At 61.4% G+C, this 54,297-nt stretch carries 47 protein-coding genes (1 of these 47 running past the window's edge); 17 read left to right on the plus strand and 30 right to left on the minus strand.

Annotated features, from left to right (window positions below; all coding sequences use genetic code 11):
• A protein-coding gene (locus ACE3SE_RS03105; protein ID WP_374553843.1) for a methyl-accepting chemotaxis protein crosses the window boundary here: on the minus strand, positions 1-1,341 show its 5' portion. 306 nt of this gene lie to the left of the window's left edge; the window shows 1,341 of its 1,647 coding nt (coding positions 1-1,341); it begins with the start codon at positions 1,339-1,341; its stop codon lies beyond the left edge, outside the window.
• A gap of 418 nt (positions 1,342-1,759) precedes the next feature.
• On the opposite strand from ACE3SE_RS03105, the gene ACE3SE_RS03110 reads away from it, so the two are divergent.
• Complete coding sequence (locus ACE3SE_RS03110) at positions 1,760-2,674, plus strand: glutaminase (RefSeq protein WP_374553844.1); 915 nt, start codon at positions 1,760-1,762, stop codon at positions 2,672-2,674.
• 69 nt (positions 2,675-2,743) lie between these two features.
• Positions 2,744-3,592, plus strand: a complete 849-nt coding sequence (locus tag ACE3SE_RS03115) for a hypothetical protein (RefSeq protein WP_374553846.1) — start codon at positions 2,744-2,746, stop codon at positions 3,590-3,592.
• Between the two features lie 46 nt (positions 3,593-3,638).
• Here ACE3SE_RS03115 and ACE3SE_RS03120 read toward each other — a convergent pair whose 3' ends face one another.
• Positions 3,639-4,742 (minus strand): autotransporter outer membrane beta-barrel domain-containing protein, encoded by a 1,104-nt coding sequence (locus ACE3SE_RS03120; RefSeq protein ID WP_374553847.1) that lies wholly within the window; start codon positions 4,740-4,742, stop codon positions 3,639-3,641.
• Positions 4,743-5,627: 885 nt separating this feature from the next.
• Here ACE3SE_RS03120 and ACE3SE_RS03125 point away from each other — a divergent pair.
• Complete coding sequence (locus tag ACE3SE_RS03125; RefSeq protein ID WP_255434235.1) at positions 5,628-5,753, plus strand: hypothetical protein; 126 nt, start codon at positions 5,628-5,630, stop codon at positions 5,751-5,753.
• Positions 5,754-6,288: 535 nt separating this feature from the next.
• The gene (locus ACE3SE_RS03130) at positions 6,289-7,290 is read left to right on the plus strand and encodes a cytochrome-c peroxidase (RefSeq protein WP_165494117.1); all 1,002 of its coding nucleotides are present in this window, start codon (positions 6,289-6,291) and stop codon (positions 7,288-7,290) included.
• Positions 7,291-7,369: 79 nt separating this feature from the next.
• On the opposite strand, the gene ACE3SE_RS03135 is transcribed toward ACE3SE_RS03130, so the two are convergent.
• Positions 7,370-8,500, minus strand: coding sequence for a branched-chain amino acid ABC transporter substrate-binding protein (locus ACE3SE_RS03135; RefSeq protein WP_374553850.1), 1,131 nt, complete (start codon positions 8,498-8,500; stop codon positions 7,370-7,372).
• A 555-nt stretch (positions 8,501-9,055) separates the two neighbouring features.
• Here ACE3SE_RS03135 and ACE3SE_RS03140 point away from each other — a divergent pair.
• On the plus strand, positions 9,056-10,672 hold the full coding sequence (locus tag ACE3SE_RS03140) for a methyl-accepting chemotaxis protein (RefSeq protein WP_374553852.1): 1,617 nt from the start codon (positions 9,056-9,058) through the stop codon (positions 10,670-10,672).
• A gap of 32 nt (positions 10,673-10,704) precedes the next feature.
• Here ACE3SE_RS03140 and ACE3SE_RS03145 read toward each other — a convergent pair whose 3' ends face one another.
• Positions 10,705-10,872, minus strand: coding sequence for a hypothetical protein (locus ACE3SE_RS03145; protein WP_165494118.1), 168 nt, complete (start codon positions 10,870-10,872; stop codon positions 10,705-10,707).
• A gap of 417 nt (positions 10,873-11,289) precedes the next feature.
• Here ACE3SE_RS03145 and ACE3SE_RS03150 point away from each other — a divergent pair, with 417 nt between their 5' ends.
• On the plus strand, positions 11,290-12,510 hold the full coding sequence (locus ACE3SE_RS03150) for a Zn-dependent hydrolase (RefSeq protein ID WP_374553853.1): 1,221 nt from the start codon (positions 11,290-11,292) through the stop codon (positions 12,508-12,510).
• Here ACE3SE_RS03150 and ACE3SE_RS03155 read toward each other — a convergent pair.
• The 5 genes from ACE3SE_RS03155 to ACE3SE_RS03175 form a co-directional block, all read right to left on the minus strand.
• Positions 12,496-13,716: a GGDEF domain-containing protein gene (locus ACE3SE_RS03155; protein ID WP_374553854.1), complete on the minus strand. Its 1,221-nt coding sequence runs from the start codon at positions 13,714-13,716 to the stop codon at positions 12,496-12,498. The genes ACE3SE_RS03150 and ACE3SE_RS03155 overlap by 15 nt on opposite strands.
• 117 nt (positions 13,717-13,833) lie before the next feature.
• Positions 13,834-14,178, minus strand: a complete 345-nt coding sequence (locus ACE3SE_RS03160; protein ID WP_374553856.1) for a cupin domain-containing protein — start codon at positions 14,176-14,178, stop codon at positions 13,834-13,836.
• Between the two features lie 196 nt (positions 14,179-14,374).
• Positions 14,375-15,772 carry an NAD(P)/FAD-dependent oxidoreductase gene (locus ACE3SE_RS03165; protein ID WP_374553858.1) on the minus strand — a complete coding sequence of 466 codons (1,398 nt, stop codon included), beginning with the start codon at positions 15,770-15,772 and terminating at the stop codon, positions 14,375-14,377.
• Positions 15,773-15,804: 32 nt separating this feature from the next.
• Positions 15,805-16,632 carry an AraC family transcriptional regulator gene (locus ACE3SE_RS03170; protein WP_374553860.1) on the minus strand — a complete coding sequence of 276 codons (828 nt, stop codon included), beginning with the start codon at positions 16,630-16,632 and terminating at the stop codon, positions 15,805-15,807.
• An 82-nt stretch (positions 16,633-16,714) separates the two neighbouring features.
• Positions 16,715-17,650, minus strand: coding sequence for a LysR family transcriptional regulator (locus ACE3SE_RS03175; RefSeq protein WP_374553862.1), 936 nt, complete (start codon positions 17,648-17,650; stop codon positions 16,715-16,717).
• 101 nt (positions 17,651-17,751) lie between these two features.
• Between ACE3SE_RS03175 and ACE3SE_RS03180 the strand changes: the two genes are divergently transcribed.
• Entirely contained in the window at positions 17,752-19,062 is a 1,311-nt protein-coding gene (locus ACE3SE_RS03180) for a D-serine ammonia-lyase (protein ID WP_374553864.1), read from the plus strand.
• On the opposite strand, the gene ACE3SE_RS03185 is transcribed toward ACE3SE_RS03180, so the two are convergent.
• From ACE3SE_RS03185 to ACE3SE_RS03200, 4 genes are all read right to left on the minus strand, one after another.
• Complete coding sequence (locus ACE3SE_RS03185) at positions 19,048-20,826, minus strand: ABC transporter transmembrane domain-containing protein (RefSeq protein WP_045848415.1); 1,779 nt, start codon at positions 20,824-20,826, stop codon at positions 19,048-19,050. The two genes, ACE3SE_RS03180 and ACE3SE_RS03185, sit on opposite strands and share 15 nt — an antisense overlap.
• 124 nt (positions 20,827-20,950) lie before the next feature.
• Positions 20,951-21,139 carry a YgaP family membrane protein gene (locus tag ACE3SE_RS03190; RefSeq protein ID WP_045848416.1) on the minus strand — a complete coding sequence of 63 codons (189 nt, stop codon included), beginning with the start codon at positions 21,137-21,139 and terminating at the stop codon, positions 20,951-20,953.
• A 194-nt stretch (positions 21,140-21,333) separates the two neighbouring features.
• Positions 21,334-21,990, minus strand: a complete 657-nt coding sequence (locus ACE3SE_RS03195) for a Crp/Fnr family transcriptional regulator (RefSeq protein ID WP_374553867.1) — start codon at positions 21,988-21,990, stop codon at positions 21,334-21,336.
• Entirely contained in the window at positions 21,987-22,562 is a 576-nt protein-coding gene (locus tag ACE3SE_RS03200; RefSeq protein ID WP_374553868.1) for a 3'-5' exonuclease, read from the minus strand. The genes ACE3SE_RS03195 and ACE3SE_RS03200 overlap by 4 nt, the downstream gene beginning before the upstream one ends.
• A 339-nt stretch (positions 22,563-22,901) precedes the next feature.
• Between ACE3SE_RS03200 and ACE3SE_RS03205 the strand changes: the two genes are divergently transcribed.
• Complete coding sequence (locus ACE3SE_RS03205; RefSeq protein WP_374553870.1) at positions 22,902-23,597, plus strand: MarC family protein; 696 nt, start codon at positions 22,902-22,904, stop codon at positions 23,595-23,597.
• Here ACE3SE_RS03205 and ACE3SE_RS03210 read toward each other — a convergent pair.
• The 8 genes from ACE3SE_RS03210 to ACE3SE_RS03245 all read right to left on the minus strand — a co-directional run bounded on the left by ACE3SE_RS03210 (position 23,594) and on the right by ACE3SE_RS03245 (position 30,131).
• Positions 23,594-24,460, minus strand: a complete 867-nt coding sequence (locus ACE3SE_RS03210) for an alpha/beta hydrolase (protein ID WP_374553872.1) — start codon at positions 24,458-24,460, stop codon at positions 23,594-23,596. The genes ACE3SE_RS03205 and ACE3SE_RS03210 overlap by 4 nt on opposite strands.
• 110 nt (positions 24,461-24,570) lie before the next feature.
• The gene (locus ACE3SE_RS03215; RefSeq protein ID WP_374553873.1) at positions 24,571-25,557 is read right to left on the minus strand and encodes an amidohydrolase family protein; all 987 of its coding nucleotides are present in this window, start codon (positions 25,555-25,557) and stop codon (positions 24,571-24,573) included.
• A gap of 12 nt (positions 25,558-25,569) precedes the next feature.
• Positions 25,570-26,133, minus strand: coding sequence for a 3-hydroxyanthranilate 3,4-dioxygenase (gene nbaC, locus ACE3SE_RS03220; protein ID WP_374553875.1), 564 nt, complete (start codon positions 26,131-26,133; stop codon positions 25,570-25,572).
• A gap of 33 nt (positions 26,134-26,166) precedes the next feature.
• Positions 26,167-26,586 carry a RidA family protein gene (locus ACE3SE_RS03225; protein WP_131356678.1) on the minus strand — a complete coding sequence of 140 codons (420 nt, stop codon included), beginning with the start codon at positions 26,584-26,586 and terminating at the stop codon, positions 26,167-26,169.
• The gene (locus ACE3SE_RS03230; protein WP_374553877.1) at positions 26,583-27,359 is read right to left on the minus strand and encodes a 2-keto-4-pentenoate hydratase; all 777 of its coding nucleotides are present in this window, start codon (positions 27,357-27,359) and stop codon (positions 26,583-26,585) included. Before ACE3SE_RS03230 ends, ACE3SE_RS03225 begins: the two co-directional genes overlap by 4 nt.
• Complete coding sequence (dmpG, locus tag ACE3SE_RS03235; RefSeq protein ID WP_374553879.1) at positions 27,356-28,375, minus strand: 4-hydroxy-2-oxovalerate aldolase; 1,020 nt, start codon at positions 28,373-28,375, stop codon at positions 27,356-27,358. The genes ACE3SE_RS03230 and dmpG overlap by 4 nt, the downstream gene beginning before the upstream one ends.
• Before the next feature lie 11 nt (positions 28,376-28,386).
• Positions 28,387-29,322, minus strand: a complete 936-nt coding sequence (locus ACE3SE_RS03240; protein WP_374553881.1) for an acetaldehyde dehydrogenase (acetylating) — start codon at positions 29,320-29,322, stop codon at positions 28,387-28,389.
• Positions 29,319-30,131: a 2-keto-4-pentenoate hydratase gene (locus tag ACE3SE_RS03245; RefSeq protein WP_374553883.1), complete on the minus strand. Its 813-nt coding sequence runs from the start codon at positions 30,129-30,131 to the stop codon at positions 29,319-29,321. Before ACE3SE_RS03245 ends, ACE3SE_RS03240 begins: the two co-directional genes overlap by 4 nt.
• Before the next feature lie 72 nt (positions 30,132-30,203).
• Here ACE3SE_RS03245 and ACE3SE_RS03250 point away from each other — a divergent pair, with 72 nt between their 5' ends.
• The 3 genes from ACE3SE_RS03250 (at position 30,204) to ACE3SE_RS03260 (ending at position 34,272) form a co-directional block, all read left to right on the plus strand.
• The gene (locus tag ACE3SE_RS03250) at positions 30,204-31,277 is read left to right on the plus strand and encodes a LysR substrate-binding domain-containing protein (protein ID WP_374553885.1); all 1,074 of its coding nucleotides are present in this window, start codon (positions 30,204-30,206) and stop codon (positions 31,275-31,277) included.
• Between the two features lie 116 nt (positions 31,278-31,393).
• Positions 31,394-32,860 (plus strand): 2-hydroxymuconic semialdehyde dehydrogenase, encoded by a 1,467-nt coding sequence (locus ACE3SE_RS03255; protein WP_131356685.1) that lies wholly within the window; start codon positions 31,394-31,396, stop codon positions 32,858-32,860.
• Positions 32,861-32,910: 50 nt separating this feature from the next.
• Positions 32,911-34,272 (plus strand): MFS transporter, encoded by a 1,362-nt coding sequence (locus ACE3SE_RS03260; RefSeq protein WP_374553886.1) that lies wholly within the window; start codon positions 32,911-32,913, stop codon positions 34,270-34,272.
• Here the strand turns inward: ACE3SE_RS03260 and ACE3SE_RS03265 are convergent.
• Positions 34,263-35,153: a LysR substrate-binding domain-containing protein gene (locus ACE3SE_RS03265; RefSeq protein WP_062790524.1), complete on the minus strand. Its 891-nt coding sequence runs from the start codon at positions 35,151-35,153 to the stop codon at positions 34,263-34,265. The genes ACE3SE_RS03260 and ACE3SE_RS03265 overlap by 10 nt on opposite strands.
• 166 nt (positions 35,154-35,319) lie before the next feature.
• On the opposite strand from ACE3SE_RS03265, the gene ACE3SE_RS03270 reads away from it, so the two are divergent.
• Both ACE3SE_RS03270 and fghA read left to right on the plus strand, forming a co-directional pair.
• Positions 35,320-36,453 carry an S-(hydroxymethyl)glutathione dehydrogenase/class III alcohol dehydrogenase gene (locus ACE3SE_RS03270; protein ID WP_445290642.1) on the plus strand — a complete coding sequence of 378 codons (1,134 nt, stop codon included), beginning with the start codon at positions 35,320-35,322 and terminating at the stop codon, positions 36,451-36,453.
• A gap of 63 nt (positions 36,454-36,516) precedes the next feature.
• Positions 36,517-37,350: an S-formylglutathione hydrolase gene (gene fghA / locus ACE3SE_RS03275; protein ID WP_374553898.1), complete on the plus strand. Its 834-nt coding sequence runs from the start codon at positions 36,517-36,519 to the stop codon at positions 37,348-37,350.
• A 23-nt stretch (positions 37,351-37,373) separates the two neighbouring features.
• Here fghA and ACE3SE_RS03280 read toward each other — a convergent pair whose 3' ends face one another.
• The 3 genes from ACE3SE_RS03280 to speB form a co-directional block, all read right to left on the minus strand.
• Complete coding sequence (locus tag ACE3SE_RS03280) at positions 37,374-38,300, minus strand: ABC transporter substrate-binding protein (RefSeq protein WP_374553888.1); 927 nt, start codon at positions 38,298-38,300, stop codon at positions 37,374-37,376.
• 76 nt (positions 38,301-38,376) lie between these two features.
• Positions 38,377-39,744 carry a sodium:solute symporter gene (locus ACE3SE_RS03285; RefSeq protein WP_374553890.1) on the minus strand — a complete coding sequence of 456 codons (1,368 nt, stop codon included), beginning with the start codon at positions 39,742-39,744 and terminating at the stop codon, positions 38,377-38,379.
• A gap of 89 nt (positions 39,745-39,833) precedes the next feature.
• On the minus strand, positions 39,834-40,790 hold the full coding sequence (gene speB / locus ACE3SE_RS03290; protein ID WP_062790532.1) for an agmatinase: 957 nt from the start codon (positions 40,788-40,790) through the stop codon (positions 39,834-39,836).
• 145 nt (positions 40,791-40,935) lie between these two features.
• Between speB and ACE3SE_RS03295 the strand changes: the two genes are divergently transcribed.
• Positions 40,936-41,844 (plus strand): LysR family transcriptional regulator, encoded by a 909-nt coding sequence (locus tag ACE3SE_RS03295; RefSeq protein WP_374553891.1) that lies wholly within the window; start codon positions 40,936-40,938, stop codon positions 41,842-41,844.
• 26 nt (positions 41,845-41,870) lie between these two features.
• Here the strand turns inward: ACE3SE_RS03295 and pdxH are convergent, their stop codons facing one another.
• Positions 41,871-42,512 carry a pyridoxamine 5'-phosphate oxidase gene (gene pdxH, locus ACE3SE_RS03300; RefSeq protein ID WP_062790534.1) on the minus strand — a complete coding sequence of 214 codons (642 nt, stop codon included), beginning with the start codon at positions 42,510-42,512 and terminating at the stop codon, positions 41,871-41,873.
• 183 nt (positions 42,513-42,695) lie between these two features.
• On the opposite strand from pdxH, the gene hemA reads away from it, so the two are divergent.
• The 3 genes from hemA to gcvA all read left to right on the plus strand — a co-directional run bounded on the left by hemA (position 42,696) and on the right by gcvA (position 46,448).
• Positions 42,696-43,949, plus strand: a complete 1,254-nt coding sequence (gene hemA / locus ACE3SE_RS03305; protein WP_374553892.1) for a glutamyl-tRNA reductase — start codon at positions 42,696-42,698, stop codon at positions 43,947-43,949.
• On the plus strand, positions 43,949-45,025 hold the full coding sequence (gene prfA, locus ACE3SE_RS03310) for a peptide chain release factor 1 (protein WP_045848436.1): 1,077 nt from the start codon (positions 43,949-43,951) through the stop codon (positions 45,023-45,025). The genes hemA and prfA overlap by 1 nt, the downstream gene beginning before the upstream one ends.
• Positions 45,026-45,530: 505 nt before the next feature.
• Positions 45,531-46,448, plus strand: coding sequence for a transcriptional regulator GcvA (gene gcvA / locus ACE3SE_RS03315; RefSeq protein WP_052694317.1), 918 nt, complete (start codon positions 45,531-45,533; stop codon positions 46,446-46,448).
• A gap of 6 nt (positions 46,449-46,454) precedes the next feature.
• Here gcvA and ACE3SE_RS03320 read toward each other — a convergent pair whose 3' ends face one another.
• The 4 genes from ACE3SE_RS03320 to ACE3SE_RS03335 form a co-directional block, all read right to left on the minus strand.
• The gene (locus tag ACE3SE_RS03320) at positions 46,455-50,309 is read right to left on the minus strand and encodes an ATP-binding protein (protein WP_374553893.1); all 3,855 of its coding nucleotides are present in this window, start codon (positions 50,307-50,309) and stop codon (positions 46,455-46,457) included.
• A 26-nt stretch (positions 50,310-50,335) separates the two neighbouring features.
• Positions 50,336-51,082 (minus strand): response regulator, encoded by a 747-nt coding sequence (locus ACE3SE_RS03325; protein ID WP_062790542.1) that lies wholly within the window; start codon positions 51,080-51,082, stop codon positions 50,336-50,338.
• Between the two features lie 39 nt (positions 51,083-51,121).
• A complete protein-coding gene (locus ACE3SE_RS03330; RefSeq protein WP_374553894.1) occupies positions 51,122-52,312 on the minus strand; it encodes a response regulator in 1,191 nt (396 codons plus the stop codon).
• Positions 52,313-52,490: 178 nt separating this feature from the next.
• Positions 52,491-54,119 (minus strand): mechanosensitive ion channel family protein, encoded by a 1,629-nt coding sequence (locus ACE3SE_RS03335; RefSeq protein ID WP_374553895.1) that lies wholly within the window; start codon positions 54,117-54,119, stop codon positions 52,491-52,493.
• Positions 54,120-54,297: the final 178 nt, after the last annotated feature.

A 54,297-nucleotide genomic window follows, 5' to 3' on the forward strand; every position in this document is an offset into this window, starting at 1 on the left:
TACGTCCTGCATGCCGCGCACGGCGGATTCGGCGCTTTGCCGCATGTTGACGATGGTGGAGGTGATTTCCTGGGTGGAGCTGGCGGTGCGTTCTGCCAGCTTGCGTACTTCGTCGGCCACCACGGCAAAGCCACGGCCTTGTTCGCCAGCGCGGGCGGCTTCGATAGCGGCGTTGAGCGCCAGCAGGTTGGTCTGATCGGCCACGTCCTTGATCACCTGAATCACGCTTTCGATGTCTTGCGTTCTGGTTTCCAGGTCGTGAATCAGGGTTTCGGCATTGTGGATGTTGGCGGCGATATTGCGGATGCCGGTGGCGGCGTCGTTGATGACGGTAACGCCGTCGCTGGCCAGCTTGCCGGATTCCACGGTCATGCTGTTGGCTTCGGAGGCACGGTCGGCCACGTGATTCACGCTGACGGTCATCTGCTCTACCGTGGCGGCCACATTGGCCGAGGCGCTGCTTTGCTGGCTGGCGGCGCTGGCCACCTGGCTGGCGTTTTGCGACAGGGAGTCGGACACGCTGGCAATGGACAGTGCGCCACGGTTGATTTCGTTAAGGCTGTCTTGCAGGCGGGTCAGCAGTTTGTTCATGGCGTCGGCCACCTTGCCCAGCTCGTCATTGCGGGTGACGCGGATGCGCGGGGTGAAATCCAGCTTGCCGGTAACGTGGTCGATAAAGTCGCCCAGCCGGTTCAGGCGGTTACGCAGGTTGCGGATGGTGATGCTGCCAAACACCAGGCTGAACACAATGGCCAGCGCGCTGATGGCAATCTGGGTGATCAGCAGGCTCTGGTAGGCTTGCTTGTTTTTTTCACGCAGCACATCGCCCAGCTTCCAGTTGTAGTCCAGATGCTTTAGCAGCTGGTTTTCCAGCGTGACAGCGCTTTGGCGGAAATCTCCGCCATCGGCAAAACCGGCTTGTACGGCGGCGGTATTGCCGGCGGCAGCGGCACTCAGCAGCTTGCGGGTGGTGTTGATGTAGGTATCAAACATTTGCCGGTCCTGCTTCACCATGGCCAGGTCGGTGTCGTCGGAAATGTAGTTTTTCTCGTAGTCATTCAACAGCGACGTCACCCGTTCCACGGCGTCGTTCAGCTTGCTTTCTGCCTGCGCCCGGCCTTCCGGGGTGGTAAAAATCAGGTAGTCACGTGCCTGCACGCGGATTTTCTGGGTCAGTATATTGGCTTCACTCAGCGCCTTTACGCTGGGTGCGGTGTTGTCCTGATAGTACTCAAAACGGTCTTGCGCACCATTCAAGCCATAAATGCCCACAAAACTGAGGGAAACAATGGCCGCGAACAATACAGCCAGGAGAAGCGATATACGCTGAGAAATTGACATGGTGCCTCCAAACGGTGGAATCAATGCCAGGTGCAGGCGGCAGTCCATCAACTGGTGATGCATGCTGCGGCTGTCCCGGATTATTTTTATGGTTGTTTATGACAGAAAATTTATTTTGGCATTTTCTGTAAATTGAATGCCTGACAGATATCAATACATGCCGCCCCAAACGGCATACGCGGCCATAACATATGTAAATACATGTCAGAACATTGCCGCCCGCATTAATACCCGAAATGCATCCTTTGAAGACTATCACGCCATTGTGGCAATACAAGGTGTTTCATCAAACAAGGGCCACGGGTAAAGCTGCCATTCTCCCGGCCTGCCGCAGCGCAGCACCTAAAGCGCTGGAATTGGCGGCTTTGTTTCCAGTACATTAATCGCCCCGCTTAAACGCCACACAGGATGCTGCCGGATGGATTACCAAACAGTTCTGGATGACATTTACCGCGACATTACCCCCTGGCGCGGCAGCGGTACAGTGGCGGGCTATATTCCGGAGCTGGCGGGGGTGCCGGTGGACAAGTTCGGCATGGCGGTGGTGACGGTGGATGGCCGCTGCTTTACCGTGGGCGACGCCGGGGAGCGCTTTTCCATTCAAAGCATTTCCAAGCTGTTTGCCTGCGTGATGGCGTTTCGCCTGCTGGGCGATGATTTGTGGCAACGGGTGGGGCGCGAGCCGTCCGGCACGGCGTTCAATTCGCTGGTGCAGCTGGAAACCGAACAGGGCAAGCCGCGTAACCCGTTTATCAATGCCGGGGCGCTGGTGGTAACCGACGTGCTGGCGCAGCGTTTTGTGCGGGCCGACACGGCGGTGCTGGAGTTTATCCGGCGGCTGATCGGCCAGGCGGACCTCAACTACGACTCGCGGGTGGCGCAGTCGGAAATGGCGCATGCCAACCGCAACCGGGCGATAGCCCATTTCATGGCCAGCTTCGGCAATATGCAGATGAACCCGGAACAGGTGGTGGAAGCCTATTGCCGCCAGTGCGCCATCACCATGAGCTGTGTGGAACTGGCGCAGGCGGCCTTGTTTCTGGCCAATGGCGGGGTGGTGCCGCTCACCGGCGAGCGCATTCTGGACGTCAGTGCCAACAAGCGGCTGTCCGCGCTGATGCTGACCTGCGGCACCTACGATGCCGCCGGGGATTTTGTCTTCCGCGTGGGCCTGCCCGCCAAAAGCGGAGTGGGCGGCGGCATTGTGGCGGTGCTGCCGGGCGAACTGGCGCTGTGCGTGTGGTCGCCGGGACTGGACGCCAATGGCAACTCGCTGGCCGGGGTGCAGGCGCTGGAGCTGTTTACCACTTATACCGGGCGATCGTTGTTTTAATGAGGCTGGCATACCGGGGGCGATTGCCCAGGCGTTATAGTGTGGCTTTCTTTGGTTCCGGTGCCCGCCATGTTGTCCACTGTGCTGCGTAGTGTCCTGTTGTGTAGCGTGTTGCTACTGTCCGCCTGTGCCCAGCTGCCGGATGGAGCAAGCCGCCTGGTGCACTCGCAGCAGTTGCTGCAGGCCAGTGGCTGGCAAGGGCAGTTTCTGCAGGCCGGGGACTTCCGTCTGTTCAGTGCCGGCCCGGTCGCGCAGGTAGCAGGCAATCAGCCCATTACGGTTTATCTGGAAGGCGATGGCCTGGCCTGGCTCAATAGCGACACCCCGTCAGACGACCCAACCCCACTGCGGCCCACAGGCTTGCAACTGGCCTTGCAGCAGCCCGATGGCGTGGCCGTCTATCTGGCACGGCCATGCCAGTACGCGCAGCCCATGCCCGCACAATGCCAGCAGCGCTGGTGGACCTCTGAACGCTTTGCCGAGCCGGTGGTGGCCGCGCTGGACCAGGCGCTGGATCAACTCAAGCAGCAATACGGTGCCGGGCAAATCAATCTGGTGGGGTATTCCGGCGGTGCTGCGCTCGCCCTGTTGCTGGCCGAGCGGCGTAGCGATGTGCAGCTGCTGATAGGCGTGGCGGGTAATGTGGACCCGACAGGCTGGATCAGACTGCACGGCCTGTCACCGTTGCAAGGCTCGCTGGACCCACAACAAGGCTTGCAACATCTGCGCGCCCGCCATGTATGGCTGTTTAGCGGTGAGCAAGACGAAAACATCCCGCCAACACTGGCCGCAGGCGTGGCGGAACGCCTGACAGCGCAGCTGCCGGTAAGCCTGCGCACAGTGCCGGGGTTCAACCATCAATGCTGCTGGGCAGAGGCCTGGCCTGCGCTGTGGCGGGAGGCTGCGGGACAGAAGTAATAAAAAAAGGCCCTTGCGGGCCTTTTTCATTGCACCTGTGCTGCGCTCAGAAAGGCATGTTCAGGTTGAGCGATACGGTTTGGCCCAGGTAGCTCTGGCGGTATTCCAGATCGTAACGGCCGGTGATTTCCAGACCGTTCCTGGTTTTGTAGGCCAGGCCCAGTGCGCCACGACCCAGCCACGGGCTGGGGTTGATGCCGGTAGTGGTGAAGGCTGCCGTCGGTGCGCCTGCATAGGCGGAGGTGATGGCGTTCTGCTTGCTCATGGCGTCATAGCCCACACCAATACTGGTGCTGAGGGTGAGCTTGTCGTTGAGCTTGCTGACCAGCTTGCCGTCCACGCCAAATACCAGTGCTTCGGTATTTTGCGTGCCCACGTTCAGGTTGAGCGAACCGGCACCGCTTTCCTGATAACCATCAGCGCGAATGCGGGTGTAATCCACGCGCACGGACGGAATCAGGCTGTTATTTTCACTCAGCGCGTAACTGCGCGACAGGCTGAGGCCGGTGTGAACCGTCCAGCTGTCGTAGTTGGCCTTGGCCACGTTGCTGGCGAAAGAAAGCGTGCGGCTGCTTTCGTTCTTGTTCTGACCGATGTCAGCCTGGAAATCCAGCGCAGTACGTTCGTTCAGGTCGTAAGAGCCATAGCCGATCAGCTGGTAGCTATCCACATTCAGGCTTTGCGGGGCGCTGGCATTGCTGTCCACGTCGCTGCGGGCATAGCTGAAGGCGGCACCCAGGCGCAGCTTGCTGTTGAGCTTGCCATCCACACCGCCAGCCAGGCCAAAGATGTTGGCCTTGTAGCCGCTTACACCATCGGTATCTGCCTGGTCGGCACGTGAGCCGAAGGGCTTCAGCCAAACATTCTTGTCGGTGTAGAAGGTGTCACCGGACGATTGGCCACGCTGGGTATTCAAACGACCGACAATGACCTGATTGACCGCAGTGGATGCCGCCTGAACTGCCTGGCTCGCGGCACCTGTCAGCACCGGCAAGGTCTGGCTGACTGCACTGGATTGCTGCTGTGCCGTACTCAGGCCGCTGAAGCGGGATTGCAGCGCGCTATTGGCATCCAGTACACGGGCGGCGTTGATGCCGGGATTGTTGTGCTGATCCTGCGCGGAGCTGGTCAGTGTCAGGTCCGGCTGCATGCTGACCAGGTAGGCATAATAGTAAGGATTAGCGACTCCCGGACAGTTTGTTGGACAATGTACAACAGTAGAACCATTCCAATAATCAATACTTACAACGGTACTATTGAGTGCATAACCAAAAAGTGCGCCAAAACTGGAATAGCTACCCTGATAGCCGCCAGCATTGCCCCGAACCAGACCGGCCAGGGCATTACCAAGTGTGCTATTTCCCCACCACGGCTGTGCGATCAGCGTTGCCGAGTTGGCGTTGTAATTCAGATTCTGCGACGTAATGGTGTATCGGTATCCGCCATAAGCTACTGTCACCGTTGGCGGTACGTAAGGTGTAGCCTGAACAGCCGCAGAGAAGCCAAACAGCATGATGCTGAGTGCACAGATTTTTTGTTTCATCACAATCCCCACTATATTTTATTTTCCCTTGAATGACTGTTAACAATATCTAACTTATTGTTACCAAATCACACATGGCCAAATCTTACTGGCAAATTGTGTAGTTGGCATAAAAATCAGACGCCATATGGCTGATAGCAGACTGACTGGGGAAATTTGTATCCCAAATGCATCGCCAGGCGGTGATGTCTTGGTACCTGCCCTATCTGGCATGGCCATACAGCCCATGACTAGCCCGCAGCAGCCTCCGGCTTGAACTTTTTCCGCGTATCGGGCATGCACGCTCCCCCCGCGCATGGATTTGCTATTGCCAGCAATGCCATACGACTATTTTCATTATTTAACAGCCAATAGCGCCTGCAATAGCTTGTAGCAGCTGGATTTAACATTTATTGTCTGCTGGCAATTTATGTCAAGAGTTGTCAAACCATGTATTTTTCCAGGCAAGGTGCCATGTCCAAATTACTGCCACGTTCTATGGTTGGGGAAACCATGCTGAAAAAAGCTGGCCAGTACGTCTTGCATTGCCTTGATGCCATCATCGAAAAAATCTGCTGCATCAGCGGTTTGTGCCTGCTGATTGGCCTGGCACTGGGTTTTATCTTCTTTGCCAAGTAAGGGCTGACTTGCCCAGCCACCCACACGTGGCCTTTCTGGTTCACTTTGGGCCACACCTCAAACGCTCTGTCATGCATCCGCCCTGCTGCCCCTCCGCCAGCGCCAGACCTGCCCGCCACAACGCTACACAGCAAGCCAGCTGCGGTTTGTGCATTGCCTTTTTCCCTGCGTCTTAATCTCCCACTCGCCCACTGATATTTTTTGGCTATTAATGTCATTTAAAATATCAATTCGTTCAGCATGGTTTTCAATTGCGCTGTTTGATCTGCGACAAATCTGCCGGTTTCAATCTACCGCATTGTATCTGCCATTAAAAACCTTATTCATTACAAGGTTTTAATTCCACCTTTTGTTTATTTAATTTTTATGGCCCCGCAGCCAGGGGGAAATATTGCCTGTTATTTTGTGCAGGCATTTTATTCAGGAAAAATCCCTTGCCAGAAAAGGATTTGCGCAATGGCGCTGGCTTGCATTCTGGTTTAACGCTATTCAGGGCTGATTAAAACAAGCATTTTTAACGCAGATGGAGCAAACCATGAAATCTCTCCGTTATTTCAGCATGCTGTTGCCGCTATTCACCGCCACAGCAGTTCATGCCGCTGCAGCAATTCAAAGCGAGCCAATTCAACCTATTCCCAAAGCCGTGATTAAAAACCCGGCCATGGTGGAATTGGGCAAGAAGCTGTTTTTTGAACCGCGCCTGTCCAAGTCTGGCTTTATTTCTTGTAATTCCTGTCACAACCTGTCCACCGGCGGCAGTGACAATCTCAGCTCCTCGATTGGCGACCATTGGCAGCAAGGGCCTATCCGTTCCCCTTCGGTGCTGAATTCCAGCATGAATGTGGCGCAGTTCTGGGATGGCCGCGCCAAGTCCTTGCAGGAGCAGGCCAGCGGCCCGATTGCCAACCCCAAGGAAATGGCCTCCAACCATGTGCTGGCGCTGGATGTGCTGCGTTCCATGCCGGCTTATGTGAATGAGTTCAAGCAGGTGTTTGGCCGCAAGCAAATCACCATGCAGGAGGTGACGCAGGCGATTGCCGCATTTGAAGAAACCCTGGTGACGCCGGATTCACGCTTTGACCAGTGGCTGAAGGGCAACAAGAAGGCGCTGAACACGCAGGAGCTGCGCGGCTATCAAACCTTCAAGACCGCTGGCTGCGTGGCCTGCCACAACGGCCCGGCGGTGGGTGGCAATTCCTTCCAGAAGATGGGCCTGGTGTCGCCGTACCAAACCAGCAACCCGGCGCAGGGCCGAGCCGGGGTAACCGGCAAGGATGCCGACCGCATGCTGTTCAAGGTGCCTTCGCTGCGTAACGTGGCCTTGCGCGCGCCTTACTTCCACGATGCCGGAGCGCCCACGCTGGAGGCGGCGGTGTCCACCATGGGCCAGCTGCAGCTGGGGCGGCAGTTCAGCCAGCAGGAAGTTGGCGATATCGTGGCCTTCCTGCATACGCTGACCGGCAAGCAGCCGCAGGTTGTGCTGCCCATCCTGCCCGCTTCCAGCAATAACACGCCGCGCCCCACGCCCTTCAACTGAGGCCGCTTGTTGCTGTAGTAGTGTCAAAAGCCCGCTTGTTGCGGGCTTTTGGTTTACTGCATGGCGTACATGGACAGACTCAGGGCAGGGCAATCAGCTGACCGTTGCGGAAGGCATATACACTGATGGGGGAGTTTTTCAGGTCGTGCTTGTCGTCAAATTCGTAGCTGCCTGCCACTCCACTGTATTTGATGCCTGCCAGTGCCGGCTTGTACTTTTTCGGGTCGATGGAGTTGGCTTTCTGCATGGCTTTGGCCAGCAGGAACACGCCATCGTACATGGAGGCGGCATAGGTGAGCGGGTCGGTATTGAAGCGCTTCTTGTAGGCTGCCTTGAAGGTTTTGCCGCTGCTGCTCTGGTCCAGCACCGGGCCGCCTTGCGGGCAGTAAACCTTGTCGTCCACCGCCTTGCCACCCAGCTTGATCATTTCTTCATTACAGATACCGTCGCCACCCAGCAGGTAGTTGTCCATGCCCAACTGGGCCATTTGTTTGCGTAAGGGGCCGCCCTGGGCATGGTAGCCGGCATAGAACACGCCATCCACTTTCAGGCCTTTGATTTTGGTGAGAATGCCGGTGAATTCGGTGGCCTTGTCGGTGGTGAATTCACGGGCGGCGATCTGGATGCCATTAGCCTTGGCGGCCTTTTCAAATTCGTCGGCCAGTCCCTGGCCATATGCCGTGCGGTCGTCGATCACGGCAAATTTTTTCACCTTGAGGTTTTTCGCGGCAAAGGCGGCCATGCGGGTGCCGGACTGGCTGTCGGTGTTGCCGATGCGGAATACATAGGGATAGCCGTTGAGCGTGACCTTGGGATTGGACGCCACGGTGGCCATGACGATCTGGGCGTCATTCAGCAGTTTGGAAATGGGAATGGCCACGCCGGAGTTGTACGGCCCCAGCACGGCATTGACGTTGGCATCGACAAAGCGCTGGGCCACGGTCATGCCGGTGCGCGGGTCGGCACTGTCGTCTTCCGACATTAATTCAAAGCGGGTTTTCTTGCCCGCAATGATCAGGCCCTGTGCATTGACGATATCCAGTGCCATACGGGCACCATTTTCATCATCCTTGCCGGTGGCGGCTTGCGGGCCGCTCAAGGGCCCGGTCAGGCCGATCTTGACCACCTGTTCGTCTGCCGCGTGGGCAGTGGCGGACAGCATGCCGGCGACGGCCAGCACCATACAGGCTGGGCGCAGTTGTTGAGTCATGGACACGGTGTTCTCCTGATTCTGGGCGATTGGATGGGGAATATGACAGGGTATGGCCGCCCTGCTGCTGCATGCAGTGTTATCCATGGTTGTCAGCATGGTTTTGCCATGTGCGACTGCAACAATTCTGCAAACGACCCGGCGGACAACGCCTGGCTCAAAACCATTTATCTCCCCGGTTTGGCCATGATGGAACGATGCTCGCGGGCAAAACATGCCAATGTAGTACAAAAAGGGATGCTGCTGGAAGCCGTGGCAAACCGGACTGGCTGTGCCAGGTAAATATTTAAAAAATCTGATATTAAACAATTGCAGTAGTAAACCGGCGATGCAGAATAAGCGTTCTGTTATAGTCATGGCGGGACAGTTCCACCGCTTTGACATGCATGCCACAGTTGCCGGCTATGCTGCTTGCATTAATTTCATCTGCAACGCACATGGCATAAAGTAAGATTTTCTGGCTACTAGTAACGACGCTAAAACCTTTTAGTATTGCGTGTCGAGTTGTGCATTATCTGAAGCGGCAGTGAAACATCATTCATTTCGGGGTTCACCATGACGATTACCAAAAAATTGTTGCTGACTTTAGCCATTGCCCTGGCCTGCATGTTGCTGGTGGGGGGCTATGCCATCAAGGAGCTGCATGCCGCCCAGCAGCGCTTTGCCTATGTACAGAGCGAAACGCTGCCTAATCTGCGCGTGATGCAAAGCACCTTGCGTGCCGTGGCCGACATCCGGGCTAATACCCTGCGCCATGTGCTGGCCAATAGCGCCGAGCAGAAAGCAACGGCGGAAAAGAACCTGGCAGATGCCGACCAGCGCTTTGACAAGCAGATGAACGATTACCACATCAATGACAGGGCCAGCGCCGAAGACCGCCAGTTGCTGGAGGCGGAAAAAACCATGATGACGCAATACCGCGAGGGGCGTAGCCGCATCCTGGCGCTGTCGCGCAGCAACCAGACCGAGCAGGCTTCCGCCCTCATCAACGGTGATTTTTCCAGCACCGCCGTGCAGCTGATGGAAGCAGTGCAAGCCCATTCCAAGTTTAATTACCAGCAGGCGGACCAGCTGGCGGCGGACAACGACCACACCTTCAATCAGGTGCTGACCGTGGCCATCACCCTGATGGTGCTGGCCGTGGCACTCACCAGCGTGCTGGCCACCTTGCTGTACCGCAATATCCGCAACGGGCTGAGCAATATTGAAAACACCATCGAGCAGGTCAGCAGCCAGCAGGATTTCCGCCTGCGCGCCAAGGCAGACAGCCAGGATGAAATCGGCCGTACCGCCAGTGCCTTCAACCGCCTGCTGGAAAGCCTGCAAGGGGCCATGCGCCAGCTGGGTGATGGTTCGCGCCAGGTAAAGCATGCGGCACAGGAGCTGTCACAAACTGCGGGTGAGGTGTCCATGGCTGCCGGTGCGCAAAGCGAGGCATCAGCCAATATTGCCGCCACCATCGAGCAGATGACGGTCAGCATCAACCACGTTGCCGCGCAGTCGGTGGAGCAAAGCGCTGGTGCCAAATCGTCCCAGGAGCTGGTGGTGGAAAGCAGCAGCATCATCGAACAGACCATCCGCGACATTCACCAGATTTCGCAGGTGGTGACGGTGTCTGCCGGCAGCATTCATGAAATGGAAACCCATAGCGGCGAGGTGGCCACGGTCATCAACGTGATTCGCGACATTGCCGACCAGACCAATCTGCTGGCGCTCAACGCCGCCATCGAGGCCGCACGCGCTGGCGAACAGGGCCGCGGCTTTGCCGTGGTGGCCGACGAAGTGCGCAAGCTGGCGGAGCGCACCACCAAATCCACCCAGGAAATTTCCTCCACCATTGAAGCCATGTTGGGCAATGCCAGCCATGCCACCATGCAAATGCAAAAGGCGGAGGAGCTGGTGAAGGTGGGCGTCACCCGTGCCGACCAGGCAGCAGATGCGATGCGCCGTATCGGCCAGCTGGCTGGGTCCGCCGTGCAGGGTAGCGATGCAGTAGCCGCCGCCATTCAGCAGCAGGGCGAGGCCAGCAATAATATTGCCGCCATGGTGGAGCGCACGGCCCAGGCATCGGAAGAGGCCAGCGCCGCCGCGCAGAACACCGCGCAAAGTGCGGCACAGCTGGACCAGCTGGCCCGCATGCAGGCAGATATCCTGGCGCGTTATCAGGTATAGGGTGCCTGACGCAGGCCTGGCACCGCAGGGAGTCAGGCCTTGGTATTGATCATCGAACCCAGGGTGCCACCCTGGTTTTTAGGCTGATCGTCCGCCGGGCTGGTGGCCGCCGGAGTAGCAGGCGGGGTCTGGCGATTGGTGCTATTGGTCTTGGGGGCATAGCTGTTGTAATTGCTGACCGGGGAAATCGGCATGGCCATGGTGTGCTCCTGATAAACGGTAAATGGTGGCGATGGCTGCTGCCTTTGCAATTTTGATGCCAGCGTTATTTATGCAAATTTGTTCTTTATAATCAGTTCTTTACATTTCTTTACGCCCATTTTTTCCGCCCACTGGCAATCTTTGCCGCCCGGCGGCATGTCCTTGCCAAACCAGTGCCGGGCGCTCAGCAGGCCTGCGTCCGCCGCAAGCTTCCGGCAGCATAACCAGACAAGTCCGCAATACATTCCAGCATCAGTGATGGAACTGTCCCTGCCACCCTGCTGTGATAGCAGGCTCTACCCTGAAGCGCGTCCTGCCTGCTGCTTTAGTCCGCCGCTGTCCATCCCCGGTATGCCAACGGCTCGCAGTGGCAAGACGCGCGCAGAACCTTGCCCGCTTTCCACAGGAGATCCGCCATGCTGCATGTCAACGGCCCGCGCTTATGGGACAGCCTGATGACCATGGCAACGATAGGTGCCACTGCCAATGGTGGTGTGCAGCGGCTGGCCTTGTCGGCAGAGGACTTTGCCGCGCGTGCCGTGCTGGCCGATTGGTGCCATCAGGCCGGAATGAGCGTGGATAGCGATGCCATCGGCAATCTGTTTGCCCGGCGCGAAGGGCGGAACCCGCAGGCGGCACCGGTAGTGATGGGCAGCCATCTGGACAGCCCGCCTGACGGTGGGCGTTTTGATGGCAGCGTGGGCGTACTGGCCGCGCTGGAGGTGGTCCGCAGCCTGAACGATGCCGGCATCACCACCGCCAGGCCGCTGGAGATTGTGGTGTGGACCAATCAGCAAGGCAGCCGCTTTGCACCGGCCATGCTGGGTTCCGCCGTGTTTGCCGGTCTGCTGCCACTGGCCAGCGCCCAGGTGGTGGAGGACATGTACGGCGTCAGCCTGGGTACCGCCCTGTCCGGCCACAGTGGCAGCCTGCCGCTGGGGCGGGCGCTGGATGCCTATTTCGAACTGCATATCGAGCAAGGGCCCATTCTGGAACGGGCCGGGCTGGACATTGGCGTGGTCACCGGCAGCCAGGCCATTTGCTGGCTGGATGCCACGCTGGAGGGGCTGGCCGCCCACGCCGGCACCACCCCCATGGCCTTGCGCAAGGATGCCCTGTTTGCCGCGGCGTCCATGGTGTGCCAGCTGGAGCGGCTGGCGGCCGACTTTCAACCCGGCGGCATGGTGACGGTTGGGCAATTGCAGATTGCGCGGGCGGCGCGCAACAGCGTACCCGGCCAGTTAAGCTTCAGCATCGACCTGCGTCACCCGGACGAAGACAGCATGCATGCGCTGCGCAGCTGCTGTAGCGACAGCCTGCATGCCATTGCCCGGGCGCGCGGTATCGGGCTTACCCTGCGCCAGCGCTGGTACAGCCCGGCGGTGCATTTTGATGACAGCTGTGTGGCAGCCTTGCGTGAGGCTGGCAGGCAGTGGGGCTACCGCCAGCAGGACATGGTGAGCGGTGCCGGTCACGATGCCATTCATCTGGCTGCGCAATGTCCCAGCGCCATGCTGTTCATTCCCTGCCATCAGGGCATCAGCCATCACGAAGCGGAAAACGTCAGCCCGGAAGCAGTCAACAAGGGGGCCAATGTGCTGCTGCACGCAGTGTTGCAGCGTTCAAACCGGGATTGATTCGGCCTGCCAGGCCACGGAGGTGTCGGCCAGTTGGGCCTGATTGCGCCCCAGCTGCTTGGCGCGGTACAGCATGCGGTCGCAGCAGGCCAGCAGGTCGCTCGCCTGTTGCAAGCCGGCAATGCTGGACACGGCGGCACCCAGGCTGATGGTGAGATGCTGCAAACCATCCGGCCGGTACTGGTGGGTCACTTCCAGTGCTGCCACCTGTTGCAACAGCCGCTGGGCAATGTGCTGTAGCTCATCCTGGCTGCCGCTTTGCAGCAGGATGGCAAACTCCTCGCCGCCATAGCGGAAGGCGCGGGCCTGACCGCTACGCAGGCAGCTGACCATGGCGCTGGCCACATCGGCCAGGATATGGTCGCCCGCCTGGTGGCCGTAGTGGTCGTTATACGGTTTGAAATAATCAATATCCACCAGCAGCAGGGCAAAGGGGCGGCCATGCTGGCGCATTTGCAGCCAGAACTCCTCCAGCTGCACATCAAAGGCCCGGCGATTCCCCACCCGGGTGAGCGCATCGGTGGAGGCCAGCGTGTGCAGGCGCTGGTTGAGCAAGGACAGTTCGTGCTTGCGCCGCCGCTGTTCCTGCGCGGCATAAAACGCCAGCCGCACGCTGGTGGTGGTGTTCCAGCTCATGAACAGGCAAAACAGCAGCACCGGCAGATACACCAGCGAGAACACCAGCAGCGGCTTGCTGTTGTGTGGATTCATCAGCGCCACATTACTGATGATGGCCAACGAAATGGCCAGCGAGCTGACCACCGCGCCCTTGAACGACACCCGTACGCCCAGGTTGGCAAACACGATGAAAATGAGCGAGGCATACAGAAAGGTGGGCACGTCCGGCGAGTGGCTGCGCTTGAGCAGCTCGAACCAGGCCAGGGTGGCAATCAGGTCGTGCACCGGCATCAGCTGGTCCATCAGCAGCACATTGCGGCTACGGCCGAACACCAGCCAGATATTGAACAGCGCAATCAGCAGCAGCACGCTGCGCACCAGCAGGGACGCGGACGCCATGTCCGGAATCAGCAGCGCATCGGCCAGCACATAGGAAAAGAAAGCGAAGGCCGCAACAATATTGGTCAGCAGCAAAAAGGGGCGGTGCTGACGCTGGATGTAATGCTCGAATTCCGGCCACAGGGCGGCGGGAATACGCACCCGCCAGCGGATGCGCATGGCGGCAAGCAGGTTGGCAACGACACTCATGGCGGCAACTTGTGCTGCCAGGCGGCAGCCAGCAAAAGACAGCACCCAGTTTAGGACAAGCCTCCTGCCCCGTCTAGGCAGTCGTCATGACAGCTGAAAGGTGCGCAGCCCTAGCCGTCAGTCCGGTAACAGTACATAGGTTTTGCGCACCGTTTCGCTGACTTCCCACACCCCGCTGCTATTGGCCGGGAAGTACAGGGCATCGCCAGCGGCAATGTCAATTGGGCTGCCCTCATCTGGAATGAAGCGGCAGCGCCCCTGCACAAAATGGCAGAACTCGGCCTGCATGACCTGCCGCCGCCAGCGTCCCGGCGTGCACTCCCACACCCCTGTCTCCACCCCGTCCGGCCGTTCCACGGCATGCACCGCCACGGTGGACAGCGGCTCGCCCAGTGGCACGGCCACCGGGGTGGGGGTGGACAGGATGGCGTGATGGCTGTCCGGCAAATGGGTAATCGACATGGTGTGCTCCGGTGGTAGATAGGGAAATCGATAAAACGGGCTTAGACCCGCTCACAAAACCCCCGATTCTGCGTTGCGCCGACTTGCCGTACTCACTGTACTGTCTTCGTCGGCGCGCCTTGACTCGGGTGCTCTACGAGGTATTGTTAGCGGCTCTTAGCGCGGCTGACAAAATAGCCTGGCGTCCCTGCGGCGCTTACTGCATCAGCCCTTCCATATAGCTGGCTACGCGCATGGCCAGACAGCGTCGCCACGGCGCGCTGGCCGGCTGGTTCAGCGCGCGGTCTTCGCGCACAAAGCTCTGGATGATGGCGTTGTAGCCCAGCCAGCGCAATGGCTCAGGTTCCCAGCGGCTAAGGCTGCCGGGCTGGCGCACCCAGGGCTGGCGGGTGAGCAGGCTGTCGCGCCCCAGCATCAGGTCGGCCAGGGTGCGGCCCGCCAGATTGCTGGCCCCCACGCCCTCGCCACCATAGCCACCGGCCCAGGCCAGGCCCTGGCTGGCATCGCACACCATATGCGGCTGAAAGCGCCGCGCCACGCCCAGATTGCCACCCCAGCCATGGCTGATGCCCACCTTGTCCAGCATGGGGAACAGTTCCACCATCAACTGGCGGCGCAGCGCGATTTCGTCTGCGGTCAGGGTAAAGTCCTGGCGCAGCTTGCCACCAAAGCGGTAACCACCACGGGCACCGAATACCAGCCGGTTGTCGCGGGTGCGCTGGCCATAGCTGACCTGGCGGCTGTTTTCGCTGAAGGCTTCGCCGTGACGCAGACCAATTTCCTCCAACAGCGCGTCGGACAAGGGTTCGGTGGCGATGATCAGGCTTTGTACCGGCAGCTGGTATTGGCCGAAGGGTGGCAGCGTGGCGGCATAGCCTTCCACCGCCGGTACCAGCCAGCGCGCCTGCACCCGGCCTTGCGCGGTGTGCAGTACACCGGGCTGCCAGTGGGTAACGCGGGATTGTTCGTAAATCTGCACGCCCAGCCGCTCTACACAGTCCGCCAGGCCACGTACCAGCCGGGCGGGCTGAATGGTGGCCACATGCGGCGAATACACAGCGCCATACGGGGTGGCCAGCCGCAGTTGCTGGTTCAGCTGGGCCACATCCAGCCAGCGGTAATCGTCCTCGCCATGGCCGTGGGCGCGCCAGTCTGCCAGTTGCTGGCGCAGGCGGGCTTCCTGCTCCGGGTAGCGTGCGGCGCAATACAGCACGCCGCCCTTGCGGTAGTGGCAATCAATGCCTTCGCGGGCGATCACCCGGCCCACTTCATCCGGAATGTCGTGCAGCAGGGCGCGGCTGTGGGCGCGTGCTTCCGGGTTCAGCCCGGCCAGCAAGCGGTCCTCGCCCAGCACTTCGCCAATCACCCAGCCACCATTGCGGCCGGAGGCGCCAAAGCCGGCAATCTCAGCTTCCAGCACCACCACGCGCAGCGCCGGCAGTTGCTGCTTCAGGTAATAGGCAGTCCACAGCCCGGTATAACCGGCCCCGACAATGGCCACATCGGCTTCGATATCGCCAGCAAGCGCCGGGCGCGGTGACAGGCTGTCACCCAGTTGTTCCATCCACAGGCTGATAGGGGGGCTGGCGGCCATCGTCGGTTCTCCCGTTATTGATGTCCCCAAGCTTATGCAGCGGGGTCGGCCTCTGTCGTCGCTGCGTGCCCGCGCGGAAAACGGCGCAGCCAGGCCGCGGGTGACAGGCCGGTATGCTGGCGGAAGCAGCGGTAGAACACCGACAGCGAGTTGAAACCGGCGGCAAAGGCCAGTTCGTCCATGCGTACCTTGCCGCTGGCGGGCAGGTGGTCCAGCACATGCTGTAGCCGCGCCTGGTTCACATAGCCGTAAAAGCTTTGCCCAAGCACCTGGTTGAGCAGGTAGGACAGCTGGTTGCGGCTGTAACCGGTGGCCGCCGCCACGGCGGCCAGATTGCAGTCGGCCTGCAGATAGGGCCGGGCCTGCCGGAAATAGCCGTGCAGTTCATCCGCCATGCGTCCCAGTTGCCGTGCCGACAGGCCCAGCTTTTGCAAGGGTTGCTGGCTGGCCGGGCGGCCTTGTCCCTGCGGCCCTTGTTGCAGGGTGGCGTACTCGCGCACCTGCCAGATCAGCCCGTCGCGCACGGTGATGGCCTCGCTGCTGTTAAAGCACACCAGCCCCTTGCCGCCTTGCAATACCAGCTGGTACTGGATGAAGGCGGTATCGCCATCCACCCGGATGCGGTCGATGTGTTCCAGCCGCTCCGCCTCGCCCTGCGGCAGGGAGGACAGCACGTAATCGCGCAGCTGGCCGTGGTGGAATACCCGGTTTTGCAGGAAGTCGTGATAGGCAATGTCGGGATGGTACAGCGCCAGGATGTCCTCCAGCTGCCGCTGCTTCCACGCCAGGTGATAGCGCAGCACCACCTGATGGGTGGCGGGCAGAAAACCCTGGCTGTCCGGTGTTGATGGCTGCTTCATGGTGGCGGGTGGTGAAAACAGGAAAAATCAATGTAGTGCAAAGCACGGTGACGGGCCAGTTTTACCCTGCCCGTCTCCCCGTTCACACCCCCAGCAGCAGCTGGCGCTGGCGCACAAACTGCTGGCAGGCCTGCTGCAGCCACTGGCTGAACAGCTGTACCCGGCGGTCTTCCGGGTGCAGGCAGCGCAACACATAACGTGCCGGTGCGGCCACCGTGGCAGGAAACACCTGTTGCAAGCGCCCTTGCTGCAGCAGTTCCAGCACCTGGGCAGCACGCGCCATGGCCACGCCCTGCCCCTGACAGGCTGCCGCCAGCGACAGGCTGGCCAGATTGTATTCCCGCTCCTGCCATGGCGCGGGGGCAAAGCGGAATTCCTCTGCCGCGCCTTGCTGCCAGCAGTCCCACTCGGCAAATGGCGGCGCACCATCCCAGGCGGCGCTGTCATGCAGGCGCGTCAGTGAGCTGCCGGTGTGGGCCGGGTCGGGATGGGCAGAGAGCCAGTCCGGGCTGGCCACCGGCAGCAGCACTTCATCCAGCAGGGGAATACCGGGCAGATCGGCCATCTCGTCCGGGTCGTAGCGGATGCTGATATCCACTCCGCCAGCCAGCATGTCCTGCCGGCTCATGCGCTGGAATTCGGCACGCAGCCGAACCTGGATGGCCGGGTATTGCTGCTGGAAGGCGCTCAGGCGCGGCATCAGCCAGTCCAGCGCAAAGGACGGTGCACAGCTGATTTGCACTACGCTGTCCTGCTGCGCCAGCTGCTGCAAAGTGGCGTCGATGTCTTGCAAGGCGGTGCTGACGGTGCGGTACAGCGTCTGGCCCTGGGCGGTGAGTTGCATGCGGCGGTGCTGACGCACGAACAGCGGGTAGCCCAGCCTTTGCTCCAGCTGGCGGATTTGCTGGCTGACCGCGCTCTGGGTCAGGTGCAGCTGACCGGCAGCGGCGGTGAAGCTGAGCAGGCGAGCCGCCACGTCAAAACAACGCAGGTGGGCCAGGATGGAAGCATCCAGCATTGGCATAAGCTCCACTAATGGATTCAGCAGCAAGTATCGCTGTTTTTGTGCAGCTGTGGCGCTCTAGAATGCAGTCTGCACATTCACCCGGAAGACACGCCATGCCCGCCACCCTGCCTGCCAGCCTATTAGCTGCCCTACAGTCAAAGCAAGCCCTGCTGTGGCTGAATCCCCGCTTGGGCAGCACCCTGCCTGCCAACGCCCCCACGGCGGAACAGGTGGGCGCGGCGGCGGCGCGGTTGCAGCGCTGTGCCGGTCTGCTGGCCATGCTGTTTCCCGAACTGGCCGCCACGCAGGGGCAGATCGAATCCCCCTTGCACGATGCCAGCGCGCTGTACGCCCGGCCGGAATACCGTGGCGTGCAGGGGCGGTGCTGGCTGAAGGGCGACCATGCACTGCCGGTGGCCGGTTCCATCAAGGCGCGTGGCGGTTTTCACGAGGTGCTGGCCCATGCCGAGGCGCTGGCCTTGCAGCACGGCGTGTTGCAACCGGAAGACGACCGCCGCCTGCTGGCAGGGGCAGCGGCGCGCAGCTTGTTTGCCAGCCATCGGGTAGTGGTGGGCAGCACCGGCAATCTGGGCCTGAGCATCGGCATCATGGCAGCGGCGCTGGGCTTTCAGGCCGTGGTGCATATGTCGGTGGAGGCCAAGGAGTGGAAAAAGGCGCGGCTGCGCCAGCGCGGGGTGACGGTGGTGGAACATGCCGGTGACTATGCCGCCGCAGTGGCGGCGGGCCGTGCCACTGCCGAGGCCGACCCGAACAGTTATTTTGTTGATGACGAACACTCGCTGCCGCTGCTGCTGGGTTATGCCGCCGCGGCGGCTCCACTGGCCGCACAGCTGGCGGCGCAGGGCGCAGTGGTGGATGCGGCCCACCCCCTGTTTGTCTACCTGCCTTGCGGGGTGGGTGGCGCACCGGGCGGCATCGCCCATGGCCTGAAGCTGTTGTTCGGCCCGCATATGCATTGTTTTTTTGCCGAACCGGTGGCCTCGCCCTGCATGCTGGTGCAGCTGGCCAGTGGCGGCGATGCGCCGCTCTCGGTGTACGACATCGGCCTGGACAACCGCACCGAGGCCGACGGGCTGGCGGTAGGCCTGGCTTCGCCCTTGGTCGCGCCCTTGATGCGGGCAGAGCTGAGCGGGGTGTTTACCGTTGGTGATGACGATCTGTTCCGCCTGCGCTTGCAGGTGGAAGACCACTGCCAGCTGGCGCTGGAGCCATCCGCTGCAGCGGCGATGCGTGGCCCCGACTGGCTATGCAATAGCACAGCCGGGCAGGCTTATCTGGCAGCGCACGGCCTGCAACAGCAGCTGGCGGATGCCCATCATGTGGTGTGGACCACTGGCGGGGCGCTGGTTCCGGCAGAGGAACACCAGCGCTTCCGCCAGCGCGGCCTGTCACTCGCCGGCTGAAGCGGCGGCAAACTGCAGGGCCGCCAGCCGCGCATACAAGGGCGAGCTGTGCAGCAGTTCCTCGTGCCGCCCCTGCGCCACGATGCGCCCGCCTTCCAGCACCACTATGCGGTCGGCCTCTTTCACCGTGGCCAGCCGGTGGGCAATCACCAGCGTGGTGCGATTGGCAGCGGCGCGCTCCAGTGCGCCTTGCACCAGTTGTTCGGATTCGGCATCCAGCGCGCTGGTGGCTTCGTCCAGCAGCAGGATGGGCGGGTTTTTCAGGATGGCGCGGGCAATGGCAATGCGCTGGCGCTGGCCACCAGACAGGCGCACGCCGCGCTCGCCCAGATAAGTGGCATAGCCTTGCGGCAGGGCCTGGATGAAGTCATGCGCCGCCGCCGCGCGGGCCGCGGCGTAGACTTCTTCATCCGTGGCATCCGGCCTGCCGTAGCGGATGTTCTCCAGCGCGCTGCTGCCAAAAATCACCGAATCCTGCAGTACCACGCCAATGTGCTGGCGCAAATCGGCCAGCGCCAGTTGGCGGATGTCGATGCCGCCCAGGGAAATCTGCCCCTGTTGCGGGTCGTAAAAACGCAGCAACAGCTGGAACAGCGTGGACTTGCCCGCACCGGACGGCCCTACCAGCGCCACGTGCTCGCCGGGTGCCAGTTCCAGATCAATCTGGCTGAGCGAGGGCTGCTCTGGCCGTGAGGGGTAGGCAAAGCTCACCTGCTGCAAACGCAGCCGCCCTGCCGTCGGCAAGGCGTGCGGGTGCTGTGGCTCGGTTACCGGCGAGGCCAGTTGCAGTAGCTCCATCAGCCGCTCGGTAGCCCCGGCGGCGCGTTGCACATCACCCCATACCTCGGCCACCGCGCCAATTGCCCCGGCAGTCACCACCGCATACAGGATGAACTGCGCCAGCAGGCCGCCGCTCATCTGCCCGGCCAGCACTTGCTGCGCGCCCAGCCACAGCACGAACACGATGGCACCGAAGATCAGCATGATCACCGCCACCGTCAGCAGCGAACGGGCGCGAATGCGCGCCAGCGCGGTGGCAAAGCTCAGCTCCACCGAGCCGACAAAGCGGCTGGCTTCCGCAGCCTGCTGGTTGAAGGCCTGCACGGTGGGAATGGCGTTCAGCACTTCACCGGCCATGGCGCTGGAATCGGCAATGCGGTCCTGACTGGACTTGGACAGCGCCCGCACGCGGCGGCCAAACAGCACGATGGGCAGTACCACCAGCAACAGCGTCACCAGAATGTAGCCGGTGAGGCTGGGGCTGGTCATGGCCAGCATCACCAGCCCGCCCAGCATCAGCAGCACATTGCGCAGGCCCATGGACAGGCTGGTGCCGATTACCGTCTGCACCAGCGTGGTGTCGGTAGTGAGGCGCGACAGCACTTCGCCGGTCTGGGTAGTTTCGAAATACTGCGGGCTCATGCTGATGACGTGGCGGTACACCGCACTGCGCACGTCCGCCGTCACCCGCTCGCCCAGCCAGGACACCAGGTAAAAACGCCCGGCGGTGGCCAGCGCCAGCACCACCGCCACGCCAAACAGCATCAGGAAATACTGGTTGATGTGACCGGCATTGCGGCTGGAAAAACCCTGGTCGATCAGCACGCGGAAGGCCATCGGCAATACCAGCGTGGAGACGGCGGCCACGGTGAGCGCCAGCAGGGCCAGCCAGGCGCGATGACGGTAGGGACGCAGAAAGGGCAGCAGCCCCAGCAAGGGGCTGATGCGTTGCAATAGCGGACGGGCAGGTGGTGTGGCAGACATGGGCAGACCCGGTGAAAACAAGGCTGTCAGGCTACACCATGCCACCGGCTACGGCCATTCGGGCAGGTCTGCACCTGCTGCTGACAATGGCGCAGCGCAGCAGCAGGGATTTTGCCAGCCGCGCTTACTTCAGCTTGCAGGTCTTGATGCCGAAGGGCAGATACGCCGGACACCAGCCAATCAGCCCGGTAGCCAGCGGCACCACGCCAATCCAGCCCCATACCGGCAGCAGGCCGGCCACGGTGGCGACGATCAGGGCAATACCAATCACGATGCGCAGGATGCGGTCGATGCCGCCTACATTCGGGGACATAGTGTTCTCCTCGGTTCAGGGCCATGCGGGATGGCGATGAGGAGATATTAGGACTTGCGGCAGCCCGCTTCAGTGACTAGGTCACACAGCGGCGCGGCCAGCCACAAGAGCCGCTAACAAAACCCCCGCTCCAGCGTTGCGCCGCCTTGGCCCGGGTTCTCTACGAGGTTGTGTTCGCAGCTCTGTACCACAGCCTACTTGCCGGCGAGCTGCTGCAAGGCGCCAGCATCCAGCAACTGCAACTGGCCACGGCCAAGGCGAATCCAGCCACGGCGCTCGAATTCCTTGAGCTGACGGCTGATCACCTCGCGCGCGCTGCCCAGCTCGGCCGCCAGTTCCTGATGGGTGGTGCTCAGTGCAGCCTGGCCACGGGCACGCTGCAACAGGCAGGCGGCCAAGCGCTGGTCGATACGGCCAAAGCTGACTTCCTCGATCAGCAACAGCAAATCGGCAATGCGGCTGCCATAGGCGCGGAATACGAAGTCGCGGAAGCTGGCGGAGTCGGCCAGCAATTGGCGAAATGCCGGAATCGGCAGCGCCTGGGCGTGGATGGCGGTTTCGGCCACGCCTTCGGCATCGTAGTCGTTACCGCTCATCAGGCAGGCGGTGGTGACAATGCAGGTCTGCCCGTTTTCCACCCGGTACAGGGTGATTTCGCGGCCGTTTTCGCCCACTTTCTGTACCCGGATTTGCCCTTGCAGCAAAAACAGATAGGCCTGACAGGGACTGCCTTCACGAAACAGTACCGTGCCTGCCGGGGCCTGCATGGCATGGCTGTGCGCCAGCAACTGGGTGCGGCTGGCCTCGTCCAGCGCATCCAGAATGGCAAAGTCGCGCGTCCAGTCGCTCATGCCGTGGTTTCCTGCAAGAGGCCACGGGCTTGCAGTTCCTGATACACGCGCAGCGCCACCCAGGCGTCGTTGCCGGCATAGGCCTGCTGCGCCGGGCTCAAGGGCAGGCGCGACCAGTTGGTGGTGGACAGTTTTTTCGACTTGCGGAAGTACTGGCCAAACAAGCGCGCCACCGCCTGCACCGCACCCACGGTGATGCGGGCATCGTCCGAGGGCAGCAGATTGCCCAGGTCGATCAGCCCGCCGCACTCCACCCCCAGCCGGCTTTTCAGCAGGGCGCGGTCGGATACCAGGTCGAAACCCACCAGCGGACGGGCCGGGTCGGCCAGCAAGGCTTTGATTTCCTCCGGCAGCACACCCTTCACCACCGGCACCAGCCAGGCGCACTGGCTGTCTGCCAGCTGGATCAGGTGCGGGCCGTCCGACTCCTCGCCCTTGCGGAAAGTGGGTTTGGATTCGGTATCAAAACCCAGCACCGGAGCCGCCAGCAGGGCAGGCAGGGCTGCGGCCAGGGCTGCCGGGCTGTCCAGCATGTATACCTGTTCCGGGGTCAGCGCCGGAAACAGTGGCATGGTCTTGATTTCTTCGCGGGGGATTTGCCGGGTGAGGGACATGACAGGCCTTGATGACAGGGATGGTGCCGCCCGGCAACAGGCTGGCGGCAAAGCTGCATGATACGGAATCCCCGGCGGCATTTCACCCCGTTTTCCTGTGCACACCCGTGTTGTGCTGCCTGGCCGGGCAATCAAGTGGGGGCTGGGAAGTTTCCCAAGATGGTATCGGAATGCGTAGATCAAGCCGGGTGGCACATTGAGGCCGCCGACAGGCCCGTGCTAGCGTCGCAAAACCGTGGCGACACGCCCTGCCAAGTTGCACGGCAAACCCTGCAATCACCCTCCCGGATGCCTGTCATGATTGCCTTGCTGGATGATTTCAATACCGTGCTGCACGCTGCTTTTGTGGGTTTCATCACCTTGTTTCCGGTGGTGGACCCGATAGGCACTGCCTTCATCGTCAACCCCTATTTCCGCCATCTGCCGCTGGATGAGCGCAAGCAGGCCATCCGCAAGATTGCATGGTACGCCATGCTGACGGTGATTGCCGCCTTGTTCATGGGACGCTGGATCCTGATGCTGTTCGGCCTGTCGATTCCGGTGGTGAAGCTGGCCGGCGGCATCATGATTTGCAAGATGGGCTGGACATCGCTCAGCAGCACGGCCAGCAGCCAGGACAAGTCGGCCAATAGCGCGGAATCGGCAGCAGTGGATGCCGGGCAAGCCAGCAGTGTGGAAAATGACCTGTTCTACCCGCTGTCCTTTCCGCTCACCGTGGGGCCGGGCACCATCTCGGTGGTGCTCACCCTCAGCGCGCACAGTTACAACGAAAGCTATGTCCGCTCGGCACTGAGCACCAGCGGGCTGATCATCGGCATGGCCGCCATGAGCGTGCTGATTTACCTGTGCTATCTGAATGCCGGGCAACTGGTGGCGCGGCTGGGGGCCGCATCGGAAAACATGATCAACCGCTTCATGGCCTTCCTGATTTTTGCCGTCGGCCTGCAAATTGCCTGGGGCGGGCTGCATGCGCTGATAGCACCTGCGGCCTAAACCCCTATCATGCGCAACAAGGCAAGGCTCAACGGGCTGTCGGCAACAGCCAGTTCATCCAGCAGGGAAAAATGGTTGTTGTGACTGTCCTCCACCAGCGTCACCTCCAGCCCCTTTGCGCTTGCGGCCTGATGATAAGCCAGCGTCTGATGCCGGAAACCGTCGGTTTCCTTGCCGCCTACACTCAACACCAGCTTGCCCGCCTGTGCCGCGGTGGGCAGGCAAAGCAGCGGGCTGAGCCGTGCGGCCTGATCGGGGTACAAGCGCAGCCAGTCGTTGACGTAGATGTCACACAGCGGGCGGATGTCATACAGGCCGCTCAGTGCCAGCACGCCCTTGATCACATCGGCTGGCAAGCCGTAATCCTGCTGCCAGTCCGGGGCAAACAGCATGCCCACCAGATGCCCGCCGGCAGAACTGCCTCCGACATGAATACGCTGCGGGTCAATGCCGTACTGGGCGGCATGCCGGTACAGCCAGGCTATGGCGCTGCGCACTTCGCGCACCGCCTCTGCCAGCGTGGCCTCGGGCAGCAGGGTGTATTCCACCGTGGCCAGCGCAATGCCATGCTGGTGCAGCACACCGGCCATGCCGCAGGCGTCCTCCTTGCTTTGCGAATGCCAATAGCCACCGTGAATGAAGACAAACAGCGGCGCGGGTTGCGCGCAGGCAGGGAACACGTCCAGCCGCTCGGCCTTGCCCATGCCATAAGGCAGGTCAACAATACCGGCCACCTCTGCCTTGGCCTGCCGCGCCAGGCGGGCGTAATTGGCCATGCAGGCGTCAAAATCCGCTACCGAGGCGCGGGCGTTGTATTGCACGGCACGGCTGGCCAGATCGGGAAACATCAGGTCGATTTTCATCGCAGACATCCATGCTACGGGAGGAAAGGGAAGCCAAGTTTATGAAAGGCAGGGACCGGCTGTCGCCGGATGGCGGTATGGCCCGATCCCTGCCGTCCAGCTTTGCCAACTCAATCCAGATTGAAGAACCGGCGAGCGTTGCTAGCCAGTAATTGCTGCTGTTGTCCCTCGCCCAGTCCGGCATGGCGGATCAGCGAACCCACCTGCTGTTCACCCAGCGGGAAGGGCGAATCGGAGCCCAGCATCACCCGCTCGCTACCCATGGTGTCCACCAGCAAACGCAGCGCCGCCGGATCAAAAATGGCGGAGTCGACATAAAAGCGGTCGACATAGCTGGACGGCTTGTTGGGGCAGTCTTCGCGCACGATGTCGCGCTGTTCCCAGGCGTTGTCCACCCGTCCCAGCAGGTAGGCAAAGCTGCCACCACCGTGGGCAAAGCAGATTTTCAGGCTGCGCGGCAAACGCTCGAAGGCACCGGACAGGATGAGCGACAGGATGGCCAGCTGGGTTTCCGCCGGCATGGCCACCAGCCAGGGCAGCATCCATTTTTTCATGCGCTGCTCGCCGCCCATCATGTCCCATGGATGCACCAGCACCGGGATGTTTTCTGCCGCACAATGGGCAAGAAAGGTGAGCAGGCCTGCGTTATCCAGGTCCAGCGGGCCAACGTGGTTGCCAATCTGCACCCCGACATGGCCGCAGTCACGCGCCCGGCTGGCTTCGCGGCAGGCCGCGTCAACATCCTGCAACGGCACCTGGGCCAGCACCTTCAGCCGCTTGGGCGCAATGGCGGCCATTTCCAGCGCCCGGTCATTCATCAGCTGTGCCCAGGGCAGCGCGCGTTCGATGGGCGCGTGGTAGCCGAACATCACCGGGGTGGCGCACATGATCTGGATGTCTATGCCCTGCCGGTCCAGGAATTCCAGCCGGCGCGCGCCATCCCATAGCGCGTCATACACCGGGCGAAACGGCCGATCGCCCACCATGATCTGCCCCTCCGCCCCCTGCGTCTGTAGCCAGGGGGCGCGCTGCGGGTCCAGCCGGGCGGCTTCGGCCTGGCTGATGCGCGGAAAGAAATGCGAGTGAATATCTATCATGATGCGTCTTTTCTAGTGTTGCGCACGCAGGTGCATGTCATGCCAGGCGGCGTAGTCCTTGCCCGGATGCACCGTCCCGCAATGCTTGCAACGCCGACCTTCCTCACCGATGGCGTAAAACGCCTGATAGGCCTTGGGCAGGTCGTCCACCAGGCTCTCCAGCTGCTTGGAGATGTGCCAGATTTCGCCGGCACATACCGGGCAATACCAGTGCAGACTGTCATGTGCGCCTGGTGGGCGCGGCTGCTCCACCAGAAAGCACAGGCCGGGTTCCGGGCGCTGCGGTGAATGAATGACATGGGCAGGCAACAGGAAGACATCGCCTTCGTGCAGATCAATACGTTCGAAGCGGCCACGGTCCCAGATATTCAGGTAGGCATTGCCTTTGATCTGGTAGAAGATTTCTTCGGTCGGGTTGTCGTGAAAATCGGTACGGGTATTGGGCCCGCCCACCATGTTGATGATGTAGTTGCCGTCCGGCCAGATGGCAGCATTGCACACCGGCGGCTTGAGTTCCGCCTTGTTGCGTTCGGCCCAGTCCAGCAGGTTCAATGGCATTCCGTATTGCAATTGCATGTGGTTTCTCCTCAAAAAGTGCTGCCGGGCCGTCTAGCGCGGCTTGTAGGCAATGGCCTTGATTTCGATGCGCAGGTGCGGGTGCGGCAGCTGATGCACCGCCACCGTGGTGCGGGTGGGCCCGCTTTCATCGAAGTACTCGGCATAAACCGCGTTGTATGCGGCAAAGTCGTTCATATCCACCAGATAGGCGCAGATCTCCACCACATCGGCGAGGCTGGCATCCGCCGTGGCCAGGATGTCGCGGATGTTCTCGATCACGCAGCGGGTTTGCACCGCGATGTCCAGCCGGGTGGCGCCCATGGCATCGGCCTGGGCCCCGGCAATGCTGTTGTCGGGCAGGCGCGAGCTGGTGCCGGAAACAAACAGCAGGTCGCCCGCTCGTTTCAGGTGGGGAAAGCGGCCACGCGGTGTGGCCTTGCCGCTGACGACAGTAGCCTGGGTGTTGTTCATGTCGGCTCTCCGGTGGTGAAGGCGCAGCAGCCCAGACCGGCCACTTCCACACTGACATGCAGGCCGGGGCGCAGTGCCTCGGCCGCGGTGGCGGCACCGGCCAGAATCAGCGAACCGGCTGGCAACACACGCTCCTGCTGGTGCAGCAGGCGGGAGATTTCCGCCAGCGCACGCAGCGGCTGGCCCAGAATGGCGGCGCTGCTGCCTATCTGCACCGGACGGCCATCAAAGCGCAGCACTACGCCCAGGTTATCCAGTGCAGCCTGCGGCGCGCAGAGCGGGCCAACCACATAACGGGCGGAAGAGCAGTTGTCGGCCACCACGTCCTGCAGGCTGAAACGGAAGTCGCGATAGCGCGAGTCGATGATTTCCAGCGCCGGGGCCACCCCGGCCAGGGCCAGCCCGGCTTCGGCCAGCGACAGGGGACGGTCGATGTCGATGGCGGTAATGAAGGCGATTTCCGGCTCCACCCGCGGGTGAATCAGCCGGGACAGATCCAGCGTGCCGCCATCGGCCAGTTGCATGGCATCGGTCAGTTCGCCCCAGATCAGCGCGTCCACGCCCATCTGTATCATCTTGGCGCGACTGGTAAAGCCCAGTTTCAGGCCCACCACGCGCTCGCCGCGTTGCTGGCGCAGGCGGATGCCTGCCTGCTGGATGCGATAGGCCGTCGCCAGGTCAAACGGCTGCTGTGCACTCAATTGCGGGGTGGCTTCGTGACACTGGGTGGCGATATCCAGCTGAAGCGCCATTTCCTGAATCAGCAAGCTCATGCGCGCACCTCCTGTTGTTTCAGCAGGTCCAGCGCCACATCGACAATCATGTCCTCCTGCCCGCCCACCATGCGGCGGCGGCCCACTTCCAGCAGGATGTCCAGTGTCTTCAGCCCGTATTGTTCTGCCGCCTTTTCCGCGTGGCGCAGGAAGCTGGAGTACACCCCGGCATAGCCCAGCGCCAGTGTTTCGCGGTCCACCCGTACCGGGCGGTCCTGGGTGGGACGCACGATATCGTCCGCCGCATCCATCAGGCGGATCAGGTCGCAGCCGTGGTTCCAGCCCAGGCGCTCGGCGGCGGCGATGAATACTTCCAGCGGCGCATTGCCCGCCCCGGCCCCTTGGCCGGCCAGCGAGGCATCAATGCGCTGGCAGCCTTCTTCCACCGCCACGATGGAGTTGGCCACCCCCAGCGACAGGTTGTGATGGGCATGAATGCCGGTGGCGGTGGCCGGGTCCAGCACATCGCGCAGTGCACGGAAGCGGTCGCGCACATCCTGCATCAGCAAGGCACCGCCGGAATCCACCACGTAAATGCAGGTGGCGCCGTAGCTTTCCATCAGCTTGGCCTGGGCAGCCAAGTGCTGCGGGCTGGTCATGTGCGACATCATCAGAAAGCCCACGGTATCCATGCCCAGCTCGCGGGCGTACTGGATATGCTGTTTGGAGATGTCGGCCTCGGTGCAGTGGGTGGCAATGCGCACCACGCGGGCACCGGCATCGTAGGCATTGCGCAGTGCATGCACGGTGGCAATGCCGGGCAGCAGCAAAGTGGCAATCTTGCTGTGGCTGACCGACTCGGCAGCGGCAGCAATCCACGCCACATCGCTGTGTGCGCCAAAGCCGTAGTTGAAGCTGGAGCCTTCCAGCCCGTCGCCGTGCGCCACTTCGATGGAGTCGACACGGGCTTCGTCCAGCGTGCGGGCAATGGCGCGCACCTGCTCCAGCGAATAGCGGTGACGCACCGCATGCGAACCGTCGCGCAAGGTCACGTCGGAAATATAGAGTTTGTTCATGGCGGGTTTCCTCAGGCTTGCAGCAGTCGGGTGGCCAGGCGTTCACCGCAGGCCATGGCGGCGGAAGTCATGATGTCCAGGTTGCCGGCATAGGCAGGCAGATAGTGGGCGGCACCTTCCACCTCGATGAAGATGGACACCTTGAGCCCGCCGTCTGGCCCCAGGCCGGGATAGGCGGCGGCATCCGCTGCGGGGATGTCTTCGAATTGCACCGCCTGCTTCAGGCGGTAACCGGGCACATAAGCTTTCACCCTGGCGGCCATTTGCTCCACGGCGGCGGCAATGGCGGCACGGTCGGCCGGGCCGGTGAGGCAGAACACGGTGTCGCGCATCATCAGCGGCGGTTCGGCCGGGTTCAGGATGATGATGGCCTTGCCCTGGCGTGCACCGCCCACGCTGACAATGGCCTGCGAGGTGGTTTCGGTGAATTCGTCGATATTGGCGCGGGTGCCGGGGCCAGCGGATTTGCTGGCAATCGAGGCGACAATTTCGCCATACAGCACCGGGGTGACGCTGTTGACCGCCGCCACCATGGGAATGGTGGCCTGGCCGCCGCAGGTGACCATATTGATGTTGACCGCGTCCAGGTGGGCTTCCAGATTGACCACCGGCACCACATAGGGGCCAATGGCCGCCGGGGTGAGGTCGATCACCCGCACGCCATGCTGTTGCAGCACGCGGTTGTGTTCCACATGCGCGCCGGCCGAGGTGGCATCGAACACGATCCTGATATCGGCGAATTCCGGCAGCGCCAGCAGGCCGTCCAGGCCCTGATGGGTGGTGGCCAGCCCCAGCCGTTTGGCGCGGGCCAGACCATCCGAAGCGGCGTCGATGCCGACCATGGCCACCAATTCGATGGCTTCGCCATGGCGCAGCAGCTTGATCATCAGGTCACTACCGATATTGCCGGAGCCGATGATGGCGGCCTTGATACGTGTGGGTTTCATGCTGCCTCTCCCTGTGTGGTGGCAAAACGGGCGGATACCTGCCCCAGGCCCTGGATGCGGGCTGTGAAAACATCACCGGCGCGTGCCGATACCATGGGTCCCAGCGCGCCAGTCAGCACGATGTCGCCGGCTTTCAGCGCATCGCCGCGCCGGGCCAGGGTGTCGGCCAGCCAGCAGGCCGCCAGCAGCGGATTGCCCAGACAGGCGGCACCGCCGCCAACACTTTCCGGCTCGCCCTTGCGCTCCAGCACCATGCCGCAGCCCACCACGTCCACCTCGCGCAGCAGCACCGGGCGGCTGCCCAGCACGAACAGGCCGGAGGAGGCATTGTCGGCAATGGTGTCGCTGATGCGGATGTCCCAGCCGGCAATACGGCTGTCCACCACTTCGATGGCTGGCAGCAGGTAGTCCACCGCGCCAATCAGGTCGGCCAGCGTGTGCTTTTCGTACGGCAGGTCGCGCCCCAGCACCAGCGCGATTTCGGCTTCGACCTTGGGTTGCAGCAGGCGCTGGATGGCGATTTCTTCGCCATCGGCAATGGCCATGTCGGCAAACAGGCGGCCAAAGTCCGGCTGCGCCACGCCCAACTGCTGCTGGACTGCGCGGGAGGTGAGGCCGATCTTGCTGCCCACCAGGCGTCGGCCTTGTGTGAGGGCGTGCTGGACATTGAGGGTTTGCACCGCATAGGCGGCATCGACATCCAGCTCGCCCAGCAGGCTGCGCACCGGCGCACAGGGCTGGCCGTGCTCGGCTGCCATGCGCAACCGCAAGGCAGCCTCATGCTGGGCGGGATTGAGGGAATTGCTCACTGCGTTCTCCTGCAAAGATGGGGACAAGGCCGGAAGTGGCCGGGCCGCCTCAGTGGAAACGCAGTCCAGTGTATGAGCCGTTATCAGTACCAAAAAATGAATAATCCGGCTTCTGCCATGCCGGAAAGTTATGCCATAGTCACTGCCATTGCAGAGCGGGAGAGAGTCATGGGTGAACAAGCGCTGTTTTCCATCAACGACATTGTGCTCAACCGGCTGAAGCTGCGCCCCTTGCTGGTTTTCGACCGGGTATTGCGCTGTCAGTCCATCGCCCGCGCCGCCCGCGAACTGAACCTGACCCAGCCTGCGGTCACCAAGGCCATCCGTGAGCTGGAAGTGCAGCTGGATACCGAATTGCTCCACCGCAACAATCGCGGGGTCTCACCCACCGAATACGGCGTGTTGCTGGGTGAGCGGGTGAAAGCGGTGATGGCAGAACTGCGCTATCTCACCGACGAATTGAATACCTTCAAGGGTGGCATCAGTGGCCATGTGGTGGTGGGCACGCAGATTTCCGCCAGCTCCAGCCTGCTGCCGCGCGCCATTTTGCGTCTGAAAGCGACGGCCCCCAGATTGCTGATTACCGTGCGTGAAGGGCCGCAGGATTATCTGTTTCCCGCCCTGGCTTCCGGCGAGCTGGATCTGGTGGTGGGACGCCTGCCGGACCTGGACGACCCGTTCACCCGCAAGCTGCCGCTACGCCACCAGCCCTTGTACCGCAACAGCCTGTGCATCGTGGCGGGCAGCCGTCACCCGCTGCTGGCCGCCAGCGCCCTGACGCTGGACGCGCTGCAGCACTGGCCCTGGATTGTGCCGCCGCCGGATTCTCCGGCCCGCCGGGTGGCCGAGCAGTTTTTTGTCGATGCCGGGCTGGCCATGCCGGACAACCTGCTCGAATCGCTGTCCTTGCTCACCAATGTCAATTTGCTGGTGGAGTCCGACTGCCTGGGCCTGATGCCCTTGCAAGCGGCACGTCGCTTTGAAACAGCCGGGCTGCTGGCGATATTGCCGCTGGGCGAGGTGGGGCCACCGGCTGCGGTGGGTTATTCGGTGCGCCATGACAAGCCGCTGACCCCGGCCAGCCGCAAGTTGATCGACTACCTGAAACAGGTGGGCCAGGACATGCAGGAGTCGGCAGCTGTATAAAAATCAGGCATAGCAAAGCCCGATTTATTCATTTTCAATCATGGCAGGGCCGTTCCTACACTCGCCTTCACCCATCCTGCGCTGATGCAGCATGGGCTTTGAATGGAGGAATTGCCATGTCCAGTCCAGCAATACTGCCGCTATACGTCAACGGCCAGTTTCTCAGTACCGGGCTTGCCCGCTTTGACAATATCAGTCCGGTGGATGGCAGCCTGATCTGCCAGGTGGCCGAAGCCGGCGAGGCCGAAGTGGCCGCCGCTGCACAGGCTGCGGCCCAGGCGCTGCATGGCCCCTGGGGCAGCATGAGCGTGACCGCACGCACACAACTTTTGCATAAGGTGGCCGATGGCATCGAGGCGCGCTTCGAGGAATTTGTCGCCGCCGAAGTGGCCGACACCGGCCGCCCGGTACACCTGGCGCGCACGCTGGATGTACCGCGGGCCATTGCCAACTTCCGTACCTTTGCCGACCTGGCCGCCACCGCAGTGAGTGAAAGCTGCGAAACCCCGCAGGCCGATGGCGGCGTGCTGTTCAACTACACCGTACGCAAGCCGCTGGGCGTGGTGGCGGTGATTTCGCCGTGGAACCTGCCGCTGTTGTTGCTGACCTGGAAGCTGGGCCCGGCACTGGCCATGGGCAATACCGTGGTGTGCAAGCCCTCGGAAGAAACACCGTCGTCTGCCACCCTGCTGGCGCAGGTGATGCACGATGCCGGCCTGCCGCCCGGGGTGTTCAACCTGGTGCATGGTTTCGGGCCGGGCTCTGCCGGGGAATACCTCACCCGCCAGCCGCAGATCAGCGCGGTGTCCTTTACCGGCGAATCCCGCACTGGCAGCGCCATCATGAAGGCGGTGGCCGACGGAGTGAAGGAAGTGTCGTTCGAGCTGGGTGGCAAGAATGCCGCCGTGGTGTTTGCCGATGCCGATTTCGACGCCGCGGTGGAGGGCGTAACGCGTTCTTCCTTCTTCAATACCGGGCAGGTGTGCCTGTGTTCGGAGCGGGTTTATGTGGAACGGCCCATTTTCGACCGTTTTGTCGCCGCCCTGAAACAGCGCGCGGAGGCGCTGAAAATAGGCTACCCGGCAGAAGAAAACGTCGATCTTGGCCCGCTGGTTTCGCACAAGCACCGGGAAAAAGTGCTGTCCTACTTTGCGCTGGCACGGGAAGAAGGCGCACGCGTGGTGACCGGTGGCGAGGTGCCGCACTTTGGCGATGCGCGAGATCAGGGGGCTTACGTACGCCCCACCATCTGGACGGGTTTGTCCGACCACGCCCGTTGCGTGCGCGAGGAAGTGTTTGGCCCGGTCTGCCATATCGCCCCGTTCGACCGTGACGATGAAGTACTGCAGCGCATTAACGACAGCCCCTATGGCCTGGCTTGCGCACTGTGGACCACCCGGCTGGACCGCGCGCACCGGCTGGCCCGCCGCATCCATACCGGCATCGTGTGGGTGAACACATGGTACGCCCGCGACCTGCGCACACCGTTTGGCGGCAGCAAGCTGTCCGGCATGGGCCGCGAGGGCGGGCGCTACTCGCTGGACTTCTACTCCGACATCAGCAACGTCTGCATCAAGCTGTAATCACCCCCTTTGCACCGGGCAGCCGCGCTGTCCGGTCAGGAGTTCTAGCCATGTCCACCTCCCTGAATGTCGAGGACCTGATCGACGAAGCCGGTTTTGGTCCTTATCAGTTGTTGATTTTGCTGCTGTGTTTTCTGGTGATGTTTCTGGATGGCTACGATCTGGCCGCCGTGGCCTATATCGTGCCTTCGCTGATGGAGCAATGGGGCCTGAGCAAACCCCAGCTGGGCCAGGCCCTGAGCGCGGCCCTGTTCGGGCTGGCCATCGGTGCCTTGCTGGCCGGGCCGCTGGCCGACCGGCTGGGACGCAAGCCGGCATTGCTATGGTCGGTCTTGCTGTTTGGCCTGGGTAGCCTCATCACTGCCTGGGCCGATTCGCTCTCCGTTCTTACCGTTTACCGCTTGCTGACCGGCATCGGCCTGGGTGCTGCCCTGCCCAATACCATCACCCTGCTATCCGAATACGCCCCTGCCCGGCACCGCGCCATGCTGGTGAGTGCCATGCTGTGCGGTTTTCCGCTGGGGGCCGGTGCCGGTGGCCTGTGTGCCGGCTGGCTGCTACCGCTGTATGGCTGGCCATCACTGATGTTGCTGGGCGGCATTGTCCCCCTGCTGCTGTGCCTGCTGCTGGCCTGGAAAATGCCGGAATCGGTGCGCTATCTGGTGGCGCGCCAGGCCAGTACCGAGCGTATCCGGCGCATTTTGCAGCGCATTTCCCGTCACCCCGGTCTGGCAGGGGCGCAGCGTTTCAGTCTGGACGAACAACAAGGCACATCGGCCAACAGCAGCTGGCGCGAAGTCCTGAGCCAACCCTGGACGATGGGCACGCTGCTGCTGTGGCTGTGCTGTTTCATGAGCATGCTGATTTACTACATGGGGGTGAACTGGATGCCGCTACTGCTGAAAGAGGCCGGGCTGAGCCTGCAACAGTTTTCGCTGATCAGTGCGCTGTTTCCCATTGGCGGCGGCGTGGGCTCCATCGTGGTGGGCTGGCTGATGGGTCGCCACGAATCCAACAAGGTACTGGCCGGCACCTATCTGGCGGCAGGTGTGCTGGCCTGGGTGGTGGGTAATAGTGTGGGACAGGGCGAACAAGGCTGGTTGCTGGGCAGCCTGGTGTTTTTCATGGGTTTTGCCTCTGGCGGCGGACAGTCGGCCCTGTCATCGATGGCGGCCGGGTTTTATCCCACCCACTGCCGGGCCACCGGCGTAGGCAGCATGTTGGGAGTGGGCCGTTTCGGGGCCATCAGCGGGGTGCTGCTGGGTGCCGAGCTGCTACGCCAGCAGATGGCTCCGGGGGTGATTTTCAGCGCGCTGTTCTGGCCTGCTGCCCTCATCTCCCTGTGCCTGATGCTGAAATACCGGCATTACCATCGCCAGCCACGCCTGCAAACCAGCCAGCGTCAGGCTTGAGGCGGCTTGAAGCCGGGCAGGCATTCAGCCAGATGGTCCACCAGCATGCGCACCTTGGGCGAGAGCTGGCGCTTGTGCGGGTACAGCGCCCAGATGCCTTCGTCCGGCTCCTGATAAGCAGTCAGCAATTCCACCAGCGCACCGCTGTGCAGATGACGCGCCACGTAGTAATCCGGCAGCTGGACGATGCCCACACCCTGCAATGCGGCATGGGTCAGCGCATGGCCGCTGTTGCAGCGCAGGCTGCCCTTCACCCTTAGCAGGCGGCGTTTGCCGCCTTCCTGCAGATGCCAGAAGTCGTTGCTGCCCAGCAGGCAGTTATGGCCCTCCAGTTCGGACAGGCTGTTGGGCAGGCCGTGACGCTGCAAATAGGCCGGGGCCGCGCACACATGCTGGCGGCGACTGGCCAGCCGCCGCGCCACCAGGCTGGATTCGCTCAGATGCCCAAGCCGGATGGCCAGGTCATAACCTTCAGCCACCAGGTCCAGCACCTGGTTGGTGAGGTTGAGCTGGATATCCAGCGCCGGATATTGTTGCAAAAAGGCCGTGATCAGCGGGGCAATATGGCTTTCGCCATAGGCCACCGGCGCGGTGAGCTTGAGCCTGCCCTGCGGCACGGCCTGATGCAGCGACAGCGCGCGTTCGGCCTCGTCCAGCCCGTCCAGCAACTGGCGGCAATGCTGCAAGTACAGCTGGCCGCTTTCGGTCAGCGTCAGCTGGCGGGTGGTGCGGTACAGCAGCTGCACATGCAGGCGCTGTTCCAGCCGGGTGATTTCGCGGCTGACCTGCGCGACTGACAAGTCCAGCGCGCGGGCAGCGCGGGTAAAGCTGCCCAGTTCGGCCACGCTGACGAATTCGCTTACCCCTTGCCATGCCGCCATTATTACTCCTGTGAAAAAATCATTTACCAATTAGACAGATTATCGGCAAAAACAGTCGCAATACAATGGCGCTTTACTGCTGCCAGCCAGCATCCCTACCCAACCGCCCCGCACAACGCCGCATACATGCCGTGGCGGGGGTGGATTACCCCGTCAGGAGATCGCCATGAGTCAAGACATCATCAAGTGCAAGGCCGCCGTTGCCTGGGCTGCCGGTCAGCCGCTGTCCATCGAGGAAGTGGAAGTGGCCCCGCCCAAGGCGGGTGAAGTACGGGTGAAGCTGGTGGCCACCGGCGTGTGCCATACCGATGCCTACACCCTGTCCGGTGCCGACCCGGAAGGCATCTTCCCCTGCATCCTGGGCCATGAAGGCGGCGGCATTGTGGAGTCGGTGGGCGAAGGCGTCACCAGCGTGGCGGTGGGCGACCATGTGATTCCGCTGTACACGCCGGAATGTGGCGAATGCAAGTTCTGCAAGTCCGGCAAGACCAATCTGTGCCAGAAAATCCGCACCACCCAGGGCAAGGGCCTGATGCCGGACGGCACCACGCGCTTCTCCAAGGACGGCCAGCCCATCTACCACTACATGGGCACTTCCACCTTTGCCGAATACACCGTCCTGCCGGAAATCTCGCTGGCCAAGGTGAACAAGGCCGCGCCGCTGGAAGAAGTGTGCCTGCTGGGTTGTGGCGTCACCACGGGCATGGGTGCGGTGGTGAACACCGCCAAGGTGAAGGCGGGCGATACCGTGGCCATCTTCGGCCTGGGCGGCATCGGCCTGTCGGCCATCATCGGCGCGCGCATGGCCGGGGCCAGCCGCATCATCGGCATCGACATCAACGAGAGCAAGTTCGAGCTGGCGAAAAAACTGGGGGCGACCGACTGCATCAATCCCACGCTGTTCGACAAGCCGATTCAGGACGTGATCGTGGAAATGACCGATGGCGGCGTGGACTTCTCCTTCGAGTGCATCGGCAACGTCAATGTGATGCGCTCGGCGCTGGAGTGCTGCCACAAGGGCTGGGGCGAGTCGGTGATCATCGGCGTGGCCGGTGCCGGTCAGGAAATTTCCACCCGTCCCTTCCAGCTGGTGACCGGCCGGGTATGGCGCGGCTCGGCCTTTGGCGGCGTGCGTGGCCGTTCCGAACTGCCCACCTATGTGGAACGCTACCTGAAGGGCGAATTCCGCCTGGACGACTTCATCACCCACACCATGCCGCTGGAAGAAGTGAACACCGCTTTCGAGCTGATGCATGAGGGCAAGAGCATTCGTTCCGTGATTCATTACGGCAAAGACTAAGCGCCATGTGGCCGGGCCGCCCCAGTTGCCGGCCCGGCATGTTACCGGGGGACGAAAATGAATCTGGAAAACATCAGCAGCAACCGCTGCTTTGGTGGCTGGCACAAGCAGTATCTGCACGATTCGGCGGTACTGGCCTGCCGCATGCGCTTTGCCATCTACCTGCCGCCGCAAGCGGCACAGGGCGACAAGGTGCCGGTGCTGTACTGGTTGTCCGGCCTGACCTGCACTGACGAAAACTTCATGCAGAAAGCCGGCGCGCAGCGCATTGCCGCCGAACTGGGCATTGCCATCGTGGCACCGGACACCAGTCCGCGCGGCGAGGAGGTGGCGGACGACCCCGCCTACGACCTGGGCCAGGGCGCGGGCTTTTACCTCAATGCCACCCAGGCACCGTGGAACCGCCATTACCGGATGTACGACTATGTCAGCCGCGAACTGCCGGCGCTGATCGAAGCGCACTTCCCGGTCAGCCCGCGCCGTGCCATTGCCGGTCATTCCATGGGCGGGCATGGTGCGCTGGTCTGCGCACTCAAGCGACCGCAGGATTATGTATCGGTATCGGCCTTCAGCCCGATTGCCAACCCGGTGACTGTACCGTGGGGTCAGAAGGCCTTTGCCGCCTATCTGGGTGAAGACCGTCAGCAATGGCTGGAGTGGGATGCCTGCCATTTGCTGGGCCAGGTACCGCAGATACCGCCGCTGCGGGTGGATATCGGCCTGGCCGATGCCTTTCTGGAAAACCAGCTGAAGCCGGATGCACTGGAAGCAGCCGCCCGCAGCGCCGGCCATGCCTTGCAGTTGCACCGCCATCAGGGCTACGACCACAGCTATTACTTCATCGCCAGCCTGATCGAAGCACAGCTGCGCTTTCACGCAGAACATCTGCTGGGCTGAATCGCAGTCCAGCCCAGACGATGTCAGCAGTCATCCAGATAGCGCAGTCGGGCCTCCTGTCCGGCTGCGCCGGGCAGATAACGCAGACGTAAATCCTGTACCGCGTCCATGCCGATGCGGTCTATTTGCAAATCACGGCGCAAGCCGCGCCGGGGGTCCATCAGCCGCGCATAAGCCTGCCCGGCCGCCTGGCGGCCCAGTCCGGCAATATTCTGCTGCAACAGGGTGGTGGCGGCATCGGCCTGCTGCCCACACCAGTCCAGTGCGGCACGGTAGGCCGCCAGAAATCCCGCCAGCTGGGCCGGATGGCTGTCTGCCCAGCGCTGGTGCACGGCGCCCACCGTGCCTTGATAATGCGGCAGGATGTCTGCCGTCTGCGCCAATACCCGACATCCTTGCGCTACCGCCATCAGCTCATACGGCGTGCGTAACAGCGAGGCCTGGCACCGCCCCGCCAGCAAGGCCTGGTAGCGCTCTTCGGTACTGCCAAGCGAAGCAATGGTCACCTCGCCACGGCTGAGGCCAGCCTGCTCCAGCAAGGCATACAGCACCAGGGCAAAACCGGTGTCGGGTGCATCCACCCCGATAATGCGCTGGCCAAGTCCGGCCATACTGGAGATTCCCGGAGCGGCGACCAGACTGAGCAAGCCGTCATCCCCGCCCATGAACATCACGGCATCGGGTTCGCCCGGTACCGGTAGCTCGGCCCGGTTCTGCTGGTAAGCAATAATATTGTCCGCACTCAACAGCACCACCGGGTAACGGCCATCCAGAAAGCCTGCGATGATCTGGCGAGAACTGGCGGTGTATTCCAGCGTGATGGCCAGTCCGTTGGCCGCAAAAAACCCCTGCTGCTGTGCTGCCCACAAGGGCAGATTCCAACCACCATCAAACACGCATACCGTCAGCGCCTGCATGCCGGCTGCAAGCTGATCCTGCTGGTTTCGCATGATGAAAACCTTTCATGGAAATGGCCGCTACCCCAGCGGGCAGCGGCCTTGTACTTGCCGCAAGAAGCAGCGCCGCTTACAGGCGGGCAGCTACCTGACTGCCGCGTGCGGTCATCAGGCTGACCAGGACAAAGCTGACCAGGGCCACGACCAGGCTCTGGTAGATGGGCAGGTTGGAATCCAGCCCATAACTCAGCATCGCCAGAATGGCCGTACCACAGCCCAGTACCATGCTGACAATTGCTCCGGCAGTGGTGGCGCGCGGCCAGAATATCGCGCCCAGCAAGGGCACCAGCATGCCTGCCACCAGCAGGTTGTAAGCCAGGGTCAGGGCGGTGAGCACGTCATGCACCACCATGGCCAGCAACAGCACCACGCCCCCTACCAGCAAGGTCAGAATGCGGTTTAACCACAGGCCGCCCCGGTCGCTGACGATCAGGTCTTCGCTCAGCGTGGTGGAGGCGGCCAGCAGGGCGGCACTGGCCGTGGACATCATGGCCGCCAGCGCGGCGGCAATCACCAGGCCGCGGATGCCATCAGGCAGACCGTCCTTCACCATGGCGGCGAAGGCATTGGCCGGGACGGCCAGGTCCGGCAGCAACACCTTGGTAGCCATGCCGATGGCCGCACACACCAGCCCGTACACAATGCAGTACAGCCCGGCAACGGTGCCGGCATAACGCGCCACGCCGTCACTGCGCGCGGTGAACACCCGCTGCCAGATATCCTGGCCAATCAGGATGCCGAAGAAGTAAATGACAAAATAGGTGAGGATGGTGTCGCCACCAATGCTGGTAAAGCTGAAATAGGAAGCAGGCAGCTTGGCCTGCAGTTGTTCCCAGCCACCCACCCGGTGCAGGCAGATCGGCAGCAGGATGAACATCAGCCCGATGGTCTTGATCAGGAACTGCACGATGTCGGTCAGGGTCAGCGACCACATGCCACCGATGGTCGAGTACACCACCACCACGCCACCGCCGATCACGACCGCCAGCCAGAACGGCAGGGTGAACAGCACCTGCATCACCGTGGCAATGGCCAGCACCGAAGTGACACAGAGCATGACGGCATACAGCAGCATCACCAGCGCGCTGGTCCGCCGCGCCACGGTGTTGTAGCGGCGCTCGAGGATCTGGGTGACGGTAAACACCTTCAGTTTAAGCAGGGGTTTGGCCAGGAACAGGTTCAGCACCAGGATGCCGCAGCCCAGCGCTGCACACAGCCAGAAACCGGAAATGCCGTACACATAGCCCAGCTTTACCGTACCCACGGTGGAAGCCCCACCCAGCACCGTGGCGGCCATGGTACCCATGTAAAAACCCGGCCCCAGATTACGCCCGGCTACCAGGAATTCTTCCCGGCTGGTGGCGCGGCGCATGCCCAGCCAGCCCAGCAATAACATGCTGGCGATATAAACGAACACGACAAAGATATCGAGTCCCATGGTTGCTCTCCTTCAATCTGCTCTAATGGCAATGTATTGGCGGTTCAAACGGAATGTATTGGGCTGCTCTGCGGCAGCCTGATGGCGGTCTAGCGCCGGAAAGTGACGCCGGGCAGCACGCACAGCATCTCGAACAAGAGATTGGCCCCCAGCAAGGCGGTATTGCCGGTGGTGTCGTAAGGAGGGGAGACTTCAACCAGATCACAGCCCACCAGATTCAGGCCGTGACAGCCACGCACGATTTCCAGCGCCTGGACCGAAGTCAGTCCGGCCACTTCCGGCGTACCGGTGCCGGGTGCAAAAGCCGGGTCGATGCCGTCGATGTCAAAACTCAGGTATACCGGCCCGCCGCCCAGCTGCTGGCGCACTTCCTGCATCAGCGGCTGCAAGGAACGGTTCCAGCACTCTTCCGCCGGTACCACGCGAAAACCCTGACGGCGTGCCCAGTCGAAATCCTCGGCCGCATAACCGCTGCCGCGCAGGCCGATCTGTACCACGCGTCCTTGCGCCAGCAGTCCTTCTTCCTGCGCACGGCGGAAGGTGGTGCCGTGGGCAATCTTTTCGCCAAACATTTCGTCGTTGATGTCGGCATGGGCATCGACATGAATCAGCCCCACCGGGCCATGCTTGGCCGCGATGGCGCGCAGGATGGGCAAGGTGACGGTGTGATCGCCGCCCAGGCCCAGCGGAATCACCTCATGCTGCAACAACTCACGGTAGCCGGCTTCGATGCGCGCCACGCTGTCCAGTAGGTTGTAAGGGTTGGTAGCGATATCACCGATATCAGCCACTTGCAGGGTGTCGAAGGGCGCGGCGCCGGTGCCCATGTTGTAGGGACGCAGCAGGACCGATTCATTGCGGATTTCACGCGGGCCAAAACGGGTGCCGCTACGGTTGGAGGTGCCGATGTCCAGCGGCAGGCCGACAAACACGGCATCCAGCCCGGCGGCAGTGTCGGCCTTGGGCAGGCGCATCATGGTGGCAATGCCGCCAAACCGTGGCATGGCATTGCCACCCAAGGGCTGATTGTATTCAGTGATAGGCATGCTGACTCCTGAAACTGAGGTTGAGGGAAGCTCAGTCTATTCAGGCGGCAACTTGGGAAAAATCACCGTATTCCACTGTTTACATTGATAAATCTGAATGTGTGTAATGACAGGCCTGACTCACCGCCAGCACCCGGAAAAAAACATGCTCAATACCCTGTCCAGCCTTGATTTACGCCTTATCAGGGTTTTTCGTGCCGTTGTCGATGCTGGTGGCATCTCAGCTGCCCAGTCCACCCTTAACGTCAGCCAGTCCACCATCAGCAACCAGCTGGCCGCACTGGAAACCCGGCTGGGTTATCGCCTGTGCGAGCGTGGCCGCGCCGGCTTTGCCCTTACCGCCAAGGGTAGCCAGTTGCTCAATGCCAGCCGTCATCTGCTGGATGCCGCCGAGGCTTTCTGCGTGGAAGCACGCCAGCTGGAGCGCAAACTGGTAGGACAGTTGCGCATAGGCGTGGTGGGGCACACCACCATGCGCGCCCATGCCCGCCTGTCGGAAACCATTCGCCGCTTCCGTCAACGCGAAGAGTCGGTCGAGCTGATGTTATCCATGCTGCCACCCGGCACACTGGAAGAAGCACTGATCAACGGCGACATCCATCTGGGCATCGGCTATTTCTGGCATCGCGCGCCCAGCCTGCAATACCTGCCCCTGTTTACCGAACACCAGCTGGCTTATTGCAGCCAGGAGCACCCGTTGTTCTTGCAGGCGGGGAATATATCGGTGGAAGAAGCCGCCCGGCATGACTGGGCGTGGCGCAGCTATCCGCTGCCAGACATCCCGCTACCGGTGGAAAACTGGCGCGTCACCGCGCGCGCCGACAATATGGAAGCCATGGCCGTTCTGATTCTGTCCGGCCATCACCTGGGTTTTCTGCCGGAGCACTTCGCCCGCCCCATGGTGGAGCAGGGCATGCTGCGGGCACTCAATGCGGCGCAGCTGTGCTACCACCCCACTTTTCACCTGGTGACACGGCAAAACGCCAGGCAAAGCGAGGTGGTCCGCGCCTTCACCCAGGATTTGCTGGCAGCACACCAGTTACCTGCCAGCTAAACACTTTGGCCCGACTACTGGCCGTATCAGGGCGCCAGTCGCACCCGTTGCCAGCTGGCATCGGCTTGCAGCAGGTAGACCACGCGGTCGTGCAGTCGGCTGGGGCGGCCCTGCCAGAACTCCACCCGGTCGGGAATCACCGCATAACCACCCCAGTGCGGCGGGCGCGGTACATGCAGCGGATGCTTGACGCCAAACATGGCGGCACGGCTTACCAGCACGTTCTTGGAGCTGATCTCGGTGCTCTGTTCGCTGGCCCAGGCACCCAGCCGGCTGGTATAGGGACGGCTGGCAAAATAAGCGTCAGACACTTCCGGTGCCACTTGCTGCACCCGGCCTTCCACGCGCACCTGGCGTTCCAGTTCTGGCCAGAAAAAGGTAATGGAAACAAAGGGATTGTCCGCCAGCTGCTGACCCTTGCGGCTGAGATAGTTGGTGTAGAACACCAGCTGGCCGTTTTCCACGCCCTTGAGCAGCACGATGCGTGCAGTGGGGCGGCCATCGGCACCGACTGTCGCCACGTTCATCGCAGTGGGTTCGTGGACCTGCGCGGTCATGGCCTCGTTCAGCCATACTTCGAACTGTGCGATGGCATCGGGCAGGCAGTCGTCCGGGGACAGTTCTTTCTTCGAATAATCCTGGCGGATATCGGCAAGATTCAGCGACATATCGCTCTCCTGTTTCAGTATGCCGCCATGTTAAGACAGAAGACGACCCGGCGGGTAGCCATCCACACCGTGGAAGAATGTGCGCCGCTGCGTGGCATTTGCACCGCAAAGCCCCGGAATTGGGGACGTTGACGATTAACTTAGGCTAGAATATGGCCTTTCCCCTGCAGCCCTGTTCCGCCCATGCATCTGGTTGCCTTTGGCCTGAATCACCACACAGCTCCGCTATCGGTGCGCGAGAAGCTTGCCTTCCCGGCCGAGGTGCTGCCCAACGCACTGGAAAGCCTGGTCGGCTCGCAGGCGGCACGTGAGGCGGCCATTGTTTCCACCTGCAACCGCACGGAAATCTACTGCAACAGCAATAATCCGGAGCAGGCTTTGCAATGGCTGTCGCAATACCATGGCCTGCCGGTGGAAGAACTGCGCCCCTACCTGTACCAGCTGGATGCCAGCAGTGCCGCCCGCCATGCTTTCCGCGTGGCCTCCGGTCTGGACTCCATGGTACTGGGCGAAACGCAGATCCTGGGGCAGTTGAAAGACGCGGTACGCACCGCCGAAAACGTCGGCACGCTGGGTTCGCTGCTCAACGGCCTGTTCCAGCGTACCTTTGCCGTGGCCAAGGAAGTACGCAGCAGCACGGCAGTGGGTTCCAGTTCGGTATCCATGTCCGCTGCGGCAGTGAAGCTGGCCGAGCAGATCTTCCCCACCATTGGCGAACTGAACATCCTGTTCATCGGCGCAGGGGAAATGATCGAACTGGTGGCCACCCACTTTGCCGCCCGCGAACCCTCCTGTATCACCATTGCCAACCGCACGCTGGAGCGGGGGCAGAAACTGGCCGAGCAGTTTGGTGGCAATGCCATCACCCTGTCCGAACTGCCCGACGTGTTGCACCGCTACGATGTGGTGGTCACCTCCACCGCCAGCCAGCTGCCGCTGGTAGGCAAGGGTCTGGTGGAGCGCGCGCTCAAGGCACGCCGCCACCGCCCCATCTTCATGCTGGACCTGGCGGTGCCGCGCGATATCGAAATCGAAGTCGGCAAGCTGAATGATGTCTACCTGTACACGGTGGACGACATTGCCAGCATCGTGGAAGTCGGCAAGGAAGCCCGCCAGAGCGCGGCGGAAGAAGCCGAATCCATCATCCAGGCCCGCGTGGCCGAATTCAACGACTGGCTGAAGAAGCGCGAAACCGTGCCGCTGATCCGCGCCCTGCGCGACGAGGCCGAGCGCACGCGCCGCCATGCGCTGGAGGCTGCACTCAAGCAGCTGGCCAAGGGCACGGAACCGGAAAAGGTGCTGGAAAGCCTGTCGTTGCAACTCACCAACAAACTGATGCACCCGCCCACCCAGGCCTTGTCCTCGGGGAGCGGCGCGGAGCATGCGGCCGCGGTGGAAACCATCGCCCGCCTGTACCGCTTACACCCGGAGTCGTAATGAAACCGTCGATTGCGACAAAACTGTCGCAGTTGGCCGATCGTCTGGAAGAAGTCACCCATCTTCTGGCCAGCGAATCGGCCACTGCCGATATGGATCAGTTCCGCAAACTGACCCGTGAACACGCCGAGCTGACCCCGGTCGTGGAAACCTTCCAGCAATACCAGCAGTGCGAAAACGATATCGCCACCGCAGGTGAAATGCTGTCCGATCCGGACATGAAGGAATTTGCCCAGCTGGAAATCGACGAAGGTCGGGACAAGCTGGCCGCGCTGGAGCTGGAGCTGCAAAAACTGCTGCTGCCCAAAGACCCGAACGACGAAAAGAACATCTTCCTGGAAATCCGTGCCGGCACCGGCGGCGACGAAGCCGCGCTGTTTGCTGCCGACCTGCTGCGTATGTACACCCGCTTTGCCGAACGCAATCGCTGGCAGGTGGAAATCGTCTCTGCCAGCGAGTCGGACCTGGGCGGCTACAAGGAAGCCATTGTCCGCATCATCGGCTTCGGTGCTTACTCCAAGCTGAAATTCGAATCCGGCGGTCACCGCGTGCAGCGCGTTCCCGCCACCGAAACCCAGGGCCGCATCCATACCTCGGCCTGCACCGTGGCAGTGATGGCCGAAGCAGACGAACTGGTGGATGTGGTGCTGAACCCGGCCGACCTGCGCATCGACACCTTCCGCGCCAGCGGTGCCGGTGGTCAGCACATCAACAAGACCGACTCCGCAGTCCGTATCACCCACCTGCCCACCGGCATTGTGGCGGAGTGTCAGGATGGCCGTTCGCAGCATGCCAACAAGGCCAGCGCCATGCAGGTGCTGGCGGCGCGCATCAATGACATCCAGCGCCGCGAGCAGCAGCAAAAAGAGGCGGCCGAGCGCAAGAGCCTGATCGGCTCCGGCGACCGCTCCGAGCGCATCCGCACCTACAACTATCCGCAAGGCCGCATTACCGACCACCGTATCAATCTGACGCTGTACAAGCTGGATTACGTGATGGATGGTGATCTGGTCGAGTTGACCGACGCGCTGATTGCCGAACAGCAAACCGAGCTGCTGGCTGCACTGGGCGACTGACACCCGGAATTGCCCATCATGCGGTTTGCCCCAGCCGGCACATCGTTGTACACTCGGAACCCGAAAAAGCAGCCCCCTGGCAACAGGGAGCACAGGGCATTGCCCCGGTGCTTTTTCTCCGAATCTTGAGGCCACGCAAGTGGCCTTTTTTCTTGCCCGCTTGCCAGCCGTGCCAAATGGCAGACAAAAAAAATCGGCCGGGTCACAGAGGCAGGACCCGACCGTTCCCAACGTGGAGATGGTGGAAAGCGTGATTACCGGCAAGCTGGCTACTTGCCGCAGAAAAACCGACGACGCGCCTGATGACGGTGTCCGGGCATATCAGCCATGCAAACAACACATCAGTCGCACAAACAAGCCGGGATGGCCGACTTGCTGAAATAAAATGCTTCAGGTGAAACAAGCTGCACTTTGCCCTGACAGATCAACGGGCTAGCCACAAGGATAACCAGCCCCTGCTCGCCTGACAAAGCAGTTATAATCATGCCAGCCATGAATAAACAGCATGAATCCGATGAAACTGCCTCCCTTGAATGCCTTGCGGGTCTTTGTTGCCGCCGCCGAACACCTGTCCTTTACCCGCGCAGCCAACGCCCTGCACCTGACGCAGGGTGCCGTGAGCCGGCACGTGCAAACCCTGGAGGAGTTTTATGGCACCAGTCTGTTCATCCGCCAGGCACGCGGCTTGGCGCTGACCGCCGAGGGTGAAGCCCTGGTCAAGCCGGCGCGTGACGCCTTTCAGCTGCTGCACGAGGCCAGCGAAATGCTGCGCCTGCGCCAAAGCGGGCTGCGGGTGCGCATACCGCCCACCCCGGCCATGCGCTGGGTGCTGCCTAACCTGCCGGACTTCCAGACCCGCTATCCGGAATACACCCTGCACCTGATTACCCAGCTGATTCACGACAAGCCGTTCAACCGCGCCGAATACGACCTGGCCATCATCGGCATGCCGCGTCCCGAGGTGTATACCGACATGCGAATCGAGTGCATCTGCCGCGAAAAGCTGGTGCCGGTCTGCTCGCCTTCCTTGCTGGTGGGGCCGCATCCGCTGCGCACCCCGGAGGATTTGCAATACCACACCCTGCTGCATCCCTGGCGGGATCAGGATGTATGGGATCGCTGGCTGAAACTGGCCGGGGTGAGCAATATCAACCCGGAGAGCGGCGTGACCTTTGATGCGCTGGAATATGCGTTGCATGCGGCGGCGGCAGGCATGGGCGTGACACTGGCGCAGGTTTCAATGGTGAACGATGACATCCAGCGCGGACGGCTGGTGATTCCGTTTGATACCGTGCTGGAAACCGAGTGGGCTTATTACCTGATGTACTCACACGAGATGGCCCAGCAACCCAAGATCCGCGCCTTCCGCGACTGGCTGATTGCCACCCTGGAACGCAGCGAGGCAATCAGCCGCAGCATGTAGCGCGGTTCAGACGCTGGCGGTGTCCTGCTGTTGCAACCAGCTGTCGAATGCAGCCAGCGCCTGCTCCAGCACAGGCACCAGCCCGATGGCCGACGCTGCCTGCCCCGTCTTGGCAGCCTTCTCCACTGCCTCGGCCGCATTCCCCATGTCATTGGCCCCCACCATGCGGCTGGCACCCTTGATACGGTGTGCCGCCCACGCCAGCTGGTCGGCATTGGCTGCGTTCACGGCCTGGCGCAAGGCGTCCATGTCTTCCTGATTGGCCTGGGCAAAGTCATGCAGTATTTCCAGCTCTACCGCCATGTCACCATCGCTGTAGACCTCCAGTACAGACCGGTCCACCGGGCAGCTGGTACTGGCAGAAGACATTGCATTGCTGGGTTCCATCACGCTCTCCGCTGCGTTGTGCAGCCATTTTTTCAGCATGGCTGACAGAATATTGATGGCCAGTGGCTTGGTCAGGAAATCATCCATCCCGGCCGCGCTGGTCTTGTTGAGTTCTTCCTGCCCGGCATTGGCAGTGCAGGCAATGATGGGCAGCCGGCCGCGCTCCGGATGCTCGGCCTCGTAGGCACGGATCAGCCGCGCCAGTTCATAACCATCGGTCACCGGCATGTGGCAGTCGGTCAGCAGCAGGCTGTAACGCCCGGCCTGCCACATGGCGTAGGCCTGGGCACCGTCTTCCGCACATTCGGCGGTATAGCCCAGCTTTTCCAGCTGACGCAAGGTGAGTTTGCGGTTGGTGGGATTGTCCTCGGCAAACAGGATGGGCAGGTACTGGCCATGCGCGCCGTCCTCGGTTTCCGGTGCGGCGGCGTGGGTGGTGCGGGTGGCATCGTCATCCAGCTCGCCGGCGGGCAGCTCCTGGCTATCGACGATATTGGCCACCAGCAGCAAGGACGCACGCGTCCCCTGGCCCGGCTGGCTGTCGAGTTCCACATGACCACCCATCAGCCCGGCCAGACGCCGGCAGATGGCCAGACCCAGCCCGGTTCCGCCAAAGCGGCGACTGGTATCGGATTCGGCCTGGGTAAAGGGCTCGAACAGCCGGGCCAGGTTGTCCGGCGCGATGCCTATCCCGGTGTCGATGATGTCAAAGCGCAGGGTCTGGGCGGAAAACTCCTGCTCCAGCACTTCCACATGCAGGGTGATACCGCCGTTGGCGGTGAACTTGACGGCATTGCTGACGAAGTTCTGCAGGATCTGGCGCAGGCGCAAGGGATCGAGCAATAGTGCTGGTGCCAGGCGTTCATCCACTTCCAGCTTCAATTGCAGGCCCTTGGCCGCCGCGGTTTCGGCATACAGCGTGCGCACCTGTTCCAGCAGCGGTTTGACCGCGGTGGGGGTAAGCACCACTTCCAGCTTGTCCGCTTCGATCTTGGAGAAATCCAGAATGTCATCAATCAGCCGCAGCAAGGTGCGGGCGGACTCCTGGATGGTGTCCACGCTGTCCTTCTGCTCCGGATTGAGCGGGGTCATGGCCAGCAGTTCCAGCATGCCCAGCACGCCATTCATCGGGGTGCGGATTTCGTGGCTCATGGTGGCCAGGAAAGAGCTCTTGGCCCGGTTGGCGGCATTGGCCTGGTCACGCGCCATGCGCAGTTCAAACTCGGCCAGCTTGCTCTCGGTAATGTCCAGACAGGCCAGGATGGTGCCTTCATTCGGCCGATCCGGAAACAGCAGCATGCCTTCAAACAACACCCAGATAGGGCGGCCTTCGGCATTGATGCACTCCAGCTCGCAGCGCAGCTTGCTCTGGTACTGCACCATATTGTTGAGCTGGCTGGTCAGGTCGAACCAGCTTTGGTCAGATGCCAGCAGCTCCATCAGGTGCATGCCGGGCAGACTGCTGCCGCCACGGCCAAAAATGTCCTCTGCCATGCGGTTGGCACGCACGATCTGCATTTGCTCGTTCAGCCGTAACAAGCCAATGGGTGAGGCGGAATAGATGGCCTCTTCTTCCTGCAGCACCGAACGCAACTGCGATTCGGACAGCTTGCGCCGGTCTTCTTCATCAAAGAAGCCCAGAATGTTGGCATAGGCTCCCACCAAGGGCTGAATGCCCTTGCCCAGCAGGGCAAGATCCGGCTTCAGCAGGCAAATCAGGGCCGATACATCGTCATCCATGGACACCGGCAGGGTAATCCAAGGCGGCATTTCGGCTAGGCGCTGCAACAGCCAGGTCAGGGGTTCTGGCTCGTGCGCTACGGTTTCCAGCGGTGGCAAGGTGTCTGGCCAGTTACCGGCCTGCAGATGAATCTCGAAACGGTCGTCCGGAAATTCGGCCAGCACCAGCATGAACCCCTGTTCGGCGCTGCTGAAACGGATGAACTCGTCCAGCAGACGGTCCAGCACCTGCTTGCGCGGCCAACGGCTGAGCATCAGGTTTTCCACATGGGAAATGGCGGACAGCATGCTCAGGTTGTGTTCCAGCGAACGTTCGGCGATACGGCGCTGATGTTCGTCGCGCACGATCAGCATGAATTCCTTGTCGGTATCCGTGCTGCGGAACAGGCTGACCGTGATGCCGGCAAAGAAGCGCTCCTGATTAAGCTTGATACCTTCACCTTGCAGCGTCTGGCTGCCCAGCTCGCTCACCCGGTGCAAGGTATCAGCCAATTCCTGCGGCAAGCTGAGCAACTGGCTGATCTGCCGCCCTTCCAGTACATCCCGTCCGTTGTCGAACAGGCGCTGCGCACCGGCATTGGCCGACAGCACCGTACCGTGCTGGTTAATGGTCATGATGGCATCGCCAGCGGCATCCAGCATGCGCTGCAAGCGGTTCAGCGGCTTGAGCACCCGCTTGGTCATGCTGTAGAGCAGAACCAGCCCCAGGGCCAGAATGGCCAGGCCCAGCACGGCATCGTGAATCAGCTGCCGGCGATAGTCTTCCAGGGCAAGCTGGATCTGGGCGGCACTCAGCCGGTTGGTCTGTACAAACAGGTTCCAGCTTTCCTGCTGCACCTGTGCCAGCAGTTGCTGCATGTCGGATTGCATGCCGGCAATGCTCTGGTGCGCCTGCATGGCTGCCAGTTGCTGTTTGTTGAGCATGTGCAGCTGCAAGGCGGCATCCGAAACGCGCCGCAAGCTGGACTGCAAGGCCTGATCCTGTGTGTGCGCCACATCAGCACGCAGCTGTTGCAGCATCAGGTTGCTCAGGTCCAGCCGGGATTGCAGGTCACCCTCTTCGGTTTCGCTCAACGGGGCATCACGCTCGCTGCGCAACAACAGGGCGGAAGCGGTGGTACGCAGGACATGACCGATATTCCAGCTGGCCTGGGCGATATCCATCATGATGTACAGGCCGGGGGGTGCATGCCATTTCATCTGCCCGTTCATGCCAATCAGCACATCGTTGATGGCATCCTGCAAATGGCGTGAAGACAGTTCCACGCCATAACCCAGCGTTTCATCCGTCCCCCAGGCAGGGCCGATCCGCATGTCGACTTCTGGCCGCAAGCTGCGAAAACTCTCCAGCTGCAGTGCGACATCGGCCAGTTTGGCACGCTGCTCAGCCACAATGTCACGCTCACCTGCGGTCAGTGCCTGTTGCATCCAGCTGTCTGACTGCATGCGCAACAAGGCAAGTGCGCTGCGTTCACTCGGGTAGGGAGGGGTGTTGCGGTACAGCAGGCCACGACCAAGAATGGCCTCACGCCGCAACAGATCGGCCGCAGTGTAAAACTTGCTGCTGATCTGATGTACGTCGGCCAGCTCCACCGCCTGCTGATAATGCTGCCAGGATGCCGCCAGCAAGCGGGTGACCCAGCCGATCTGGAATACCCCAAGCAAGACGACAATGGCAATGACTGCTCTGCCGATGGACAGCGTCTGGCTGGTCTTGTTGTTGATTCTGTCCATCCATCCCCCCCTGCTGGCGCAAAGGCCTAGCCCTGCTGACCGGATGGTTCGGTTGCAGCAGCATCCGCAACCGGCGTTTGGTCAGACGTCTCGATTTCCAGCTGATGTACGCCGTAACGGTCGCTGAAATTACGCAATACTGCCAGTTGGTTGGCCGAGATACTTGCTCCCTGTGGCAGCAGCAAATGCCCGCTCTTGCTGCGCAGGTCTGCCGCCAGTACCGAGCCGGGCTTGGCACTGTGTATCGTCACGATTTCCCCCTGCACGGCGGGCAAATCTTCAGCGCGCGGCTCGAACAGACGACGGAACACCTTCTTGTCGTAGTCGGTTCCGGTATCAACACTGTAATAGCTGAACGGGTCCACCTCGGGCCGTGCGCGCTTCAGCGCCTGGGTGATCGCCTTTTCCACATCCGCCGGTTTTGGCGGCTTCACGACAAAGCCGTCCGCGTGCAATTTCACCGCTACCGTGACATTGCTGCGGTCGGCATGGCCAGACAGGATGATGAAGGGCAGGTTGGATGCATTGGCGGTATGGCCGCAACGCAGTTCCTTGAGCAGGTCCAGGCCGTTCATCGGCTTCATTTCGACATCGCACAGCACCAGGTCCACCATCCGCATGTCCAGCGTACGCATGGCCGTGCTGCCATCCGGTGCTTGCGAAATGTGCTCCGCACGGATTCCCATGGTTTGCAGTGACTGGCTGACCAGTGTGCGGACCAGCGACTGATCGTCCACCACCAGTATTTTCAGCTTTTCCAGCTCAATCGACATGATTCACCCCTTGCACGTCATGACATCTTCGCTGCTGGTCTATCCCTGAATGGTGCCAGCAGTCTGTTGTTGTTCCAGATAAGAGGATAGCTCGCCCATGCCCAACTGCAGGGCAATTTGCTCACCACTGACATGACAGCCGGACAGCGCGTTGATGACGGTGAGGTCGGCTTCATTGTCCAGATGCGTGATGGTCAGTTGCGCGGTGGTCAATCCGCAGCATTGCAGCAAGGCCAGCAGGCTTTGTTGCTGGTGCGGCCACTGCTGCATCGTGGAGGCGGCAACACGCACGCCATCCAGCGGCAAGTCGAGCAGATTGCAAACGGTCAGCCCACCCTCGCCCAACTGCTCGGCCAGCAAATGGAAACCGAAGTATTTCAGTTTGGCAATATTCTCATAGCATACCGGAGAGTGATGCGCCTGCAAGCCATCGGCCAGCAGAAATCCGATTTGTCCTGGCACCAGCCCGTGCTGGCGCAACAAGGCAGCATAGCGATCGAACACGTTGTCATGGGCCAGACAGCTGACATCCAGATGCAGCAAGAACGGTATGTGCTGACGCAGCGAATGGGGAATACCAACCAGAACCTGCACCAGGCGCTCCATTACCATTTCCAGAATCAGCACCGGAAGCTGCGGGTTACTGGCCAGTTGCCGATAAAAACCGGCGTCCAGTGGCAACAGGCCGCTTGGCAATTGCAAGGCAGCAACCTGCATGGCCCGGAGCTGACGCTGCTCATCATCCAGTACCGGGCGAAATTCCAGCGCCAGTGGTGCCGCAGCACAGTCATGCCACAACTGCTGCGGATCAAGCGCGGTGCTGCCAGCCTGCTGCTCCATGTCGGCAAAAACCGCATTGAGCTGATGCAGGAACTGGTCAATGCTGTATGGCTTGCACAGGAAATGCACACTGGGCATGCCCTGACTGCGCGCCATGCGCACGATGGCATGCAGGATGCGACTGTCGTAGCCGGAAATAATCAGCAAGGATGCCCGGCAACCGATGGCCGTCAGGTTCTTGATGAAGTCGATCCCGCTCATGCCGGGAATGCCGATATCGGTGATGATCAGGTCGTAACTGTTTTCCGCTGCACTACGCAAGGCTTCGGCGGGGTCGCTGAATTCGTCGATAGTCGTGGCTTGCCGGCTGAAGAAGCCGGTCTGACGGGAAATCAGCTTGCGCAGGATGACCTGGTCTTCCAGGATCAATAATCTCAGGGGTGGCGGCATTGCGGACTCCTCAGGAATGCAATGTCCACCGGATTTCAAGGCCGGTAGCAATGCGGGCGTTTACGCTATTGGTATAGCAGCCCGCATCACTCCGGAGCAAGCATTACCCTGGAAATACTTGATAAAAACAGAATGAGATTAAAGTAATTACCAGGTAAATCGCACATCCTGCCTTTAGTCAGCGTGTTTCTTGTGGTGGTTCGGGCGGTGTCGCCGGGGCGGCATACCAATGTTGTGGCGGCACGATCACCGGCTGTGCCGGCTGGGCACGGAAGTGCGGGGACATGATCTGCACGCCAAACTCATTGAACACATCCTGTATATGCCCGTGCAGGGCGGTAAACAGATCGACGGGTAGTGCGTCCGGCAGGATATTTACCTGCAGCTCGTACTCGACATAAAAATCCTGCAGCTTCAGCTGACGGACCAGGATGGGCTGTCTTGCATCAACAGTCGGCGTGCGGTGCGCTGCCAGCTCCAGCATGGCCTGCACTTGCCGCCATGGCGTGTCATAGCCAATCGACACCACCGTAGTCAAGGCCAGCCCGCGCCCCTGGCTTGGCCGGCTGTAATTCTCCACCTTGCCGCCCACCACCACGGCATTGGGCAGGGTGACCTCATGCTCCTGTCGCGTCATCACCTTGGTGGACAAGGCACTCAGCTCGGTCACATACCCCTCCACATCGCCGATACGTACATAATCTCCGGCACGCAAGGCACGGGAATACACCAGGACCAGACCGCTCATTGCATGATTCATGATGCCCGCCGAGCCCAGTGTCACCAGTAAGCCGAAGAACACACTCATGCCTTTGAAGGCATCGGAATCCGCCCCCGGGAAATAAGGATAGGCAATGGTCAATGCAAACAACCACAGCACCACACCCAGCAAGCGACGTGTAGCACCCGCGGTTTCGGGATGCAGGCCGGGAAAGCGCAACTGACCACTTTCGACCATGCCGAACACCAGACCCAAGCCACGGGACAATAAACGGGTAAACAGGAATATCAGCGAGACTGTCAGCAAACCGGGAATGGCCGCGGCCGCGTTATCGAGCAATGCGCTCACCAGCGTCCACAGGAATGCACCCAAACGGCGGCTCCACGGCAAGGTATACGGAAAGCGGGCCAGCAACCAGGTCAGCCACAGATAGCTCAGGAACAGGATGCAAAGCGCCGTGGTCAGATTGATGATGCCGCCTTCGGCCCGCAACACCATACCGCGCAAGCTAACACGCGCCCGAATCCAGCCAGGGAGCTTATCCGGGTGCAAGGGCAAACGCCGCAAGGCATGACGACGCAGACGCAGCGTCAGATAGAGCAAGCCAACAAAAACGACTGTGCCCGCAATACCATAGCCAAAGGCGATGGCCAGCGCCCCGGAGGAATGCTCCTGCAAATAGTTACGCCGTAATCGATTCAGCCGTTCCACCACATTGCTGGCGGATTGTTGCAGGCTCAGGCCATCAGCCGGGTCCAGATCATCGGCGATGATATTGAACAGTGGCTTGCCGTTCACCGATATCCGGTAAGCGGTATTTGCACCGCTGCCATACGGTGTGGCCAGTACGGGAAACTCAGCATCTGCCGCTTCCAGGCCACGCATCCGCGCTTCCACACGCACCACACGTTGCGGTGCGGTCAGCTCACCCTCCTTACCCAGAAACAGATAAACCGGTTGCCCGGCCAAAACCAGGGTGCGCTGCTGCTCCCAGGCATCGGGAGACAGACGCGGCTCCGCAGCCATCAGCGGATGGCTCAGCAACAAGGTGCACAAGACAAACACACGCAACAACAGGCTAGACACAATGCATCCTCCAGTCTTGGACTGGCCTTAATCATAGCGGTTTGGCAATGCCGGGTAAGGTGGGCGTGTCATCACCGGCCATGCCGATGCAATCGTGGAGACTGACTGAGGAGAGTATGGGCTCGTTACCTGCGCCCAAAAGCACAAAGCCCAGCTCGTTTGAGCTGGGCTTCGAATG

It is taken from the genome of Aquitalea pelogenes (genome assembly GCF_041914625.1).
GTDB classification, from domain to species: Bacteria; Pseudomonadota; Gammaproteobacteria; order Burkholderiales; family Chromobacteriaceae; genus Aquitalea; species Aquitalea pelogenes.

Excerpts from the sequence above, each read along its gene's own strand:
- ACE3SE_RS03110 (WP_374553844.1), top strand. The coding sequence starts at position 1,760 with ATGGATTACCAAACAGTTCTGGATGACATTTACCGCGACATTACCCCC.
- ACE3SE_RS03115 (WP_374553846.1), top strand. The coding sequence starts at position 2,744 with ATGTTGTCCACTGTGCTGCGTAGTGTCCTGTTGTGTAGCGTGTTGCTA.
- ACE3SE_RS03120 (WP_374553847.1), bottom strand. The coding sequence starts at position 4,742 with ATGCAGCCGGACCTGACACTGACCAGCTCCGCGCAGGATCAGCACAAC.
- ACE3SE_RS03125 (WP_255434235.1), top strand. The coding sequence starts at position 5,628 with ATGCTGAAAAAAGCTGGCCAGTACGTCTTGCATTGCCTTGATGCCATC.
- ACE3SE_RS03130 (WP_165494117.1), top strand. The coding sequence starts at position 6,289 with ATGAAATCTCTCCGTTATTTCAGCATGCTGTTGCCGCTATTCACCGCC.
- ACE3SE_RS03135 (WP_374553850.1), bottom strand. The coding sequence starts at position 8,500 with ATGACTCAACAACTGCGCCCAGCCTGTATGGTGCTGGCCGTCGCCGGC.
- ACE3SE_RS03140 (WP_374553852.1), top strand. The coding sequence starts at position 9,056 with ATGACGATTACCAAAAAATTGTTGCTGACTTTAGCCATTGCCCTGGCC.
- ACE3SE_RS03145 (WP_165494118.1), bottom strand. The coding sequence starts at position 10,872 with ATGGCCATGCCGATTTCCCCGGTCAGCAATTACAACAGCTATGCCCCC.
- ACE3SE_RS03150 (WP_374553853.1), top strand. The coding sequence starts at position 11,290 with ATGCTGCATGTCAACGGCCCGCGCTTATGGGACAGCCTGATGACCATG.
- ACE3SE_RS03155 (WP_374553854.1), bottom strand. The coding sequence starts at position 13,716 with ATGAGTGTCGTTGCCAACCTGCTTGCCGCCATGCGCATCCGCTGGCGG.
- ACE3SE_RS03160 (WP_374553856.1), bottom strand. The coding sequence starts at position 14,178 with ATGTCGATTACCCATTTGCCGGACAGCCATCACGCCATCCTGTCCACC.
- ACE3SE_RS03165 (WP_374553858.1), bottom strand. The coding sequence starts at position 15,772 with ATGGCCGCCAGCCCCCCTATCAGCCTGTGGATGGAACAACTGGGTGAC.
- ACE3SE_RS03170 (WP_374553860.1), bottom strand. The coding sequence starts at position 16,632 with ATGAAGCAGCCATCAACACCGGACAGCCAGGGTTTTCTGCCCGCCACC.
- ACE3SE_RS03175 (WP_374553862.1), bottom strand. The coding sequence starts at position 17,650 with ATGCTGGATGCTTCCATCCTGGCCCACCTGCGTTGTTTTGACGTGGCG.
- ACE3SE_RS03180 (WP_374553864.1), top strand. The coding sequence starts at position 17,752 with ATGCCCGCCACCCTGCCTGCCAGCCTATTAGCTGCCCTACAGTCAAAG.
- ACE3SE_RS03185 (WP_045848415.1), bottom strand. The coding sequence starts at position 20,826 with ATGTCTGCCACACCACCTGCCCGTCCGCTATTGCAACGCATCAGCCCC.
- ACE3SE_RS03190 (WP_045848416.1), bottom strand. The coding sequence starts at position 21,139 with ATGTCCCCGAATGTAGGCGGCATCGACCGCATCCTGCGCATCGTGATT.
- ACE3SE_RS03195 (WP_374553867.1), bottom strand. The coding sequence starts at position 21,990 with ATGAGCGACTGGACGCGCGACTTTGCCATTCTGGATGCGCTGGACGAG.
- ACE3SE_RS03200 (WP_374553868.1), bottom strand. The coding sequence starts at position 22,562 with ATGCCACTGTTTCCGGCGCTGACCCCGGAACAGGTATACATGCTGGAC.
- ACE3SE_RS03205 (WP_374553870.1), top strand. The coding sequence starts at position 22,902 with ATGATTGCCTTGCTGGATGATTTCAATACCGTGCTGCACGCTGCTTTT.
- ACE3SE_RS03210 (WP_374553872.1), bottom strand. The coding sequence starts at position 24,460 with ATGAAAATCGACCTGATGTTTCCCGATCTGGCCAGCCGTGCCGTGCAA.
- ACE3SE_RS03215 (WP_374553873.1), bottom strand. The coding sequence starts at position 25,557 with ATGATAGATATTCACTCGCATTTCTTTCCGCGCATCAGCCAGGCCGAA.
- nbaC (WP_374553875.1), bottom strand. The coding sequence starts at position 26,133 with ATGCAATTGCAATACGGAATGCCATTGAACCTGCTGGACTGGGCCGAA.
- ACE3SE_RS03225 (WP_131356678.1), bottom strand. The coding sequence starts at position 26,586 with ATGAACAACACCCAGGCTACTGTCGTCAGCGGCAAGGCCACACCGCGT.
- ACE3SE_RS03230 (WP_374553877.1), bottom strand. The coding sequence starts at position 27,359 with ATGAGCTTGCTGATTCAGGAAATGGCGCTTCAGCTGGATATCGCCACC.
- dmpG (WP_374553879.1), bottom strand. The coding sequence starts at position 28,375 with ATGAACAAACTCTATATTTCCGACGTGACCTTGCGCGACGGTTCGCAT.
- ACE3SE_RS03240 (WP_374553881.1), bottom strand. The coding sequence starts at position 29,322 with ATGAAACCCACACGTATCAAGGCCGCCATCATCGGCTCCGGCAATATC.
- ACE3SE_RS03250 (WP_374553885.1), top strand. The coding sequence starts at position 30,204 with ATGAGCCGTTATCAGTACCAAAAAATGAATAATCCGGCTTCTGCCATG.
- ACE3SE_RS03255 (WP_131356685.1), top strand. The coding sequence starts at position 31,394 with ATGTCCAGTCCAGCAATACTGCCGCTATACGTCAACGGCCAGTTTCTC.
- ACE3SE_RS03260 (WP_374553886.1), top strand. The coding sequence starts at position 32,911 with ATGTCCACCTCCCTGAATGTCGAGGACCTGATCGACGAAGCCGGTTTT.
- ACE3SE_RS03265 (WP_062790524.1), bottom strand. The coding sequence starts at position 35,153 with ATGGCGGCATGGCAAGGGGTAAGCGAATTCGTCAGCGTGGCCGAACTG.
- ACE3SE_RS03270 (WP_445290642.1), top strand. The coding sequence starts at position 35,320 with ATGAGTCAAGACATCATCAAGTGCAAGGCCGCCGTTGCCTGGGCTGCC.
- ACE3SE_RS03280 (WP_374553888.1), bottom strand. The coding sequence starts at position 38,300 with ATGCGAAACCAGCAGGATCAGCTTGCAGCCGGCATGCAGGCGCTGACG.
- ACE3SE_RS03285 (WP_374553890.1), bottom strand. The coding sequence starts at position 39,744 with ATGGGACTCGATATCTTTGTCGTGTTCGTTTATATCGCCAGCATGTTA.
- speB (WP_062790532.1), bottom strand. The coding sequence starts at position 40,790 with ATGCCTATCACTGAATACAATCAGCCCTTGGGTGGCAATGCCATGCCA.
- ACE3SE_RS03295 (WP_374553891.1), top strand. The coding sequence starts at position 40,936 with ATGCTCAATACCCTGTCCAGCCTTGATTTACGCCTTATCAGGGTTTTT.
- pdxH (WP_062790534.1), bottom strand. The coding sequence starts at position 42,512 with ATGTCGCTGAATCTTGCCGATATCCGCCAGGATTATTCGAAGAAAGAA.
- hemA (WP_374553892.1), top strand. The coding sequence starts at position 42,696 with ATGCATCTGGTTGCCTTTGGCCTGAATCACCACACAGCTCCGCTATCG.
- prfA (WP_045848436.1), top strand. The coding sequence starts at position 43,949 with ATGAAACCGTCGATTGCGACAAAACTGTCGCAGTTGGCCGATCGTCTG.
- gcvA (WP_052694317.1), top strand. The coding sequence starts at position 45,531 with ATGAATCCGATGAAACTGCCTCCCTTGAATGCCTTGCGGGTCTTTGTT.
- ACE3SE_RS03320 (WP_374553893.1), bottom strand. The coding sequence starts at position 50,309 with ATGGACAGAATCAACAACAAGACCAGCCAGACGCTGTCCATCGGCAGA.
- ACE3SE_RS03325 (WP_062790542.1), bottom strand. The coding sequence starts at position 51,082 with ATGTCGATTGAGCTGGAAAAGCTGAAAATACTGGTGGTGGACGATCAG.
- ACE3SE_RS03330 (WP_374553894.1), bottom strand. The coding sequence starts at position 52,312 with ATGCCGCCACCCCTGAGATTATTGATCCTGGAAGACCAGGTCATCCTG.